The 56,051-nt window shown below is 66.2% G+C and carries 47 protein-coding genes and 1 tRNA gene; 39 read left to right on the top strand and 9 right to left on the bottom strand.

Annotated elements, in window-relative coordinates; translation table 11 throughout:
• The 5 genes from ABFD92_04380 to ABFD92_04360 all read right to left on the bottom strand — a co-directional run.
• Positions 1-1,017 (bottom strand): hypothetical protein (locus ABFD92_04380; protein ID MEN6503754.1); only part of this gene is annotated, 1,017 nt, incomplete at its 3' end.
• Between the two features lie 206 nt (positions 1,018-1,223).
• Positions 1,224-1,724, bottom strand: a complete 501-nt coding sequence (locus ABFD92_04375; protein ID MEN6503753.1) for a chemotaxis protein CheW — start codon at positions 1,722-1,724, stop codon at positions 1,224-1,226.
• A gap of 41 nt (positions 1,725-1,765) precedes the next feature.
• Positions 1,766-4,300 carry a chemotaxis protein CheA gene (locus ABFD92_04370; protein ID MEN6503752.1) on the bottom strand — a complete coding sequence of 845 codons (2,535 nt, stop codon included), beginning with the start codon at positions 4,298-4,300 and terminating at the stop codon, positions 1,766-1,768.
• Between the two features lie 39 nt (positions 4,301-4,339).
• Positions 4,340-4,831 (bottom strand): chemotaxis protein CheX, encoded by a 492-nt coding sequence (locus ABFD92_04365; GenBank protein ID MEN6503751.1) that lies wholly within the window; start codon positions 4,829-4,831, stop codon positions 4,340-4,342.
• Positions 4,832-4,853: 22 nt separating this feature from the next.
• On the bottom strand, positions 4,854-5,294 hold the full coding sequence (locus ABFD92_04360) for a response regulator (protein ID MEN6503750.1): 441 nt from the start codon (positions 5,292-5,294) through the stop codon (positions 4,854-4,856).
• A 429-nt stretch (positions 5,295-5,723) separates the two neighbouring features.
• Here ABFD92_04360 and ABFD92_04355 point away from each other — a divergent pair, with 429 nt between their 5' ends.
• The 35 genes from ABFD92_04355 to fliS all read left to right on the top strand — a co-directional run bounded on the left by ABFD92_04355 (position 5,724) and on the right by fliS (position 34,933).
• Complete coding sequence (locus ABFD92_04355) at positions 5,724-6,797, top strand: sigma-54 dependent transcriptional regulator (protein ID MEN6503749.1); 1,074 nt, start codon at positions 5,724-5,726, stop codon at positions 6,795-6,797.
• Between the two features lie 283 nt (positions 6,798-7,080).
• On the top strand, positions 7,081-9,429 hold the full coding sequence (locus tag ABFD92_04350; protein MEN6503748.1) for a tetratricopeptide repeat protein: 2,349 nt from the start codon (positions 7,081-7,083) through the stop codon (positions 9,427-9,429).
• Complete coding sequence (locus ABFD92_04345) at positions 9,426-10,121, top strand: hypothetical protein (GenBank protein ID MEN6503747.1); 696 nt, start codon at positions 9,426-9,428, stop codon at positions 10,119-10,121. The genes ABFD92_04350 and ABFD92_04345 overlap by 4 nt, the downstream gene beginning before the upstream one ends.
• Positions 10,114-11,502, top strand: a complete 1,389-nt coding sequence (locus tag ABFD92_04340) for a sigma-54 dependent transcriptional regulator (GenBank protein ID MEN6503746.1) — start codon at positions 10,114-10,116, stop codon at positions 11,500-11,502. Before ABFD92_04345 ends, ABFD92_04340 begins: the two co-directional genes overlap by 8 nt.
• Positions 11,481-11,831, top strand: coding sequence for a flagellar basal body protein (locus ABFD92_04335; GenBank protein MEN6503745.1), 351 nt, complete (start codon positions 11,481-11,483; stop codon positions 11,829-11,831). The genes ABFD92_04340 and ABFD92_04335 overlap by 22 nt, the downstream gene beginning before the upstream one ends.
• Before the next feature lie 12 nt (positions 11,832-11,843).
• Positions 11,844-12,248, top strand: coding sequence for a flagellar basal body rod protein FlgC (gene flgC, locus ABFD92_04330; GenBank protein MEN6503744.1), 405 nt, complete (start codon positions 11,844-11,846; stop codon positions 12,246-12,248).
• A gap of 10 nt (positions 12,249-12,258) precedes the next feature.
• Positions 12,259-12,567 (top strand): flagellar hook-basal body complex protein FliE, encoded by a 309-nt coding sequence (gene fliE / locus ABFD92_04325; protein ID MEN6503743.1) that lies wholly within the window; start codon positions 12,259-12,261, stop codon positions 12,565-12,567.
• A 24-nt stretch (positions 12,568-12,591) separates the two neighbouring features.
• Positions 12,592-14,100: a flagellar basal-body MS-ring/collar protein FliF gene (fliF, locus tag ABFD92_04320; protein MEN6503742.1), complete on the top strand. Its 1,509-nt coding sequence runs from the start codon at positions 12,592-12,594 to the stop codon at positions 14,098-14,100.
• A complete protein-coding gene (locus ABFD92_04315) occupies positions 14,101-15,120 on the top strand; it encodes a FliG C-terminal domain-containing protein (GenBank protein MEN6503741.1) in 1,020 nt (339 codons plus the stop codon).
• A 1-nt stretch (position 15,121) separates the two neighbouring features.
• A complete protein-coding gene (locus ABFD92_04310; GenBank protein ID MEN6503740.1) occupies positions 15,122-15,670 on the top strand; it encodes a FliH/SctL family protein in 549 nt (182 codons plus the stop codon).
• Entirely contained in the window at positions 15,660-16,997 is a 1,338-nt protein-coding gene (locus ABFD92_04305; GenBank protein MEN6503739.1) for a FliI/YscN family ATPase, read from the top strand. The genes ABFD92_04310 and ABFD92_04305 overlap by 11 nt, the downstream gene beginning before the upstream one ends.
• On the top strand, positions 16,994-17,473 hold the full coding sequence (locus ABFD92_04300) for a hypothetical protein (GenBank protein ID MEN6503738.1): 480 nt from the start codon (positions 16,994-16,996) through the stop codon (positions 17,471-17,473). The genes ABFD92_04305 and ABFD92_04300 overlap by 4 nt, the downstream gene beginning before the upstream one ends.
• Positions 17,470-18,087, top strand: coding sequence for a hypothetical protein (locus tag ABFD92_04295; protein ID MEN6503737.1), 618 nt, complete (start codon positions 17,470-17,472; stop codon positions 18,085-18,087). The genes ABFD92_04300 and ABFD92_04295 overlap by 4 nt, the downstream gene beginning before the upstream one ends.
• A 5-nt stretch (positions 18,088-18,092) precedes the next feature.
• Entirely contained in the window at positions 18,093-18,863 is a 771-nt protein-coding gene (locus ABFD92_04290) for a MotA/TolQ/ExbB proton channel family protein (protein ID MEN6503736.1), read from the top strand.
• The gene (locus ABFD92_04285; GenBank protein MEN6503735.1) at positions 18,863-19,498 is read left to right on the top strand and encodes a flagellar motor protein MotB; all 636 of its coding nucleotides are present in this window, start codon (positions 18,863-18,865) and stop codon (positions 19,496-19,498) included. The genes ABFD92_04290 and ABFD92_04285 overlap by 1 nt, the downstream gene beginning before the upstream one ends.
• The gene (locus ABFD92_04280) at positions 19,495-20,217 is read left to right on the top strand and encodes a flagellar motor protein MotB (GenBank protein ID MEN6503734.1); all 723 of its coding nucleotides are present in this window, start codon (positions 19,495-19,497) and stop codon (positions 20,215-20,217) included. The genes ABFD92_04285 and ABFD92_04280 overlap by 4 nt, the downstream gene beginning before the upstream one ends.
• Before the next feature lie 62 nt (positions 20,218-20,279).
• Complete coding sequence (locus ABFD92_04275) at positions 20,280-20,789, top strand: flagellar basal body-associated FliL family protein (GenBank protein ID MEN6503733.1); 510 nt, start codon at positions 20,280-20,282, stop codon at positions 20,787-20,789.
• Positions 20,786-21,760 carry a FliM/FliN family flagellar motor switch protein gene (locus ABFD92_04270; protein MEN6503732.1) on the top strand — a complete coding sequence of 325 codons (975 nt, stop codon included), beginning with the start codon at positions 20,786-20,788 and terminating at the stop codon, positions 21,758-21,760. The genes ABFD92_04275 and ABFD92_04270 overlap by 4 nt, the downstream gene beginning before the upstream one ends.
• An 8-nt stretch (positions 21,761-21,768) precedes the next feature.
• Positions 21,769-22,131, top strand: coding sequence for a FliM/FliN family flagellar motor switch protein (locus tag ABFD92_04265; GenBank protein MEN6503731.1), 363 nt, complete (start codon positions 21,769-21,771; stop codon positions 22,129-22,131).
• 526 nt (positions 22,132-22,657) lie between these two features.
• Positions 22,658-22,924: a flagellar biosynthetic protein FliO gene (locus ABFD92_04260; protein ID MEN6503730.1), complete on the top strand. Its 267-nt coding sequence runs from the start codon at positions 22,658-22,660 to the stop codon at positions 22,922-22,924.
• Positions 22,905-23,756, top strand: a complete 852-nt coding sequence (gene fliP, locus ABFD92_04255; protein ID MEN6503729.1) for a flagellar type III secretion system pore protein FliP — start codon at positions 22,905-22,907, stop codon at positions 23,754-23,756. The genes ABFD92_04260 and fliP overlap by 20 nt, the downstream gene beginning before the upstream one ends.
• A gap of 76 nt (positions 23,757-23,832) precedes the next feature.
• On the top strand, positions 23,833-24,102 hold the full coding sequence (locus tag ABFD92_04250; protein MEN6503728.1) for a flagellar biosynthetic protein FliQ: 270 nt from the start codon (positions 23,833-23,835) through the stop codon (positions 24,100-24,102).
• Positions 24,102-24,857: a flagellar biosynthetic protein FliR gene (locus tag ABFD92_04245; protein ID MEN6503727.1), complete on the top strand. Its 756-nt coding sequence runs from the start codon at positions 24,102-24,104 to the stop codon at positions 24,855-24,857. The genes ABFD92_04250 and ABFD92_04245 overlap by 1 nt, the downstream gene beginning before the upstream one ends.
• Positions 24,858-24,860: 3 nt before the next feature.
• Entirely contained in the window at positions 24,861-25,961 is a 1,101-nt protein-coding gene (gene flhB, locus ABFD92_04240) for a flagellar biosynthesis protein FlhB (protein ID MEN6503726.1), read from the top strand.
• Positions 25,958-28,087 carry a flagellar biosynthesis protein FlhA gene (gene flhA, locus ABFD92_04235; GenBank protein ID MEN6503725.1) on the top strand — a complete coding sequence of 710 codons (2,130 nt, stop codon included), beginning with the start codon at positions 25,958-25,960 and terminating at the stop codon, positions 28,085-28,087. The genes flhB and flhA overlap by 4 nt, the downstream gene beginning before the upstream one ends.
• Before the next feature lie 3 nt (positions 28,088-28,090).
• The gene (locus ABFD92_04230; protein ID MEN6503724.1) at positions 28,091-28,324 is read left to right on the top strand and encodes a hypothetical protein; all 234 of its coding nucleotides are present in this window, start codon (positions 28,091-28,093) and stop codon (positions 28,322-28,324) included.
• A complete protein-coding gene (locus tag ABFD92_04225) occupies positions 28,308-29,087 on the top strand; it encodes a FliA/WhiG family RNA polymerase sigma factor (GenBank protein ID MEN6503723.1) in 780 nt (259 codons plus the stop codon). The genes ABFD92_04230 and ABFD92_04225 overlap by 17 nt, the downstream gene beginning before the upstream one ends.
• Positions 29,084-29,284: a hypothetical protein gene (locus tag ABFD92_04220; protein ID MEN6503722.1), complete on the top strand. Its 201-nt coding sequence runs from the start codon at positions 29,084-29,086 to the stop codon at positions 29,282-29,284. Before ABFD92_04225 ends, ABFD92_04220 begins: the two co-directional genes overlap by 4 nt.
• Positions 29,285-29,294: 10 nt before the next feature.
• On the top strand, positions 29,295-29,528 hold the full coding sequence (locus ABFD92_04215) for a hypothetical protein (protein ID MEN6503721.1): 234 nt from the start codon (positions 29,295-29,297) through the stop codon (positions 29,526-29,528).
• A 2-nt stretch (positions 29,529-29,530) separates the two neighbouring features.
• The gene (locus tag ABFD92_04210; GenBank protein ID MEN6503720.1) at positions 29,531-30,088 is read left to right on the top strand and encodes a hypothetical protein; all 558 of its coding nucleotides are present in this window, start codon (positions 29,531-29,533) and stop codon (positions 30,086-30,088) included.
• An 8-nt stretch (positions 30,089-30,096) separates the two neighbouring features.
• Complete coding sequence (locus ABFD92_04205) at positions 30,097-30,720, top strand: hypothetical protein (protein ID MEN6503719.1); 624 nt, start codon at positions 30,097-30,099, stop codon at positions 30,718-30,720.
• 86 nt (positions 30,721-30,806) lie between these two features.
• Entirely contained in the window at positions 30,807-31,091 is a 285-nt protein-coding gene (locus ABFD92_04200) for a hypothetical protein (GenBank protein MEN6503718.1), read from the top strand.
• A gap of 390 nt (positions 31,092-31,481) precedes the next feature.
• Positions 31,482-32,711: a flagellin gene (locus ABFD92_04195; GenBank protein MEN6503717.1), complete on the top strand. Its 1,230-nt coding sequence runs from the start codon at positions 31,482-31,484 to the stop codon at positions 32,709-32,711.
• A 208-nt stretch (positions 32,712-32,919) separates the two neighbouring features.
• Positions 32,920-34,563, top strand: a complete 1,644-nt coding sequence (gene fliD / locus ABFD92_04190) for a flagellar filament capping protein FliD (protein ID MEN6503716.1) — start codon at positions 32,920-32,922, stop codon at positions 34,561-34,563.
• A 10-nt stretch (positions 34,564-34,573) separates the two neighbouring features.
• Positions 34,574-34,933: a flagellar export chaperone FliS gene (fliS, locus tag ABFD92_04185; GenBank protein ID MEN6503715.1), complete on the top strand. Its 360-nt coding sequence runs from the start codon at positions 34,574-34,576 to the stop codon at positions 34,931-34,933.
• A 9-nt stretch (positions 34,934-34,942) separates the two neighbouring features.
• On the opposite strand, the gene ABFD92_04180 is transcribed toward fliS, so the two are convergent.
• Both ABFD92_04180 and ABFD92_04175 read right to left on the bottom strand, forming a co-directional pair.
• Positions 34,943-42,361, bottom strand: coding sequence for a WD40 repeat domain-containing protein (locus ABFD92_04180; GenBank protein MEN6503714.1), 7,419 nt, complete (start codon positions 42,359-42,361; stop codon positions 34,943-34,945).
• A 2-nt stretch (positions 42,362-42,363) separates the two neighbouring features.
• A complete protein-coding gene (locus ABFD92_04175) occupies positions 42,364-49,062 on the bottom strand; it encodes a PQQ-binding-like beta-propeller repeat protein (GenBank protein MEN6503713.1) in 6,699 nt (2,232 codons plus the stop codon).
• Positions 49,063-49,290: 228 nt separating this feature from the next.
• On the opposite strand from ABFD92_04175, the gene ABFD92_04170 reads away from it, so the two are divergent.
• On the top strand, positions 49,291-50,061 hold the full coding sequence (locus ABFD92_04170; GenBank protein MEN6503712.1) for a hypothetical protein: 771 nt from the start codon (positions 49,291-49,293) through the stop codon (positions 50,059-50,061).
• 11 nt (positions 50,062-50,072) lie between these two features.
• Here ABFD92_04170 and ABFD92_04165 read toward each other — a convergent pair.
• Both ABFD92_04165 and ABFD92_04160 read right to left on the bottom strand, forming a co-directional pair.
• Positions 50,073-50,144: transfer RNA gene (locus ABFD92_04165), tRNA-Gly, on the bottom strand.
• A 105-nt stretch (positions 50,145-50,249) separates the two neighbouring features.
• Positions 50,250-51,209, bottom strand: a complete 960-nt coding sequence (locus ABFD92_04160; GenBank protein MEN6503711.1) for a metallophosphoesterase — start codon at positions 51,207-51,209, stop codon at positions 50,250-50,252.
• A 356-nt stretch (positions 51,210-51,565) separates the two neighbouring features.
• On the opposite strand from ABFD92_04160, the gene ABFD92_04155 reads away from it, so the two are divergent.
• From ABFD92_04155 to ABFD92_04145, 3 genes are all read left to right on the top strand, one after another.
• The gene (locus ABFD92_04155; protein ID MEN6503710.1) at positions 51,566-53,368 is read left to right on the top strand and encodes a dienelactone hydrolase family protein; all 1,803 of its coding nucleotides are present in this window, start codon (positions 51,566-51,568) and stop codon (positions 53,366-53,368) included.
• A gap of 78 nt (positions 53,369-53,446) precedes the next feature.
• Positions 53,447-54,406 carry a M14 family zinc carboxypeptidase gene (locus tag ABFD92_04150; GenBank protein MEN6503709.1) on the top strand — a complete coding sequence of 320 codons (960 nt, stop codon included), beginning with the start codon at positions 53,447-53,449 and terminating at the stop codon, positions 54,404-54,406.
• 246 nt (positions 54,407-54,652) lie between these two features.
• Positions 54,653-55,777 (top strand): uroporphyrinogen decarboxylase family protein, encoded by a 1,125-nt coding sequence (locus ABFD92_04145; protein MEN6503708.1) that lies wholly within the window; start codon positions 54,653-54,655, stop codon positions 55,775-55,777.
• Positions 55,778-56,051 lie beyond the last annotated feature (274 nt).

The raw sequence follows: 56,051 nt of genomic DNA, 5'->3' as shown, positions 1-56,051 counted from the left end.
GCTGGAGCCCTGGGCCAGAGACTGGCTGGCGGCCGAGACCTGTCCGGCGGCCGAACTGGTCTGCTCAGCGCCGCTGGAGAGTCCGGCGATAACGCGGTTGATCGGGCCGGTGATGCTGCGGGTGATGAAGATTGCCATCAGGATGCCCACGACCGTCGCGACCGACAGGCCGATGATCATCGTCAGCGACGATGTCGCCAGCGAAGACGCGGCCTCATTGGAAGATTCGGTGGCACTGTCCATGTTGGCCTTGGCGGTGTCTACTGCGGCGTCGAGAACAGCCTGGGCCACAACACCGCGTTTCTTGCCTAACTCTTCGCGAGCCGTCCAGTTGGCCAGAAAGCTTGTCATGGCCGATTCATATCCTTTGGCGGCGGCGCGGCAGTCTTCGATCTCTTTGAGGTCGGCTTCCAGATGAGTGATGGGTTTGAGCTCATCGAGTTTGGCGTAGAGTTCGGAGAACTTCTTTAGAGCTTCCTCATACTGTTTGGGATCGCGTTCGGACTGGGCTTTCCAGTTGCCCACGCGGACGGTATTGCCGATGTCAATGACATCATTGCCCAAGGTGATCTTCTTCAGCCGTTCAGCGAGCTTGGCTTGCGTAATGGCATCTTTGGCATCGCCGGCGGCGCCAATGCCTGCTTTGAATAGCTGCCCATATTCCGCCAGCGCATTCTTGTTCTGCCCTTCCACGAAGTGCACAGAGACCTTCAAGAAGGTTTCGCCGGAGGTATTCATGGACTCGCGATTCTTGTTCAGCGCTTCAGTCCGGGCCACGGTGTCGTTGAACAACTGTTCGTATTCCAGCGCCTTGATCTCCGCCTTCTCGGCGTTGGCCTTCAGGACGGCGAGATTGAACTTCGTGGCGTGCTCTTTGGCCTCCTTCAATGCCTTCTTCACCAGTTCGAGCTGGGCCTTGGCGCTGTCCAGGAAGCCCTTTTCTTCCGAGTAAGCATAACCGCGGGCCTGGTACATCGTGTTCAGTGAGTTGCGCTCTATCTCGTTGGCCGCGCCCACGGCCGGGACCTTCGCCTCGGCCAACTCCGTGACGGTGGTCTTGACACCAGACATGCTCCAGACAGCCAGGCCGCCCAGCGACAGGGCGATGACGATCAGTGCGGAAAAGCCAGCGGCAATCTTGCTGCCGAGTTTCATATTCTTAAACATGCTCATTCTCTCCGTGTTGTGAACGTCTCTTCATTAAGGAGACGTTGGGTTCGCGATTACTGGTCCGTTTCGTTCTGGACCTGCTCGACCACGCCGGCGGCTTCGCTGCCGCTCAGGACGCGCGTGATGTCCAGCAGGATCGTTACCTTGCCGTTGGTCTTGCCCATGCCCAGGATGAACTCGGTGTCCACGTCCAGACCGAACGACGGGGTGTCTTCGATCTCGGCGGCGCCGATGTCGAGAACCTCGGAGACCTTGTCGACCATGATGCCCATCTCGATCCGGCCGACGTCGACGACGATGATGCACGTCTGCTCGGTCTGCTCGACGCTGGGCATGCTGAACTTCAACCGCAGGTCGATCACCGGGATGACCTTGCCGCGCAGGTTGATGACGCCCTTGACGTGCTCGGGGGTGCGCGGGACGGCCGTGATGTCCATCATGCCGATGATCTCCCGCACTCGGAGTATCTCCAGGCCGTACTCCTCCTCGGCCAGGAAGAAGGTCAGGTACTTTCCTGCCCTCTCCCTCACATGTACCGCTTCTTTCGTTGCCATGTCGCTCTCCTTAAAAGCGCTCACTGATTCCGCCTGATTCATCAGGCGGCTGTTGCTTGGGTTTTTACTGTGGTGGCCAGGCTCCAGATGCCGCTGGCGTCGAGGATGATCCCCACGCGTCCGTCGCCGAGGATGGCCCCGCCGCTGACGCCGGCGATGTTCTGCAGACTCTCGCCCAGGGGCTTGATGACGACCTGCTGCTGGCCGAGCAATTCATCGGCCAGCAGGGCGCAGCGCCGCCCGTGGGCCTCGATGACGATCGCCAGGGCGGCCGTCGGATCGGTCACGGCGCCCGGGACGTTGAACAGGCGGTGCAGGCGGAACAGCGGCAGCAGCTTGTCGCGCAGCAAGACCATTTCGCCGGCCTGGCCGCCGACGGTCTTGAGACCTTCGGACCGCGGCTGAAAGCTGTGTTCGATCGACACGGTGGGGATGAGGAATCGCTGCTGACCGACGCGCAGCAGCATCGCGTCGACGATGGCCATCGTCAGCGGCAGGCGCAGGGTGAAGGTCGTGCCCTTGCCGGGCTGGCTGGCCACTTCGATGCGACCGCGGATCGACTCGACGCCGCGCTTGACGACGTCCATCCCCACGCCGCGACCGGACACGTCGGTGATCTTGTCAGCCGTCGACAGGCCCGGGTGAAAGATCAGGTCGAACACCTCGCCGTCGGAAAGTTCGCGGGAGGAATCCACCAGGCCGGCCTGCGAGGCCTTGGCCAGGATGCGCTGGCGGTCGAGCCCCTTTCCGTCGTCGACCAGTTCGATCACGACGTTGCCCGCCGCGTGATACGCCCGCAGGGTCACCGTGCCGGTGGGGTTCTTGCCTGCGGCGGTGCGGATGTCGGCCGGCTCGATCCCGTGGTCGACGCTGTTGCGGATCATGTGTACCAGCGGATCAGAGAGGGTCTCAACCATGTTGCGGTCGATCTCGGTTTCTTCGCCCTCGGTGACCAGTTGCACCGTTTTGCCGCTCTTGTGCGCCAGGTCGCGCACCAGGCGGGTCATCTTCTGGAAGGTGCTCTTGAGCGGCACCAGGCGCAGCGACATCGTCAGGTCCTGCAGCTCACGCACGATTTTTCCCGCGTGCGAAACGCTGCGGGCAAGGCGGGCCATGCGGCCGCTGTTGACATCCGGATCCTGCGAGACCATCGACTGGGCGATCACCAGCTCGCCCACCATGTCGACCAGGCTGTCCAGGCGCGTGGTGTTGATGCGGACGCTCTGCTCGACGGACAGTCCCGCCATCTGCTTCTGCGTGCGCAGCGCGCCGGCGACGTCGGTGATCGGCGCCTTGCCGCTGACGACGAGTTCCTGTCCGATGGGTCGCTCGTGCTGTGCGGCTGCTTGTTCCACGTCGTCGCGGGCGATCTTGCCCTGGCCGACGAGGATGTCGCCCAGCCGCATGGTGCTTCGGACGGTTTCTTCGCTGTATCCGGCGGCCTCGGGGTTCTGCAGGTCGCCGCAGAGGGCGTCGTATCCGTCGGGCACGGTCAGTTTCTGTCCGGGCTGGGCGCCGTTGAGGGCGACGACCATGCTCTTGAGCATGTCGCAGGACCGCAGGGCCAGGTCGGCGTACCCGCCGGTGAGGCGGATTTGCCCGCCGCGGGCGCGGTCGAGCATGTTCTCGGCCAGGTGGGCCAGCCCCTGGATGTGGGGCAGTCCCAGCAGACCGCTGGTGCCTTTGATCGTATGAAAGCAGCGGAAGACGCGGTTGAGTTCTTCGTTCTCGCCGGGGTTAGTTTCGAGAGTCAGCAGGGCGGTCTCTGCCGCGGTAAAGTGGTCGTGACATTCCTGCACGTATTCACCCAGCAGTTCCAGGTCGGCGTCGGCGGGCAGAGAGGGCCCTTGTGTGCCGCCGGCAGCGGGGCGGGCGGATGGTTCGGCGGGCGCCGGCGCCGCGACGGCGGCCTTGGGCGAAGGCGGGGAATCCGCGGACGGATGTTCACAATTTTCGATGGCGCTCTTGAGAGTGCGTTGGACTTTCGCCACGGCCGCGTCAAAGTCAGTCATGTCCGCCCCGAGCAACTCGGCGGCCTGTCCGATGAGGTCTTTGACCCGTTGACAGTAGGCGTCGCTGCGGGCCTCCTGGACGAGCGATCTCCAGATGGCGACCAGTTCAGCGCCGTCATCAGATGTCAGGGCGATCAGGCGGGCCTCGAGAACCTGGAGGTTCGCCCAGGGGCAGGCGTCGTGGGGTTCCTGCGAGGCCGCGGAAGCGGCCGCGCTGGGCATGGCGGCCGTCACGCGGTGCAGAACGCTGGTGGCCATGTTACAGGCGCCCAGCGATTCGGTATTGCCCGGGTGCCTGAGGACATTGATCACGCCGTTGACGGCGGCGCCCAGGGCCTGCACGACCGGCGACTCATCGGCGGGTCGGTTCTGGAACAAGGCCTGCAGCGCTTCGAGAGCGGCGGTCATCGCTTCAACAAGGGCCGGCGGATCCTGCGGGAGCAGGGCGATGGTTTCCTCGATGAGCGTTCCGGCTCTGATGAGGCTGTCGGGCTCGTCGCATCGCACAGCGGCGATCAGATCCGGGAGGTTCTGCAGTTTTTTCCGTAACGTTTTCGCATCCATTGCTTTGCCCTCGTCAACGGCAAGCGTCGCGGCGTTGGGTTACGCCGCCGACTTGGCCCCCACGCCGATGAGCAGTTTGCCCAGGTCCGTGGAAAAAGTGCTGCGATGCACAGGAGAGTGCTTGGGAAAGAGCATGCTCAGCTTTTCGCCCCGCGTGACGCTGGGCAGCGAGATCTCCGCCCGCACGCCCTGGGCGTCGAGTTTGGCCTTGATATCGCCGGCGAAGATGTTGCACAGTTCGCCGATGGCGTCGCACATGTCCGGGCTGTCGAAGGGCACTTCAAAACCGGCGAACTTCTGCACCAGCGGTTCGGCGGTGCCTTGGGGAATCCCGATGAACACCGACCAGCCCACGTCGCCCACCAGCGAGATGACGGCCATCAGGGCCGCGTCGTGCAGGATGGTCTCGTCGAGGACGTCATCTTCCCGCGGTTGCAGTCCGCAGGTCATCATGAGGATGTCGACGGCCGCCTGCGGCACGCATTCGCCTCGCTCCAGTCCTGCCGGCATGACTCTTGTCTGTATATCCACGTTTGTGTTCTCCTGGGGGGAATTAGCTTGCAAGCTTGGCCAATTTGGAAAAGAAGCCGCCGGGCTTGATGGTCTGGGCGTTGTTGAGACGCTCAAAGAGCGGCTGGAGCTTCTGGATCATGATGTCTTTGGTGAAGGGTTTGACGATGTAGCAGTCGACGCCGCCCTTATCGAGGGCTTCCTCGACCTTGCCCATGGTCCCTTCGGTGGTGACCATGACGATGGGCACGTGGCGCTTCTGGTTCTGCCGGACGTGCATGACCAACTCGATGCCGGTCATGTTGGGCATGTTCCAGTCGACGAACATCATGTCGACGGGCTTTTCGGGGAGTTTCTTGATTGCATCGAGGCCATCGGCGGCCTCGGTGAAGCTGAAGTTCGCCAGCCGCGTCTCCATGAGGTTCCTCATGACCATCTTTCGCATGATTCCCGAATCGTCCACGACCATTGCATGTATTTCCATGTTGGCTGTTCCTGTGCTAGCGCGGGGTGCAAAGCCCGCGAGGTTGAAGGTGGTTTTCGTGCCGCGAGGGATTCTGGCCCGCCACTGCCGCCAGAGAGCGGAGAGTTGCGCGATAGAGCGCTGCCTCAGTAGATCGCCAAGATGTCTGCGTTTTGCGGGCCATGGTTCCTCATGGTCCGCGCCCATTTCAACTGACCTCCGCTGATATCGGAAAACGGGGGCGAGACTTTAGCACTGGTCCAACTATTCCAAAAATCGGCAAAATCAAATTCTGAGCATTATTCACTTGACGCACGGTCCTAAGGAAATTACCTATTAGATCCTAAAGCTCACGCCTCATTGGGTTCAAGGAGTGAGCGATGCCAACATGTTGTGGTTGGTTGATCGGCCGGTGCATCTGACGCAAAGGTTCTTGGGAAAGGATTCCTGATGCTTCAGGCCAAGCAAGGCCTTTCCGACGACGACGTGGTGTCGCAGGATACCTCGTATTTTTGTTCATCCTGCCCGCCATCGCTGCCGTTTGTCGGCCTCAGCCCCGGCATCTGCGAGGTGCTCGACACGATCAAAACCGTCGGCGCCAGCGGTCTCAACCCGATCCTGATCATGGGCGAGACCGGTACGGGCAAAGAAATGGTCGCACGAGCGGTCCACCTGTGGCGCTGCGGGGAAGCGGCGGATTTTGTGGCCGTCAACTGCGCCTCGCTGAGCGAGACGCTTCTGGAAAGCGAATTGTTCGGTCATGTCAAAGGCGCCTTCACCAGCGCCGATCGGGACAAGACAGGCCTGTTCGAACTGGCCGGCAGCGGCACGCTATTCCTGGACGAAATTAGCGAGATTCCTACTACGCTCCAGGCCAAGTTGCTGCGAGTGCTTCAGGAGCGGTGCTTTCGCAAGGTCGGCGGCACGAAGGAAGTCCCCTGTCAGGCGACAGTTGTGGCCACCACCAACCGTTCGCTGACCGAAGAGGTCGAAGTGGGAGCCTTCCGTCGCGACCTCTATTATCGTCTGGCCGTTCTTCCGGTGATCATTCCGCCGCTTCGAAGCCCTCAGCGTCGCAGCGACATTCCATTGCTGGCGGAGTACTTCCTCAAGCACTCGCCGCTGACGCTCCAGTCGCGCCCGTCGGGCATTTCCAACGACGCCATGGACCGCCTGATGGCCCACCCCTGGCCCGGCAACGTGCGAGAACTCAAGAACGTCATGGACCGCGCGATCATCCTGGCCAATCAGGATGAAGTCACGGCCGAGAGCCTGCGATTTGACACTCAATCTTCCGCCGACCCCGAGTCGCCGGGGCAACCGTCCCGAGAGGATTTTTCGCTTGAGGCTGCTGAACGCGAGTTCATCCTGCGGGCGCTCAAGGAGACCGGATGGCAGCGCAACCGCGCTGCGGTTCTGCTGGGTATCACGCGAACGACGCTCTACGCCAAACTCAAGCGGTACGACATCAAGATGCCCCCGGTATCGGGTTTCCCTTCGGACCAGGCTTGGCACCAGTCTTAGACGGCCGAAAATTCGCCATGCAGAAAGTGAACGTGTACGTACGGCATCTGTGCGCGCCGAAGTGGGAACTGTGTTCGGGCGACAAGGCCAAGGCATGCAACAAGCGGGCGCCTTTCTTTGTAACACCTGTTGTATCAGAGACCTAATGCAGTTATGCCATCTCTTCAGAAGGGGTCGCTTGTCGCGGCGGTGTCTGGGCGTCTGTTTGGCATAGTTATTGCACTAGCAAGGCGATACGACTGCACATGGATGTGCACCTTCCCTGTCGACGTGGGCCAAGTGCATGGACGACACGAAAGCCACGACGGATGTTTTGTCGAATGCCCCGGCGGGTGCGCCCGCGGCGGGGGATTCGTCCGTTGCGGATTCGTCTCTGAATCTCAGCGCCATCCGTGCTGACGTCCTCCGCAAATCTACCAAGACCCAGCACAACTGGCCTCTGGTGCTGGTGGCGCTGGGCGCCGTGGCCAGCGTATTCGCCTGGATCGGCTTTCGCAACTCCGGCGCTGCCCCTGAGCCCGGCCTGCAGTCCGGGACAGCTCTGGTTGCCAGGCCCGATGCCGTCCGCCCCGTCGCGCAGAGCCAGCCGGCTCCGCCGGAGCCCCCCGCCGGCGTGTCCTGGACGGCTGCGGAGCGGTACTTCGCCGCCGGTGACTACGATCGCGCCTTGACGCAGTACCAGCAGTTGCTGTCCGTATCGGCCCAGCGCCCTGGTCCGGGGCCCATGGCCGGTCTGTTCCGCATCCGTATCGCCGACTGCGTGCTTCGAAAGGGCGATGCAGCTGACTATCGGCGGATTCTCACTGAAGCGTGCCAGGGTCCCAGCCCGCTGGTGAATTGCCTGGCCAACTACCGCCTGGCGATGCTGGACTTCGACCAGGAAATATGGATGCAGGCGCGAATGCGGGCGTATTGCGCCATCGCATGCTCGGCCGCGCTGGAAAACGCCGACGAGATCGTCGCCCAGTGCGACCTGTTGGCGGCCAGAAGCCTCACTCAGCAGGTGCTGAAGGTGACCGCCGTGGATGCCACGCTGCCCCATCTGCCCCTCAAGGCGGTCGACGCCATCACCGGCAGCAGCGAGGAGTCGCTGGTCGGCGCCATTCTCAACGGCTCCAACAAAGTGACCGCTTCGGCGCTGGGGCCGCGCATCACGCGACTGTCTGACGCCGACATTCTGGTCCGCTGGCAGGGCGTGTGTCTGGCCGCTCCGGTCGAGCAGACCCTCAACCGCCTTGGTCATGCCGTTGGCTGCGACGTTCTCTGGAGCGGCGTGGCGGCGCCGGTTCGGGCGCGGGGAATCACGGCCTTGACCGGAGCCATGACGCAGCAGCGGTTGTTTGAGGTCTTCGCCGGCGCGGCGGGGCTGATCGCGCAGTTTGACGGCAAGCAGAGCACCGTGTCCGACCCGACGGCGTCGGACTCGGCGGCCGCCCAGCGCCAACTGCTGCTGAGCGAATCGGCTGCGGCATGGCGCCGTCTGCTGTTGCGTGAGTCTGACCACCTCCGCCAGGCGGAGGGTCACTATGCCTTGGGCATCATCAATGAGTGCCTCAACGATCGCCCCGCGGCGGTGACGGAATATCGCCTGACGGCCCGTCAGTACAGCCAGTCGCTGGCGGCGCCGCAGGCGCTGTTGCGGTCAGCCAAGGTTTGCCTGGCGATGAAAGACTACGCCGGCGCCGAAGAAGACCTCACGGCGTTGCTGGACACGTACCCGCAGTCGGCGGGAATGGATGACGTCTTCCTGGCGCTGGGCAAGGCCAATCTCGAGTCGGGCAGGGAGGCCGAAGCTCTGCGGTTCTTCAAGAGAGTCTACTACCTCGACCGTTCCGTCGAAACGAAGATGGCCGCTGCCCTCGGCGCCGGGAACACCGGTTTCCGCCGCGGCGATTATCAGCAGGCGGTCTCGTGGCTGGGCAAGTACGTCAGCCTCAGCGGCGGCATGAGCCACATCCAGACCGCTCCGGTCCACCTCATGATCGCCCGCAGCCATATGGCGCTGGGAAACCTGTCGCAGGCCCGGCGCGCCCTGTGGTTGTGCCTGTCCGCCAAACCACAGGCCCAGGTCGAACTCGAGGCCTTATTCGAAATGGCGGTGGTCGAAGAGCGCAGCGACCGGTATGCCGCGGCTGTAATCCTCTGCAACCGCGCCGAAAGCCGCATCGGCGCTGACGACCGCCTCCGCGGACAGGTGGTGCTGCTGCGGGCCCAGCTCCATCGCCGAATGGGACTGACCGACAACGCCGCCGTCGATCTGCGGCGGCGACTGCAGCATGTGACCGATCCGGCCGAGGCCGCCACTCTTACCCTCGAACTGGCCGCCTGCTACCGCCTGGGCGGTCAGAGCAGCGAAGCCTACTCGCTGCTGCTGGACCTGCTGACGCGGGTCAAACCCGGTCCGGCGGCCCACCAGGCCCAATGCGAACTGGCTGAACTGTCGCTCGAACTGGGCAAGAACGCCCAGGCCGCCACGCTGGCCACCGAGCTGCTGCGAATGAACCCCGACACGCTGCTGCAAGGCCGCGCCCGCCAGGTGCTCGTGGCGGCGCAGGTGTCGCAGAAGGATTTCAACACGGCTGTTTCGACGATGACCGTCGGCCCCAAGGTGACGGGAGGGGATCGTCGATGACCTTCCGCTCCGCGCATCTGGCAGCGATGGTGATAGCCGCAGTCATGCCGCTGGCGGCCTGGTCGGCCGAGCCGATCCAGAAGCAGGCCCGGCAGCTCTACCTGGATTTCGCCCAAGCCCCGACAACCGGTCCGGACGACTCTCTGCAGGCGGGCATCGAGCGTCTCAAGGCCCAGAAGGTCCACCGCCCGTCCGTCACGGCGGCGACGCAGGAGGCCCTCGTCGCTTCGGCCCCAAGCGCCACGGCGCCCGCGCGCGAGATTCTTTCCAGCGAGACGATCGAGGCGCTCAAGCTCATTCCGCCCAGCCAGCAGCAGAACCTGCTGGCGGCGGCAGATGCGCTTTTCGACGGCGGTCACCTGCCCCAGGCGCGAGCGATGTACGAAACACTGATGGGGCAGAACCCGCCGGCCGCCACGCGCGCGTGGGTGCTGTACCAGTTGGGCAACTGCATGCGCGGCGTCGACCCACGAGGCGCCGCCGCCCTTTATGACCAGGTCATCAAGGACCACGCCGACTGCCCCTGGGCCCAGGCCGCCCAGGCCAGCGCCCGCCTGCTCGAATGGAAACAGGCTTCGGCCGTGCAGGAACTGCTCGACTCGAGCCTCCAGATCAGTCTGCAACTGACGGCGCCGCCGGCGTCGCGACCGGCCGAACCGACTTCCCAGGAGCACGAGCAAGACAATGAGTGACCGTCCTTGCCAGAATGTGCTCGTTGCGGCAGTGCAGCCGCAAACCGTGCGGACGCTGCTGGCGGAACTCGCCGCCGGCGGTATCCGCGGCATGGTCGTGCGCGAAGGCGACAAGGCGGCGGCTTTATCCGAGCAGGCCATCTGGGACTTGGTGATCGTCGAGTCGCAGATCTCCGGTGGACCCTGGAGCCTCATCGATCGATGCCGCACGTGCTACCCCGAACGCCCGCTGGTGATGGTCGGCCCCGCCGGCGACACCGCCTCGGCGGTGGCCGCCATGCGGGCGGGCTGCTGGGACTACCTTGCCCAACCGCTGGACGCCGCGGCCGCCCACGCCTTGATCGAAACCTATCTGCCGGCCCGGGCGGTGGCGCTGGCCGGCGGTGGCGCCGGCGAGGTTCTCCCGCCTTACCAGATCGCCGGCGTCAGCGGACGGTTTCTCGAGGTGGTCGAGCTGGCCCGGCGGGTGGCCCCGACGTCGGTGGCGGTCCTTATCAGCGGCGAGAGCGGCACGGGCAAGGAACTGCTGTCTTACCTGATCCACCGCGAAAGCCGCCGCGGGCGCGGGGCGTACATCCGCGTCAACTGCGCCGCCCTGAACGAGTCGCTGCTGGAGAGCGAACTGTTCGGCCACGAGCGGGGCGCCTTCACCGGCGCCTGTGCCCAGCGTAAAGGCCGCTTCGAGCGCGCCGACGGCGGCACGCTGCTGCTGGACGAGATTTCCGAGACCGGTCCGCGGCTGCAGGCCGAACTGCTGCGGGTGCTCGAGCAGCAGGACTTCGAGCGCGTCGGCGGCAGCGAGAACATCCACGTCAACGTGCGCGTCGTCAGCACGACCAACCGGGACCTCGCCGGCGACGTCGAAGCCGGGCGCTTCCGCCGCGACCTGCACTACCGGATCGCGGGAATGCACCTGCAGGTGCCGCCGCTGCGGCAGCGCATCGAGGACATCCCGGTTCTGGTCTGGCACTTCGTCAATCACTTCGCCGGCGAAGTGCGGCGCAAGATCACCGACCTCGACCCGGCGATGCTCGAGCTGTTCTGCGACTACCACTGGCCCGGCAACATCCGCCAGCTCCGCAACGTGGTGCGCACCGCCCTGATCTTCGGGCGCGACAACGTCCTGTCGCTGCGCGAGGCGGACTTTCTGGCCGACGAACTGCGGCGCGGGCAGGGCGAGCAGGTCGTGACGCTGCGCCTGCGCGAGCTGGAGCGCCAGGCGGTCATGGAAGCCTTGCGCCGCACCCAGCGAAACCAGGTCAAGGCGGCGGAACTGCTGGGAATCTCCGACCGAACGCTGCGGGAAAAGCTGCGAAAGTATCGCGCCGAGCCCCAGGGGCAACCTTCAGGAGAAGCGACATGCCAATCGAGCCCGATGTAACCACGTATCTCGAAGCGGCCGTCCGCGCGGCGGGAATGCGTCAGACCGCTATCGCCAACAATATCGCCAACCTCGACACGGCGGGGTACCGCCGCCGCGCGGTGCAGTTCGAACAGACTCTGGCCGCGGCGCTGGAGCGGGGCAATGTGAGCGAGGACGACTTCAAGGCGCAACTGGTCTCGCCCATGAACACCCCCGTCGACGATCGAGGCAACGACGTGAGCATCGACCAGGAAATCGGCGACATGGTCCAGAACACCGGCGCGTACAAGACGTACCTGCGACTGCTGTCCAAGCTGTACCGCCAGATCGAAGCGGCTGTCAGCTGAACGAGGTGAATGATGAGCAACATACGAATGGCCAGTCCGGTCGATATCGCCATCAGCGGCATGCGGGCCGAGTCGTACCGCATGCAGGCTATCGCCAACAACATCGCCAACGCCTACACCACTCGCGGGCAGGACGGGCAACCGTACCGCCGCATGGAAGTCATTCTCGCCAGCACCGATGGAATGTCAGGCGTGACGTACTCGCAGGCCCAGCCCGACACCAAGACAGGCTTCCTGCGGGTTCACCAGCCCGGACACCCCGACGCCGACGCCAGCGGGTATGTCAACATGCCCAACGTCCAGTTGCCCGTGGAAATGATGAACATGGTGGTCGCCTCGCGGGCGTATCAGGCCGGCGCCGCTGTTATGAAGAAGCACCAGGAAATCATGGACGTAGCCGTGGAACTCCTCAAGTAAGGACCGTGCGATGGCAGGAATAACCCCAGTTTCGGGAATGGGCGCTCTGACGCCCTCAGCCGCCGGAGCCCTCAAGCCCGCCGTCAGCGGCGCGGGCAATATCGACTTCGGCCAACTGCTCAAGACCGCCATCGGCGGCGCTGACAAGCCCCAGGAAAACGTCGTTGCGGCCATCCAGGATCTGCTCTCGGGCAAGAGCAAGGACGTCCTGCCTGCCGTTCAGGCCATGGCCAAAGCCGACATGAGCTTCAAACTGCTCATGGGCGTCCGCAACAAAGTGATCGACGCGTACAAGCAGACCTTGAGCATGCAGCTTTAGGCGGATTGAGAGCCTCCAGTGGCAATGGGCCAACTTGAAAACATGGGCGGTCTCCTGCGGCGGCTGACGCTGGTGCAGCGCGTGGTGCTGCTGACGGTGGTGCTGGCCGTCGTGGTCGCCTGCGTGATGCTGGTAGGCTGGGCCCAGCAACCGCAGATGGCGCTGCTGTACGGGTCGCTGGCGCCGGAAGAGGCCGCCAAAGTCGTCGACAAGGTGCGCGAGGAGGGGTCGCCCTTCGAGTTGGGCCAGGGCGGAACGGCAGTCTATGTCCCGGTCGACAAGGTCGCCGCCCTTCGTCTGGCGACGGCGTCGGCGGGGCTTCCCGCCGCCGACCGGGCGGGCTACCGCATCCTGGATGACGAGAAGATCGGAACCAGCCCCTTCGCCCAGCGCGTCAATCACGTCCGGGCGATCGAGGGCGAACTGGCCAAGAGCCTCCAGATGATCGAGGGCGTGCTCGGCGCCCGCGTACACGTGGTCAAACCCGAAAGCTCCGTCTTTGCCGGAAAGGGCAAGGACCCCTCCGCCACCGTCGTGCTCAGGCTGCGATCGGGATGGAAGCTCTCGCCGGCAAACGTCTCGGCCGTCACGCACATGGTGGCCGGAAGCATCGAGGGGATGACGGCCGCCAAGGTCATGGTCGTCGACAGCGCGGGCAACCTGCTCAGCGGCGAGGGCGGCGACGAGTTCACCCGCAAGGCCGACACGTTCCTGGACTACAAGAGCCGCGTCGAGGGCTACCTGGCCAAGAAGGCCGAAGACATGCTCACGGCCGTGCTGGGGCCCAACCGCGTTTCGGTTCGCGTGACGGCCGAGATCGACACGCTCAACGGCACGCAGACGATCGAGACGTTCGACCCGGCTAAACGCGTCGTGAGCAAGGAGGAGATCCGCTCCTCCTCGGGCGCTACGGCCGGCAAGGAAGAGAACATCACCAACGAGTATCTCGTCAGCCGGACCGTCGAGCAGCGCCAGGACCTGCCCGGTCGCATCAAGTCGCTGTCGGTGGCGGCATTCGTGTGCCTGGCGCAGGCGCCGCCGGCCGGCGAGGCCGACAAGGGCGCCGCCGGTGACAAGAAGGCCGACAAGCCCGCCGCGGGCATGAACGAAAAGGACGTCGAGGAGATCATTCGCAACGCCATTGGTCTCAAAGAGTCCGACACGCTCAAGGTGGTCAATACGGCGTTCTACGAGCACCCCGCCGAGACGGCCGGGCAGGAGCAGGGCATGTTCACCCTGGATTTCATGCTCGAGCTGGGGAGGCGGTTGTCGCTGGGAATCCTGGTCGTCGGGGTGCTGGTGGCGCTGAAGATGATGCGCGGACCCCGCAAGAACATCGCCTCCCAGGCGGCGCTGGCCGACCTGCCCTCGCAGCAGGCGTTGCCCGGCGGGGCCGCCGGAAATCTGCTGCCCTCCGACGCCGCGGACCCCAATGCCTTGAGAATGCAGATCACCCATGCGCTGCAGGAGAAGCCTGAGGAAGTCAAGCGGCTGTTCCTGAACTGGGCCCAGACCCAGGAAGGAGCCGGCTAGATGGTCGCCTGCAGCGGAGTTCGAAAGGCCGCGGCGCTGCTGATGAGCCTCGACGCCAGCACGGCAGCGGCGTTGCTCAAGTCGGCCGAACCGGGCACCCTCAAGCAGATCGTCGCCGAGGTGGCGTACCTGATCCAGACCGGTCAGCGCGCCTCGAGCGAGGCGGTGCGGGAGTTCCTGACGCTGCTCCAGAGCGGGCGGCGCCAGAGCGACCCGGTCATGCAACTGCTCGAGATGGCCTTGGGCGAGCAGGCTCACAACGTCCACCGCGAAGTGCAGGACCTGCTGGCGATGAAGGACCCTTTCGGACAGGTCCGCTCGGCCTCGGTCGAACACATCGCCCAGGCCCTGGACGGCGAAAGTCCCCAGGTCATCGCCCTGGTGCTGGCCGAACTGCCCACCAGGAAAGCCACCGACCTGCTCGCCGCCGTCGAAGAGGCGCGACGGGCGCAGGCGGTTGGCCTGATGGCCGGCGGGGGAGAACTTTCCGATGTGGTGCGCCTGAAAGTCGCACGGGCTTTACGGACCAAACTCGATGCCATCGCCCGCAAAGCAGCCCAGCAGCAGGACGCCGCCGGCGCGACCGAACAGGCCGCCGCACCGATGTCGCCCCAGCAGAAGCAGCACCGAAAAGTCGCACAGGTGCTGCGCGGGCTGCCCGCCGACACCCGCGGCGTGCTGCTCAAGGCCCTGGCCCAGCGCAGCGAGGAAACCGCCAAAGGCGTCCAGCAGATGATGGTGCTCTGGCAGGACCTGCCCATCATCGGCGATCGGGCGGTTCAGGAGTCGCTGCGCAGCGTTGACAGCCGAAAACTCGCCCTGGCGCTTGTCGGGGCCGACGAGCCCACCAAGGCCAAGGTGCGGGCCAATATCTCCGAACGGGCTGCCGCCATGCTCGACGAGGAAAGCTCGCTGCTGTCGTCGCCCAAGCCGGCCGACGTCGAGCAGTCGCGGGAGTTGATCCTGGCGGCGCTGCGCAAGATCAACGACAGCGGCGAGCTGACCTTCGAGGAGTCCTGACGTGGGCGCACCGGTTCTGCATCTTGAGGGCAAGCTGATGAGCGTCAGCGTCGCCGGGATCGCACCGGGCGCCGGCAGCGACCTGATGGACCTGCAGCGCGAGCTGGCGGCGGAACGCGCCGCGACCGTGCAGGCCCGCCAGGCGATGGAGCAGGCCGCCAGCGAACTGGTGCGGCTGCTGCACGAGCTGCCTATCGGCCTGGAAAAGCAGTTGGCGACGTTGGCCTTGGAGATTGCGCGGAAGGTGATCTGCCGGGAGATCGACGCCGGCCGCTACGAGATTGACGCTATTGTCGCCCAGGCGTTGGAGGGCATCGACACGCGGCGGGGGGGCGTGGCGGTGCGGCTGAACCCCGCCGACCTGGAACGCAGCGGCCTGGCCCGCGGCGCCGCCGGGGACGGGGCGGTGTTCCAGGCCGACGCGGCGATCAAGCCCGGCCAATGCCGCATCGAGACGCCCGACGGCGTGGCGGAATGGACGCTGGACAACCACATGGAACAGATTGCCCGGGCCCTGACCGGCTCGGGCGGAGATCAGGATGGCTGTTAACCTCGACAGGTTCACCTCCCGCCTGGACGCGCTGAAGCTGGTGCGCTGCCGCGGGACCGTCGCGCGCGTGACGGGCACGACCATCGAGAGCGACGGCCCGCCCGTGGGCGTGGGGCAGCTTTGCGTGGTGCATTTGGCCGACGGGCGGCGCGTGCAGGCCGAGGTGGTCGGCTTCAACGGCAACCGGCGCGTGCTGCTTCCCTTCGAGGGCATAGACGGGATCGCCCCCAACGACGCCGTCGCCGCCAGCAGCAGCCCACGGCGCGTGGTGCTGGGCCCGGCGCTGCTGGGTCGCGTGCTCGACGGTTTGTGCAGGCCCATCGACGGCAAAGGCCCGCTGGTGGGCGAGGACAGCCGCTGCCTGGACGCCCTGCCGCCCTCGCCGCTGACGCGGCGGAACATTGACGAACCGCTGGCGCTGGGGATCCGCGCCTTCGACGGCTTGCTGACGCTGGGCAAGGGGCAGCGCGTGGGCATCTTCGCCGGCAGCGGCGTGGGCAAGAGCACGCTGCTGGGCTGGATCGCCCGCGACAGCGCCGCCGACGTCAACGTGCTGGCTTTGGTGGGCGAGCGCGGGCGCGAGGTGCGACAGTTCATGGAAGAATCGCTGGGGCCCGAGGGGCTGGCCCGCAGCGTCGTGATCGTCGCCACGGCCGACGCCTGCCCGATCCAGCGCGTCAAGGCCGCCTTCGCGGCGATCACCATCGCTGAGCACTTCCGCGACCGCGGGCAGAACGTCCTGTTCATGATGGACTCGCTGACGCGGTTCTGCCAGGCGCAGCGCGAGATCGGCCTGGCCGCCGGCGAGCCGCCGACGACCAAGGGCTACTGCCCCAGCGTCTTTTCGATGCTGCCCCGGCTCACTGAGCGCCTGGGCCTGTCCGCCATCGGCAGCATCACAGGCATCCTGACGGTGCTGGTCGAGGGCGACGACATGAACGATCCGGTCGCCGACTCGGCGCGCTCGCTGCTGGACGGGCACGTGGTGCTCTCGCGCAAGCTGGCCGAGATGGGGCACTATCCGGCTATCGACATCCCCCAGAGCGTCAGCCGCCTGATGCCCGCCATCTGCACGCGCGAGCACCTGCAGGCCGCCCAGCGCGTCCGGGCGGCCTACGCGACCTACTTAGGGGCCGAGGACCTGATCAACATCGGCGCCCTGGCCAGCGGAAGCAACCGCCGCATCGACAAGGCCGTCTCGCTCATCGACCGGATCAACGAGTTTCTCATCCAGTCCAGCGACCAGAGCAGCGAGTTTTCCCGGACGGTCGCGACGCTGGCGGAGATCGGTTCGGCGTGGGATTTCGGCGGGGGTAAGAAGGCATGAAAAAGTTCTCATGGCCGCTGGAGAGACTGCTTCACGTGACCGCCCAGCGGGAAGACGCCATGCGCGCCGAGGTGCAGGGTCTGGCCGCACAGGTCGCGGGCATCCGAAGCGAAATGACCCGCCGCCGCGCCGCGGTGCGGCTGGCCTTGGCGGATATGACCGCCCTGCCCCTGCAGGAGCGGCTGGACGGCCAGAAGCTGTTCATGGGCAGCAGCGATTACGAGCTTGAACAGGCCCGCATCCTGCAGCAGCGGATCCGGGCGATGGAGTCGCTGGCGCGGGAAAAGCGCAAGGCCCTCATCGAGCAGCGCAAGAACCGGCGCAAGCTCGAGCGCCTTCGCGACAAGGCTTTTCAGGACTGGCAGCGTCAGGTGCTGCTGTGGGAGCAGAAACAGCTTGATGAAGTCGCCACCACCGCCCGCGCCCGCACCGGCGCTGGCGCGGCGTGGTCGGGCGTACCGGCAGGTGAGCTATGAAGAAGATCATCATCGTGTCCGTGGCGGGGGTGCTCAGCTTTATCGGCTCGTTCCTGATCAGCGGGGTGTTCTCCCCGCCGCCGGCGGCTGCGCCCCAGGCCGCCGTGGGCCCCACCAGTGCCCCGGCCGACGAACCGCCCGTCCTGATGGGGCGCGAGAAGGAACTCGACGAACTCGTGCGCGATATGCGCGCCAAGCTGGAGCAGGTGCGGCACAAGGAAGACCTGCTCGACCAGCGCGAGAAGCGGCTGGCCGTGGCGCAGGAGCAGATCAAGCAGCAGACGTCGGAGCTCGAGACGCTGCGCGTGTCGCTGGTGGCGCCGCTGGCGCGGTTGAAGGAGGCTCGAGACCAGCTCGAGCGGTCGCGCGTGACGGTTTCGGCCCAGGAGCGGGTCAACCTCAAGCGGGCGGCGGCGATCTACGAGATGATGGATCCCGCCCGCGGCGGGCAGATCCTGGGCGAGATGTGTACCAGCAACCAGGAAAACGACGCGGTGTGGATTCTGTACCTGATGTCCGAACGGTCAGCCGGAAAGGTCCTGCAGGAAATCCAGGACAAGGGGCTGGCCGCGCGGTTGTTCGAAAAGATGAAGCGGATTCGGGAGCAAGGGTAGGCGCTATGGATATCGCGACAGCCATCGGTCTGCTGGCGGGTTTTGGCGTAATCACCTGGTCGATCGTGATGGGCGGGTCGGTCATGCTGTTCGTTCACGTGCCGTCCATGCTGATCACCGTCGGAGGGATGCTCTGCGCCACGTGCATCCACTTCTCGATGGGCCAGGTGCTGAAGATCTTCGGGATCATCAAGAAGACGCTCTTCTATCGCATGCCTGACGAGCAGCAGTTGATCCAGAAGATGGTCAACTACTCGGCCATCAACCGCCGCGACGGCACGCTGGCGCTGCAGCAGCAACTCGCCGGCGCCGGCGACCAGTTCCTGGCGATGGCGCTGCAGATGCTCATCGACGGCCAGAGCGAGGACAACATCGGCAAGCACCTGTCGATGGAGATCCAGTGTCTCCAGGAGCGCCACGGCGACGGCAAGAAGATGCTGGAGTTCATGGGCAACGCCGCGCCGGCTTTCGGGATGGTCGGCACGCTGATCGGCCTGATCCAGATGCTGGCCAACATGTCCTCGCCCGACCAGATCGGGGCGGGGATGGCCGTGGCGCTGATTACGACGTTCTACGGGGCGTTCCTGGCCAACCTGGTCTTCATTCCGCTGGCGGGCAAGCTGGGGATCCGCTCCAAGCAGGAAATGATGCTGCGGGAGATGATCGTCCAGGGAACGCTGAACATCTGCCGCGGCGAAAATCCTACGACCGTACGCGAAAACATGCAGGCGTTTATCTCCGCTAAACATCGCGAGGAGCTCAAACCGACGATCTGATGGCCACGCGAAACCAACAAAATGACGCCCCGGCCGGACCGGGGATCTGGGTCGTCAGTTTCAGCGACTGCATGACCAACCTCATGACGTTCTTCGTCCTGCTGGTCTCGTTCGCCTCCTTCGACAAGAAAGCCATGAGCCGCCTGGGAACGGTTTTCGAGACCGTCTCGCAGCAGTCGCTCTTCAACGTGCATAGGCCTCCCGGGGGGTCCGTGCTGCCTCCGTCGCCCAGCAACGACGTGACCGAGAAAGGCAGCGAGGCCCCCACGGATTTCCCTGCTGAACTGACCGTCTCGCCCATGGAAAGTCCCGACGCCGACCTCCAGGCGTCCCGGCACGAACTCTCCCTGCCGATCGATAAGCTCTTCTGGGGCAATGGCGCCGCCCTGCAGCAGCAGGGTCGGCGCGCGCTGTCGGTCGTGGCGCCATACCTGGCGAAGATTCCCCGCGTGGTCGTCGTTGAGGTCGGCAGCGAGGCGCAGATCGATCGCGCCGTCGCCGTCGTGCAGTTCTTCACCGAAACCCATCACCTGCCGCCGCAGCAGTTCTGCATTTCCGCCCCGGCCCGGGCGGGCTCGACAACGGCTGGCGACTACATCAGGCTGATCGTCCTGGCCAAGGAGGTCTGCCCGTGAAGCGCCCCGCCGAAGAGCAATCCGGCGTGCCGATCTGGATCCTGTCCTTTGGCGACATGATCACCAATCTGCTGGCGTGCTTCGTCATGCTGCTGGCGTTCGCCACGTCGGTCAACGACGCCTCCTTCAAGGCCGGCCAGGGATCGTTCAAACGCTCCATCTCCCAGTGCGGCCTGCCGAGCTGGCTGTTCGGACGTGAAGACCCGGTTCTGGACAGCCGCGAGGTGCGCTACCCGACCACGCAGGCCGAGAAGACCGGTCGCGTCATCGACGCCGAAGAAGACGAGATCCGCCGCGAGTTCGAGAAGCTCACCCGGCAGATCGACACGCAGGCCTCCGCCGGGTACGAACAAATCCTCGGGCGCACCGCCACCTGCGTGACCTTTGCCGATGGCGCCGCCGGATTGACCGACGAGGCACTCGCCCATCTGAAAGAACTGGCCGACACATACAGGCAGAACCTCACGCGGCGAAACGTGCAGGTGGTGGTGACGGGTCTGGCGCCGGACGGTCCGGCCGATCAAGCCCATGCTCTTTCGGCGCGGCGTGCCAACGCCGCCGCCGAGATGCTCCGGCGCACCCTGGCGCGCGAAGTGGCGTCACTGGAATGGGAGATCTCCGCCTGGGGCGCCGGACGGGGCGAGGCCTGGGCCAAAGCTGCCTGTGCCGACGTCAAACAGACGTTCATTATTATCACGCTGGTGACCGGGCGCACGTGAGGGTGCGGGGCGCCCGGCGAGAGAAATACGCAAGAGGTGTGACGATGGCCGAAGATGAAACAATGTCCCCACAGGTTGTGCCGGTGGTGGACAAGAAGAACCTGATCGTGCTGGCGGTGATGGTGCTGGTGACCATGGTCGCCGCGGCAGCGGGCGGGCACTTTGTCAGCCGCATGATGCACTCCACCGCCGCGACACAACCGGCGCAGCCGCCTGAGCCCAAAGACCAGTCCGACGCGGCGGCGCAGCCGCAGACGGTGTTCATTAACTTCGAGCCCATCATCGTCAACGCCAACGAGCCCCGCCTGCAGCGGTACATCCGCGCCTCGATCACGCTGGTCATCCGCCGCGAACACGAAGTCCAGGTCAACGAAATCCTCGCCAAGCGGAAAGATGAAGTCAAGAACTGGATGATCACCTACCTGTCGGGCTGCAGTCTGGAGGAAGTGCGCGGGCCGCGAAACCTCAACCGCGTGCGTCGCGAGATCCACGACTCGCTCAACGAGATGCTCTGGCCCAACCAGAAGCCCCTGATCGAAAACGTGCTGCTCAAGGAGTTCCAGGTGCAATGAACTCCGCCGCCCGGACCATGCAGGAACACGTGGCGCACGTGCTGCTCAGCGCCGCCGCGGAGTCGCCCTCGCCGGCATTTATGCACGACGAGCAGGCCCCGCCCTACGACTGGGACGCCCCGAGCCTCTTTGGCCCCGATCAGATCCAGCAGCTTGATAATCTCGCCGGCGAGATGGCCCGCTCCGCCCGCCGCGCCCTGTCGGCGCTGCTCGAAAGCGACACGCCACTGGAGTGCTGCCGCCTGGAGCAGATCTACGAGCGCCAGCTCGCCGCCGGCGCGGCTGCGGGTTACTGCATGTCCATCCTGGACGCGCAGGAAAAGCCGCTGGGGCTGCTCGAGATGGATACTGCCCAGGCCCGTCAGTGCGTCGCGAGGCTGCTGGGCGGCTCCGAAGGCGATTCGGGCGTCGACGCGGCGATGTCGGCCGTCGAGCAGGATCTGCTGCTGGATGTCTTCTCGACGCTGGTCAACGCGTTTTCAGCGGCCTGGGTTCAGGGCGGCGGCAAGGCGTTTCAGCGAAGCGCCGCGGTGACGCACGAAACCCACGCCTGGTCCGCCGACGGGCAGGGTGAATACTGCCGCCTCGTCTTTCGCCTGGGCGCCGAGGGGCCGGACAACGTGATGCTGACGCTGCCAGCCGCGGCGATGTCAAGCGTATGCTCCAACGCCGGCGCGCCGGTACAGTCGGTGGAGGAGGCGCGGCGGCACATGCGGGCGTATGTTGAAGTCTCGCCGGTGGCGGTGGAGGTGAAACTGGGCACGGCCGCCGTTGCGGTGCGCGACCTGGTGGACCTCCAGGCCGGCGACGTGCTGGTGCTTTCGACGACCGTCGCCGAACCGGTGATGCTGGTGCAGCAGGGCAAGGCGCTGCTGAGCGGCACGGCGGTCACGTGCGATGGACACTATGGGTTCCGTGTCACCAACAGGCTGCCGGGCCTGAAGTCGACCAAAGATTCCCCCGGCGCATGAGGCAGAATATGGCCAGCGAAACATCCACGCAGACCGCAACCGAAGCAGCCCCCGTCGAGACCGCCGTCGCGGTACAGGAGGCGCAGCTTCCGGAGACCGCCGAAGCGGCCGTCTCCGCCCCGGCAGGACAGATCGAGATCCTGCTCGACGCCCTGATGACCGTCACGGCGATGGTCGGCCAAGCCGAACTGCCCGTGCGCGACCTGCTGCAACTGGGACCCGGTTCGGTGCTCAAGCTCGACCGCCGCAAGGGCCAACCAATCGACCTGTACCTTCGCGGCGTCAAGTTCGCCACCGGGCAACTGGTTGTCGTCGGCGAGAACCTCGGCGTGCGGATCAACCAGATCCTCGCCCCGCCCAAGGCAGTTTGACCTCGTGAAAGGCACTCGGGTGCCGTGGCGCGCAGGGCCGCAGGCCCGGAGAGCCACGATCACCGAACCTTTACTGTCTGGTCGTGGCTGTCGGGCTTGGCCTCCCGCCACGGCACCGGTGCCCAGCAAGGTTGATGTAAGATTTCGCGCCTCTGCGCCAGGTTCTTGTGCGCAGCAACGCCATCCACAAGTCATAAATGATTAAACTCAAGAAGGTTAAGGTTTGGCATGGACTGTGCAGCCTTCCGAGTGCATGGATGCGACAGATCTAATACGGATTGGCCGGGCACCCGGGCTGCGCCGACGGCGATGGACTATCCTCGCCGGCGCTATCTCCATTATGGTGATGGCCTCGATGTGTCTAAACGGTCTGGGGGCTCCTGACGCCGCTTCGGTGCCGGTTTCGGAACCCACGAGAGCCTCTTCCCGCCCAGCCAGCCTGCCTGCCCCCGCCGCTCAATCGCCCGCTCTTCCGCTGAAGACTGAAGGCCCCGGCTTGGTCTTCAAGCAGGAGGAGGGCAGTTTGATGTGGCGCATGGTGGCTTCGCTGGTGGCGGTTGGGGTGCTGGCGGCCGCGGCGGTCTGGATGTCTCGGCGCAACATGCTGCAGCGATTGGCCGGGGGGCGAAAGGGGAGCTTGAGCGTGCTGGAGGCCTCCCGGCTGGGGTCCCGGGCCATGATGTACCTGGTCAAGGCGGGCAAGAAGAAATATCTCCTGGCCGCTTCACGGGAGCAGGTGACGTTTCTGGCGGAAGTTACCGAGGCGTACGACGATGAGCAGCAACCGGTATAATCTGTGGCGCAGCGGCGGCCTTGCTGTAAGCATGGCGCTGGTAGCCGCTTTGGCCGCCGTCGCCCGCGGGCAGGACGCGCCGGCGCCCATCACGCCCATATCGACCGCCCCGCCCGCGGCCAGCCAGCCCTCCGCCGCCGTCCCGAGCATGGGCAACGTGATGAGCCTGGTCGAGAAGGCGACCGCTCCCCAGGGCGGAAAGGGCGACTGGTCTGCCCCGGTAAAACTGGCGGTGGTTTTTGCCGGCCTGGCGCTGCTGCCGAGCATGCTGGTGATGATGACGGCGTTCTCGCGAATCGTCATCGTGCTGGCGTTCATCCGCCGCGCCCTGACCACCCAGAGCATTCCCCCGACCATTGCCATCGTCGGCCTGGCGCTGTTTCTGACCCTGTTCACGATGGCCCCGGTGATGGAACGCATGAACGAGAAGGCTATCCAGCCTTACCTGGCCGACAAGATCGACTTCGAGGGCGCCGCGACGGCCGCCAATGCCGAAATCAAGGAGTTCATGCTCCGCCAGACGCGCAAGAGCGACCTGGAACTGTTCGTGACCATGTCCAAGATCGCCCAGCCGCGCACGGTGGCGGACGTTCCGACGTACGTGGCGATTCCGGCGTTTGCCATCAGCGAGTTCCGCACCGCCTTCGAGATGGGGGCGCTGCTGTTCGTGCCGTTTCTGCTGATCGACCTGGTGATCTCGGGCATCCTGCTCTCGGCGGGCATGATGATGCTTCCGCCGGCGATGATCTCGCTGCCGTTCAAGATCGTGCTGTTCGTGCTGGTCGACGGTTGGCGCGTGCTGGCCCAGACGCTGGTGTCGAGTTTTAACTAGACGGATACAGGTGGCACAGCCTTTCCAGGCTGTGCAGCACAGGCTGGAAAGCCTGTGCCACCACTACGAGGCGCTCATGGACGACCAGATGGTGCTTTATATCGGCAAGCGAACGCTCGAGACGGCGCTGCTGGTCTCGACGCCGGTGCTGCTGGTGGCGCTGCTGGTAGGCGTGTTGACGGCGATCTTCCAGGCCGTCACCAGCCTGCGCGACATGACGCTGGGCACGGTGCTCAAGCTGGCGGCGGTGGGTCTGACGCTGCTGGCGGCGGGCGGTTGGATGATGCAGATGGCCACGGCGTTCACGCTGGAGATTTTCCAGCAGGCGCAGGCATTGGGACGGTAATGGACACATGGGTCTTGTTGCTTCCGATCGGTCTGGTGCTGGCGCGGGTCAGCGGCTTCTTTGCCATGTTGCCCGTCTTCGGGCACAGCATGGTGCCGATGATCGTGCGCGTGGGCATCGCCCTGACGGTGGCGATGTTCACGGCCATCATGCACCCCTGCCCGGCCTCGCTGGTGGCCGCCGGGGTACACTGGCTCCAGGCGACGATCTGGATGCTGCAGGAAGCCACCCTGGGTCTGGCGCTGGGGCTGGGGGTGCGGTTGGTCTTCACCGCCGCCCAGCAGGGCGGGTTCATCATCGCCCAGCAGATCGGCTTCACCGACGCCGGCGTCATCGACCCGGTCACCGGCGAAGAGGCCGACCCGATCCCGCAATTGACCGAACTGTTGTTCATCCTGCTGTTCCTGGCCGCCGGAGGGCACTTGCTGCTGATCCGCATGGTCGTCGACAGCTACCAGTGGTTCCCGCCGGCGGCGGCGCCGGACCTGCGGGCGCTGGCTGGCGGCGTCCTCGACGCCGGCGCGACCATGCTGCTGCTGGCGCTGAAAATGGCCGCCCCGGTTCTGGCGGCGTTTCTGATCCTGGCGTCGGTGCTGGCCGTGGTGGCCCGCATCATGCCCGAGATCAACATCCTCTTCGAGAGTTACCCCCTGCGCGTCGGGGCTGGATACATGCTGGCCATCGGCGTGGTGCCCACCCTCGACGCCCTGCTGGGCGAGACCGCCGCCTGGATGCAGCGGGCGGTGGCGGCGTGAGACATGGCCGATAAACCTTCACAAGACAAGACCGAACAGCCGACCGCCGAACGCCTCCGCAAGGCGCGGCAGGAGGGGCGCATTCCTGAAAGCCAGGAACTGCCCTCGGCCTTGATGCTGCTGATGCTGACGCTGGTGCTGGCGGTGGGCGGCGGCTGGCTGTTCGAGCACCTCGCCGGCGAGTTCAGCAAAGGTCTGGCGGTACGCCTGGGCCATCCCATGACACAGGAGGATTTCACGCACCTGCTGCGGGTCAAGGGCATGCAGGCGCTGATCATCGTTTCGCCGTTCGCCCTGGGAGCCCTGGCGGTCTCGATGCTGGGCAGCGTCGTCACCAGCGGCTGGTCGGTCTCGACCAAGGCGCTGAAGTTCGACCTGGAGAAGATTAACCCGTTCAAGGGGTTCGGCAATCTGATCTCGCTCAAGTCGGTGGTGCAGTTGGTGACGTCGATGACGAAGGTCACGGTCGTCGCCATGGTCACCTGGTACTCGATGCGCGACGAGATTCCGCGCCTGTCGGCCCTGACGTGGCAGGACCCGCAGGCGATGATGGCATCGAGCGGGCGGCTGCTGCTGAGCGTGCTGGCGCGGATCACGCTGGCGCTGCTGGTGATCGGCGGGCTGGACGTGCTGTATCAGAAGTGGAACCATCGCCGCCAGTTGAAGATGACTCGCCAGGAAGTCAAGGAAGAGAACAAAGAGCACGAGCAGAGCGGCGAGATCAAGGGGCGCGTCCGCTCGATCCAGTACGCCCTGGCGCGGCGGCGGATGCTGTCTGACGTGGCGGCCGCCGACGTGGTCGTGGCCAACCCCACGCACGTGGCGGTGGCTCTGAAGTACGACTCGACGCAGATGGCCGCCCCGATCGTGGTGGCCAAGGGCGCCGACCTGATGTGCGAGAAAATCAAGGAGATCGCCCGCCTGCACGACGTTCCGGTCGTGACGCGCCCGGAACTGGCCCGCGGGCTCTTCGCCGCCGCCGACATCGGCGAAGCGGTGCCCGATTCGCTCTTTGTCGCCGTGGCGGAAGTGCTGGCGATGATCTACCGCATGCGGGGCGTGGCGGCGCGGCGGCGCCGGGCGGCCGCGGGGGCAGGCCGATGAGCGAGAACAAGGAACTGGCACTGGCGACGGAGCTGGGCGGCGGGCGCGGGCCGATGGCGCGCGTGATGGCCAACAACGACGTGATCCTGGCGGTGGCGCTGGCGACGGTGCTGGCGACGCTGCTGATCCCGCTGCCGACGTTCCTGCTGGATTTGCTGCTGTCGTGCAGCATCGCCGTCTCGATCGCCACGATGGTGATCGTGCTTTCGGCCCGCGAGTCGATCGAGTTCTCGACCTTCCCCTCGCTGCTGCTGTTCGTGACGCTGTTCCGCCTGTCGCTCAACGTGGCCTCGACGCGGCTGATCCTGCTCCAGGGCGACGCGGGCAAGATCATCGAGACCTTCGGCAATTTTGTCGTCGGAGGCAACCTGGTGATCGGGCTGGTGATCTTCCTGATCCTGGTGATCATCCAGTTCGTCGTCATTACCAAGGGCGCCGAGCGCATCAGCGAAGTGGCGGCCCGGTTCAACCTCGACGCCATGCCCGGTAAGCAGATGGCCATCGACGCCGACCTCAACGCCGGGCTCATTGGCGACACCGAGGCCAAGGCCCGCCGCAAGAAGATCGTCTCCGAGAGCGAATTCTACGGGGCCATGGACGGGGCCAGCAAGTTCATCCGCGGCGACGCGGTGGCCGGACTGGTCATCGTCGCGGTCAACCTCGTCGGCGGCATCATCGTCGGCATGACGCGGGGCATGAACGTCTCCGAGGCTATCAAGAGCTACTCGATCCTGGCCATCGGCGACGGCCTGGTCAGCCAGATCCCCGCCCTGATCATCTCGACCTCCTCGGGGTTCCTGATCTCCAAGACCTCCACGCAGAGCAACCTCAGCCAGGACCTGATCCGCCAGATGCTCCGCCGCAGCCGCCCGATCGCCATCGCCGCGGCGCTGCTGGGGGCGATGGTGCTCGTGCCGGGCTTCCCGAAAATTCCCTTCATCGTGCTGGCCGGGGCCGCCGGCCTGCTGGCGGGCATGCTCCACAAGCAGGAAAAGGCCCAGTTGCAGAGCGAGGCCGCCGCCACGGCCACGGGTCCGACGGAGGCCCCGCCGGAAGAATTGCTGGACGTCGACGCGGTGGCGGTGCAGGTGGGCATGCGCCTGGTCAAGCTGGTGGACCCGCGCCGCAAGACGTCGCTGCCCAACCGCGTCGTGCCGCTGCGCAAGAAGTTCGTGCAGCAACTGGGCATCGTCCTGCCCCTGGTGCGCCTGCGCGACAACGTCACCCTCGAACCCAACGACTACGAGATCCAGATCCACGGACACACTGTCGCCCGCGGAACCCTCGAGCTGGAAAAGTTCCTGGCGATGGACCCCGGCACGGTGGCCAGTCCCGTCGCCGGACAGAGCGTCCGCGAGCCGGTCTTCAACCTGCCGGCCCTGTGGATCGACGCGGCGCAGAAGGAGCAGGCCGAACTGGCCGGGTACACCGTGGTGGACCCCGAGAGCATCCTGGTGACGCACCTGTCAGAGGTGCTCAAGCGTCACGCCGGTCAACTGCTCTCGCGCGACGACGTGCAGAAGCTCGTCGACCGCCTCAAGCAGCGCCAGCCTTCGCTGGTGGCCGGCGTGATCGGCGAGATCGTGCCGCTGGGCCTGCTGCAGCGGGTGCTCAAGATGCTGCTCGACGACGGGATCGCCGTTCGTGACCTGGCGCAGATCGTCGAGTCGCTGGGCGACCACGCCAGCCGCGTCAAGGACCCGGTGCTGCTGACCGAGCTGGTCCGCAAGAGCCTGGTGCGCACCATCACTGAAAAGCATGTGGACGGGCGGGGCAAACTGATGGCCGTGGCGCTGGAGCCGGGCCTGGAGTACGACCTTCGGGCGGCGTTGCGGCGCGAGGGCGAGATCGAGCAACTGGCCCTGCCGCCCGAACGCGTCATGGAACTGGTCCGGGCGATCGGCGAGCAATGGAAGACGGCCATGGAGCAGGGTTACGACTCGGCGGTGCTGCTGTGCGACGGGCGGTTGCGCCTTCATTTGGCGCGGCTGGTGGGTGGGCAGGTTCCCGTGCCGGTCGTGGCGTACGACGAGGTGGCCCAGGGCACGGCGATCGAGTCGGTGGGCCTGGTGGCGCTGCAGCGGGTCGAGGGCGAGGGGCCCGTTGTGCAGATGGCGGGAGGGTAACGCATGAAGCAACTGGCACTGGCAGCGGCAGCGATGATGTTCTTCGTGCTGGCCGGCATCGGCTGGGCGGCGGCGGTGCCTATGTGGACTTGTTCGATCCGCTGCCTCAGCGGTGCGGCGATCGTCTACGTGCTGATGCGCCTGGCGGGCGATGTGGCGGTGCGGATGCTGGCCGAGGCGGCGACCCGAAGGACCGGCGCCGGCCACTCAGGGAATAACAGTGCAGATCGAACCTGAACAACTCGATCCGGCGCCGGTGCGGGGCGTGCAGGAAAAAGCCGCCCAGGCGTATCGTGCGCACGTGAGCCAGTCGCAGGAGGAGAAGCTCATCCTGGACAACCTGCCCCTGGTGCAGCACATCGTCCGAAAGTTCGCCACTTACGCCCGCAAGGCGATGGACCGCGACGACCTGATCTCCGCCGGCACGCTGGGCCTGGTCAAGGCCGCCCGCACGTTCAATCCCGATAAGCACGCCGAGTTCCGCACGTACGCGTACATCCTCATCCGCGGCGCCATCATCGACGAGATGCGCCGCAACTCCTTCGTGCCCTCGCCGGTGGCCCAGCAACTCCGCGCCGTCGAAGCGGCGTATAACCGCCTGACCGGCCAGACCGGGCGCCCGCCCGACGATGAGGAACTCGCCGCCGCCATGGGCGTCACCACCGAGCAGCTTTACCACACACTGACCGAGGCGCGGCAGCAGCATTTCCTCTCCCTGCACGGGCTGTCTGACGAACAGCCGCTGCTGGCGCCGCTGATGCCGGCCGACCGCTCCCCAACGCCCCAGGCCCAGGCGGCCCACAGGGAAATGGTCGAGCGATTGGCCGAGGCGGTCAAGCAGTTGTCGCAGCGCGACCGGCACATCCTGGTGCTGTACTACGACCAGGAACTGACGATGAAGGAGATCGCCCTGGTGCTCAACGTGACCGAGTCGCGCGTGAGCCAGTTGCACGCCAGCGCCATCTTCAAACTCTCGATGAAGCTCAGGAGGAATCCATGAGCAGCGAGTCGGTTCATCCTACCGGGCCCCACGCGGGGCAGTCTTCGTCGGTCGACCCTCGCACCGCCTCCCGCGGGCGCCGGTTCGTCCAGCGGGGAAAGAAACCCAAAGACTCAGACGTTCCGGCCGACGACGCCCCGCACGACGCGCTGCTGCCGCCGCCGGACGACGAACACCAGGTCGACATACTGGCCTAGGAGATTGCCGATGTCACACGTTGCCCGAGTGCTCAAGCGAGACACCTTCCAGGAGGCCTCGCCCTGCCCCGTCCAGCAAAACGCCGCTCCGCCCGGCGGCGCCGCGGCAGGACACCCCGTCCAGGCGAGGATCATCGAACACGGCGAGCGTATGGCCGTGGTCGAAGTGCTCTGCCAGTGCGGCCACAAGATCATCCTTCATTGCCTCACCAGTCCGGCGGCAAGAAATACCACGGAGAACTGATTATGACACGCGCAAGCACACTGCTGATTCTGATCGCGGCGACAATGACCTGGGGCTGCGGCAGCATGAACTTCGCCCCGCTGCAGCCGCCGCGCCGCGAGGCGCTGGCGCCGGCGGCGCCCACGCCTACCCCAGAGACCCAGTCGGACTACATGGCCAAGGCCGCCCGCACCGACGCGGCCGCCGGAGACGAGTCGGCCGTCGAGACCGCCCTGGCCTGGGCCAAGAAATACGCCGACGCCCAGATGCGCGTCGCCAATCTCGAACAGGAAAACCGCTCCCTGTCCGACCGCAACCACACCCTCACGGCCCAACTCGACACCGCCAAGACCCAACTGGCGGCTACCCAGCGAGAACTGGCTGAAGCCAACACCATGATGAAGGATCTCGAGGCGCGCTTGGCCAAGTGGCAGGAGAGCGTCCTGGGCTATCGCCAGGAGATGCGCGAGGCCCAGAAAGCCCAGATGGACGCCCTGGTCAAGGTCATCCGCCTGCTGGGCGGCGAAGCGCCGGTGGTCTCCCCGGCCGCAAAGCCCCTCGCCCGGGAGGCCCGGCCATGAGAGGCGCCATGGCGATTGCCTGCGCCGCGATGTTGGCCGCCGGCGGGTGCAGCCCCAAGCTGATCGAGCCGTCGGCCACTCCCACGTATCTGCGATCGGCCGCCTCGCTGCACAGCATCCACCGCGTGGCGATGATCTCGCTCGACGGCGGCGACGCCACCCCCGCCCTGGCGCTGCAGATGACTGAGTCGCTGGACAAAGCCCTCGCCGGGCGACGCCTGTTCCAGGTGGCTGTCGTCGCGGCGGATGATCCGTCGATTGCCGCCATGAAGCTGAACTGGCGCCAGCCGATCCCGCTGGAGCAGATGAAGGCGGTGCGGCAGGCGCTGCGATGTGATGCGGTCCTGATGGGGGCTTTGACCAACTGCCGCCCGTATCCGCACATGCAGATGGGGCTCAACCTGCGCCTGATCGATCTGCGCAGCGGCATGCTGGTCTGGGGCCTGGACAACATCTGGGACAGTCACAACGTGAGCACCTCTAAGCGGATGGAACGCTACTACCGGCGGCGCACGGCGGGGGCGGCCGAACCGCTCGACTGGCGCGTCATGCTGGTCAGCCCCTCGGCGTTCGGGGAGTACGTAGCTGACGACGTGGCCTCGACGTTGCCCAGCCGCGGCGGCGGGGGTTAAAAAAGTCCCAAGAAAGGCCCGATTAATCTTAAAGTAATCGCCGTTGTGAGCGAAAATGGGATTAGTAAGCGGTAAATGGAGTGACCATGCGGATTGACGGAACATCCTCGCTGGACGGCGGCAGCCTGCTGCCTCCCAAGCGGACGGCCGAGCAAGGCTCATCGCCTGCGGCCCCGGCTGTGGCGCGCGAACCCCAGGCGTCGGCGCCCGCTGAGTCTGTACCTATGGAATATATTTCCAAGGCATCCCGGCAGCCGGCTGAAGATCTTCAGAAGATCGCTCGTGCCAAACAGCTTCTGGCCTCGGGCGAGTTGGACACTCCTGAAGCAATCCTGCGCGTGGCCGAGTCCCTGGCCAGCCACGGAATCTAACGGCGGTCGATCCTTCACGTCCGACTATCTCCGCGAATCTTTTCTACTGCGACGCCCGGACTGCCTCTGCTGATTGGATTAAGCCGCAGAGGTCGCTGAGGACGCTGAGGATGTCAGTAGATACAACAACATCTTCCCTCTGCGACCTCAGCGACCTCAGCGGCTAATTTGAGCCCTGGACCCAATAGTTCCACGCGACAATCCGAAATTTCAAAAAAGCCCCTCAAGTTCTCAGAGGTCGCTTCGATAAGTCAGCATGTACCGCCGCCGTGTCGTGCAGAAGTGGGCGAGCGGTTGTGTGTCGCGCTGTGGCTTGAGTGCGCAATCGAAACCATGGGCTTCAGGACCGTGTGGTCCGCGGCCGGGAAAACTACGCGAAGGAGACTCTGAATGCTGGCAATCAAGAACAACATGATGGCGGACAATGCCGCGCGACACCTGGGCACGAGCTACAACTCGCTGTCCAAGTCGGTGGAACGGCTGTCCTCGGGCATGCGCATCAATGGCGCCAAAGATGACGCCGCCGGTCTGGCGGTTCGCGAGATGGTCCGTGCGGACATCGCCCAGATTCGCCAGGCGTCCCGCAACGCCCAGGACGCGGTCTCCATGCTGCAGACGGCAGAAGGCGCCATGGGCGTCATGGACGACATCCTCGTCCGCATGAAGGAACTGGCCGAGCAGGCCGCCACCGGATCGTACAGCATCCAGCAGCGCACGATCATGAACGAGGAATACAACCAACTGGCGGCGGAAATCACCCGCATCGCCACCTCGACGACGTTCAACGGCGTCAGCCTCCTCGACGGCACGACCGCCTCGACGAGCTTCCACCTCGGGTCCGCGTCGCTGTCGTTCACCACGACCAATGTCCAGGCCACCGCCATTGCCGCCGGCAACAGCATCCTGAGCTCGTCGGCCACCGCCCAGATCATCGACCACGGCACCAAGTACGTCGCCTCGGCCGCCGATGAATACATCGCCGCGGGCGACCTGTTGGCCGCGGGCGACATCAACATCAAGTTCAACTACGCCGGCAAGGGCGATATCGTCGTCGACCTGACGGCCTACGATGCCACCGGCATCAGCCTCAACAGCCTGGTGCAGGAAATCAACGCGACGGCCGCCCTTGACGTCGACTACACCAGCCCGGTGGCCTTTGCCGCCTATGACAGCGACTACGGCGCTTATCGCCTGCAGTTCAAGGGCTTTGAGGCCGGCGCTGCCAAGGAATTCGTCTTCACCCAGGACGCCACCACCGTTGCCGGCTTCGATGTCATCGGCGACTTCAATGAGACGCAGGCCGCCGCCGCAGCAGGCGCCAACGACCTGACGACCACCAGCGGCGCCGCCGACGCGCTGGATACCATCACCGACGCCATCGAGACCAAGGATACCTACCGCGCCAAGCTGGGCTACTACATGAACCGCCTCGAAGCCGCCGTGAGCATCCTGGACATTCAGGCTGAGAATCTCGCGGCCGCCGAAAGCCGTATCAGCGACGTGGACGTGGCGACGGAAATGGCCGCCATGACCCGCAACCAGGTGCTGTCACAGGCCGGTATCTCCATGTTGGCCCAGGCCAACTCCATGCCGCAGATGGCCCTGAAGCTGCTGGGCTGAGCGGCGTAAAGACTGAGTAAGGCGGCCCGGTGTAGTTTGAATCCGCGCCCATGATCTCCGACCCTCCGGTCCGCCATAACGAAGAGGGTAACCCGCAGGGCCTTTATGACCCTGCGGGTTCCTTTTTTTCAAAATCCTCCCTTATGCATTCGCCCCTGCCTTCGACAATGAGGGTGTATCGAAGCCCTCTTGAGCAAGGACCGGCGAAATGGCCACGGGAATGTCAGGCGTTTTCTCAACGATCGACACCGACACCCTCGTCAGCGCCGCGATGGCCGTCGCCCAGAAACCCCTTGTCCGACTCACCACTGAAAAAAGCACTGTCCAGGCACAGCAGAAAGCCCTTACCGACATCGAGTCGCGGCTGACCGACTTGCGGACATTGGCGGCATCGTTTTCAAACCCCTCGACGCTGGCCGGCGTCACCGCCACCTCCTCCGACACCAAGATCGCCACCGTCTCGGCCACCTCGGGCGTCACCGGCGGCAGTTTCCAGGTCACGATCGACCGCCTGGCCTCGGCTGACCGGCTCGCCCAGACCGCCGGGTCCGCCGGCGCGACCGCCCTCGTCGGCGCCGGGGCGTTCTCTTACACCTACGACGGCGTCACCCGCACCCGCATCACCACCGGCGAGACCACCCTGGAAGGCCTGCGGGATCTGATCAACAACGACGCCTCCAACCCCGGCGTCACCGCCAGCATCCTCAATGTCAGCGGCACGTACCACCTGGTGCTGGCCGGCAAGGACAACGGCGCTTCGCATGCCATCACCGTCAACGACGAGGCCACCACCATCGCCGGGTTCGATGCCGCCGATTTCACCCGCACCCAGGCCGCCCAGAGCGCGCGGCTGAGGATCGACGGCTTTCCCGCCGAGACCTGGATCGAACGCGACAACAACACCCTCTCCGACGTTATTCCCGGCGTGACGCTGAGCCTGGTCAAGGCCGGCGACATGACCGTGACCCTGTCGCGCAGGACCGACCAACTCTCGCAGAACCTGGGCAACCTCAAAGAGATCTACAACGGGCTGGTCACCACGCTGAACAAGTACGCCGGATACGACAGCGAAACGAAGATGGCCGGAATCCTCCAAGGCGACATCGGCGTGCGAGACATCGTCCGCAACGTCCGGGCTGTGCTGACCGGCGCGGCCCCGGGGTTCTCCACCGACGCCGACACGTTCGCGCTGGCGTCGCAACTGGGACTGACGTTCGACCGCTACGGCGTGTTGAGCCTCGACCAGACGACCCTGGATAACGCCGTTGCTGCGGACTACTCAGCCGTGCTCAAACTCCTCGGGGCCGTCAGCAGTGGCAACTCCAGCAACGCCGCCATCCAGTTCACCAGCTCGTCGAGTTCGACGACAGCGGGGGCCTACCAGGTCCAGGTGCATTTCAGCGACACCGGGGTGGTCGATTCTGCCGTCATCCGCACCAGCGGCGAAACCGCCTGGCGGAACCTGACCATCAACGGCAGCGTGCTCAGCGGGGCCGCCGGCACGCCCGAGGCCGGTCTGGAATTGAGCGCCATCTGGAACGGCGCCGGGGCCGGCACGCAGTCGGCCGACTTGAACATCCAGAAGGGCCTGGGCGGGGCGATAGACAACCTGCTCGACGGCATGCTCGACCCTGTCGACGGGACGATCACGGCGGACAAGAACCGTTTCGAGACGCGAATAACCGATCTGCAGAAGCAGATCGTTCGTCAGAGCGACCGGCTGGACAAGAAGGAAGCCCAGCTCAAGGCCAAGTACGCCCGCATGGAAGCGATGCTGGCCCAACTGGACTCGCAGCGGGCCGCCTTCTCGGCCCTGACAACCTCACAGGAAGCCAACAACAAAGACGATTAGCAGGTGACGTATGACTCGATTGGCCGCATATACCGAAAACAAGATCGCCACCCAGAGCGGCGGCAAGATCGTCGTGATGCTCTACGAAGGCGCCATCCGCTTTCTCAAGCAGTCCGTCTCGCAGATCGAGGCCCAGGACTGGAAGGGCAAGAACGACTCGATCCAGAAGGCCCAGGCGATCATCGATGAACTGCGCGCGGCCCTGAACAAGGACGCCGGCGGCGAGGTGGCGCAAAACCTCTGGAAGCTCTACGACTTCATGTACCGCCGCCTCATCGAGGCCAACATCCGCAAAGACATCTCGCGCATCAACGAGGTGATCGCCCTCCTGGAAGACCTGCTCGATGGCTGGCGCGAAATCGCCGAATGAACCGCGCCGTCACCGCTTCTCGATGAACCACAGCTTCAGCGTGGTCTCGTCGGCAGAGATCGCCGTCGTGCCATCGGAGCTGAAAGCCGCCGACCGCACCCATCCGCGATGACCCTCGAACGTGGCCAGGCACTTGCCCGTGGCAATCTCCCACAGCCGCAGCGTCCCGTCGCGGCTGCCCGACAGCACGCGAAGACCGTCCCCGTGCAGCGCCACGCACGTGACAGCCGCCTCGTGACCGGCCAGCGTCTGCAGGCACCGGCCGTCAGCAAGGTCCCACACCTTGAGCGTCTTGTCAGCGCTGGCTGAAACGCCTGTGCGGGCGTCGGCGCTGATCGCCACGGCAATCACCGCGGCGCCGTGCCCTTCGAACGTTCGCAGGCACCGCGCATCGGCGGCGTCCCAGAGCCTGACAGTTCGGTCGGCCCCGCCCGACAGCGCCAAACGCCCGTCGCGCGAAAGCGCCGCGGCGCTCACTGCTCCGCTGTGGCCGCTGAAGGTCCGCAGGCATTGCCCGGTGCCGATGTCCCACAGGCGCAGCGTCGCGTCTTCCGAGGCCGACATCGCCGTGCGACCGTCGGCGGCCATTACGACCGCCGTCGCACAGGCGGTGTGACCGGTGAGCGTGCGGATGCTCCGCCCGTCGGCGGTGTTCCAGATCTTCAGCGTGGCGTCTTCGCCCGCCGAGACCACCGCCGTGTCGGCCGGACCGAAGGCGATGGCATTGACCGGTCCGCTGTGGGCGGACCAGCCCGCCGCGCCGACGCCGCGCCAGAGATCCCAGATTTTCACGTCGCCCTCTTCGCCGCCGGTGGCGGCCTGATCGCCTGCCGGTCCCACTGCCGTAGCCAAAATCCAGCCCTTGTGCCCGCTGAAGGTGCGCAGGCACGAGCCGGTCTTGAGGTGCACGGCCAGCACCTGCGCCTGGGCGGCCAACTCCTTCGCTCGGGCGTTGTTGGGTCGCTGGGCCAGGGCGCGGGCGGCTTCGTCGCCGGCCTTGGCGGCCCGGGCGACGTGCTCGGGCGTTCGCTGCGAGGCCTTGATCGGGATGCCCGCCAGCAGTTCGCCAGCCGCGGCGATCGCCTTGTCGCAGACGCGCGTGCGGTAGAGGTCCTCAACCCTGGCGGCCACCGCCGGCAGGGACTGGGCAGCCTTCCTGTAGCACTCGATGCGCTGGGTCTGTGGGACGTCGTTCTGCTCAGCGCGGGTGACCAGGTCCTTGATCGCCTGCCACTGCGGTCCGCCCAGGGCGTCGAACTGCTCGTAGTACTCGGTCGCGACGTCGGCTCGCGCCTGCTGCCAGGCCAGCACGCCCTCGTACACCTTCTTCATGCTCTCGACGTACGCCGGGGCCTTGGCATAGCCCTCGATCAGCACCTTCCATTGCGCGCGGGCGGCGTCGTAGTCGCCCTTGGCATACGCCGCTTCGCCGGCGGCCAGCGCCTTTTCGTACTGCTCCCATCGCCGCGGGGCGTAGCGGCTGATCTCCAGGTCCATCACCTGCTGGCGCTGCTGGGAAAGCTTCTGGCGGGTCTGCGTCAGCTCGTTGCGGCCGATCTCGTCGCGAACCTGCTTGGCCACTGCGCTTTGGGGATCGATCGCCAGCGCCGCGTCGATCGAGGCGATGGCTTCGTCGAACTTCTGCTGGCCGTGCAGCGTGCGGGCGGCGATGACCGACTGGCCCATTTTCAGCGCCGCCGGCGCGCGGGCCTGAAGGTCGTTCCACTGCTTCTGCGCCTCGTCGAAGTTGCCCGCGCTAAACGCAGACTGGCCGGCGTTGTACGCCTGCTCGACGGGCTGCCACAACTGTGGCGACGATGAGTTTACCTGCGCGGCGCTGAGGTCCTGCCAGCTCTTGACCGCCTGCTCCTGGAGCCTGGCCAGATCAGCCCGCCGGCTTTCGAGTGCGGCCAGTTTCTCGCACGTCGCCACGGCAGAGCGGTGCGACGGGTCCGACTCGTCGAACTTGCGCTGCTCAAAGAACGTTTCAGCCGCACTGTGCTGCTGGCGGGCCTCGTTCTTGAGCGTCGCAAAGCCGTGGCTATCGGTGAGGGCGTTAATCGCGGCGATGGCGGTGACGGCCTTTTGCCTCAGCGGTAGCGATGCCGACCGGCGCCGGTCGATCTGCGCGATCGCGTCACACTCGACCACCACCTCGCGATAGACCGCCACGGCGGCGTCGAACTCATTTCGCTCAAGCCGCTGGCGAGCATCATTGAGTTTCTGAACGACCTGCTGCTTGAGACCTTCGAAACCCTGTTCGCCGGCGACCTTCGTGGATGCAGCCTGGGCCGTCTCGGCCGCCTTAATGATCGCCTGGGCGTCAAAGCGGCGCATCGCGTGGCGGATGTTCGTCTCGAGCTGCTGGGCCGTCGTACTCTCGCTGGCAACGAAGCGCGCCTTGACGATCGTCTCTCGCGCCTCGGGCAGCTTGCCCGCGGCGAGGTGCTGTTGGGCGGCCGTCAGCAGCGCCGCGGCGGCCTGACCTTCCTCGACGGCCTGGCTGGCGGCCTCCCACCACAGCCTCGCCGTGTCAAAGTCGCCCCGCGTGAAGGCCTGCTGGGCGGCGGCCTGAAACAGCTCGATCTGCTGCCAGCGGGAGGGGACCTGTGGCGAAAGCGTCCCCTGAGCCTTGGCCGCAAGCGAGTTGGTCTGCGTCCGCACGGCGTCGAGCTGGGCCCGCAGAGCCTCCTGCCGCGCCAGGGGCTCGTAGAGCGTCATCGCGGCGCGGTAATGGGCGTCGGCGTCGTCGAAGGCGCGCTGGCCGAAGCACGCCGCCGCTGCCGACAGCTCGGCTGTCAGCGCCAGCTTGAGAGGCTGGAAATTGTGCTGGTCGGTGATGGCGGCGGCCTTGGCGGCTGCGGCGTCGGCGTCGGCCTTGATCGGCAGGGAGGCCTTTCGCCGCTGGTCAAGCTGCACGATCTGATCTCGCCCGGCGATGACGGCGTCGTATCCGGCGCCAGCCTGCTCATAGCGTCCGCCCGCCAAGTCACTATCGGCAGTGCTGCTCTGTTGGACCAGCGCCTGTTTGAGCGAGTCGAAGCCTTCCGTGGCGGCGATAGGCGCAAGTGACAGGAGGGCCGCGGCGGCCTGCTTCTGCAGCGCCTCCGCTGCCGCGCGGCGCTGGGCGGTCTCCAGGGTCTGGCGGGCCTGGGCCGCCGCACCGGTGGGTTCGTCCGCCAGGATCGGCGTCAGGGCGGCCAGGGCTTGGGAAGTCTTGCCGGCCGCATGCAAGGCCAGGGCGTTGGCCAGCGCGGCGGCTGTGGCTTGGGCTTTGGTGCAGGCGGCGGCGACGTCGGCCCCAAACGCGGCGGCCTCGTCGAAGCGACCCTGCTCAAATGCCGCCGTCGCGGCGGCGTTGGCATCGAGAGCTCGCTGCAAGGCAGCGGGGGCGGCCTTGTCGGCCTGGTTCTTCTGGGACAATTCCTGGATGCGTGCGGCGGCCGCGGTCATGATTTTGGCGGTTTCGTTGCGTCGGGCGTCGAGCTGCTTGACGGTGCGGCACAGCGCGACGACGCTGTCGTACTGCGAGGCGGCTTCGTCGAACTCCTTGCGAGCCTGCGCCTCGCCCGCCGCCTGGATCATGGCCTGGACGCGCGCCTTGAACGCGGCGAATCCCTGCGCGTCGTTCAAGGCGACCACTTCCGCCGCGGCGGTCGAGGCTGCGGCGGCGACTTTGGTGAGCGATTCACTATCGGCAGCTTGTCGGGCCTCGCGAGATAGCTGCCAGGCCAGGTCGTTGCCTGCGTTGCCGGCCAGCACCGCCTGCAGGGCTGCCTCGGCGGCGGCGAAGTTCCTGGCCTGGATCTGCTTTCGCGCGTCCTGGATCTTCCCAGCCGCCGCGGGCGCGGCGTCATAGGAGGCGGCGGCGAGCTTCCAGCACGCCCCGGCGCCGTCATAGTCGCCCGCCTGGAAGAGTTTCTCGGCGGCAGCGAAGTGCTGGGCGCCCTGTTGCACCAGCGCCGCGGCGTCGGAGGCGGTGGGGGCGGCCTTCTGCTGCGAAGCAGTCGCAGCCACACGAAGCTTCGCCGCGTCCTGGCGGCGGGCATCGAGGGCCTTGACCTGCGCTGCCTGGGCGATGACCTGCTGGTACAGCCGCTGCGATTTGCCGATGGCGTTGGAACTCCAGGCCGAGGCCGCCGCCGAGTGCGCCTGTGCCAGGGCGGCCTTAAGGACCGCAAAACCCTGATTGTCGTCGAGCGAAGCTGCGGCGGAGGTCTCGGTCTCGGCGCGGGTCTTGAGCGGCGCGGCCGCGGCACGCGAAGCTTCCAGTGCAGCGTCTCGGATAAGCTGCCGGGCGACGGCGTTGTCGATGTCCTGAACGATTGCGCCGCGAGCCTTTGCCATCGCCTGCGGGAATTGCTTAGCCGCCAGGGCGGTCCTCGCCGCGGCCAAAGCCTCGGCGACGGCGGCACTGGTTTCATAGATCGCCTTGGCGGCGTTCCATCGCCGCTGGGCGCTGGAGAAATCGCCCCCTTGGAGGGCCTGGTCGCCCGCGGCCGAAAGCTCCTGCGCCTGCTGCCATAGCACCGCCGCGTCCTGTTGGGCGGGGCCGGCCTTGCCCGCGGCGGCGGCCATAGCGTTGCGTGCGGCCTGGGCCTGCTCGCGCGTGACGGCGGGATCTTTCTGGCGCTTGGGGGCGTCGGCGGCGGCCTGGGCGAATTGCGTCTGGGCGTTCTTCCAGTGCCCAGTGGCGCCGTTGAAATCGGCTGCATCGAACGCCTGCTGCCCCTGGGCGGCGGATTGGGCGGCGGCGGTCCAGGCGGCATCGGCCGCCCAGTGCGCGCCGGCTGACAGGGCAGTCTGTCGCGAGGCGACCATCGCGGTGCGGGCCTGGACGGCGGCCGTGCGCGGCGGCAACAGGTCGGCGATCTGTTTGCACTGGGCGAGAGCGGCTTCATACGCCGCGGCGGCCTTTTCGAGATCGTCTTTGTCGAGCAGGGCGTCGGCCGACTCGGCCGCGGTGAAGGCCTTCTGCTTGAGGGCGTCAAGTTCGGGGGCGTCGGGCGCAGCCGCATCCAGCGCCGCATCCGCCTTGGCTCGCGCTGCCAGCACCGCCTGGCGTGCCAAGGCGTGTAGGGCCTCCTGGCGGCCGCGCGTGGCGGCGGGGTTGGCGGCGTCGATTGCCAGGGCGGCGTCATACGACTTCTGCGCTTCGGCGGCGCGCCCGGCGGCCAAGTGTGCCTGACCCTGCGTCAGCGCCGCCGTCAGGTTGGCGACTTCGCCGCAGCGGGGCGCGACCGCCGCCCAGGCCTTGGCGGCCGCCTCGAAGTCGCCCTTGGCGAAGGCCTCTTCGCCGGCGCTGAAGTCAGTCTGAAGCTGCTGCCACTGTCGCGCCGCCAGGCACTCCGCACCGGCGGCGATTGTCTGCAGCCGGGCAGCCTGAACGGCCGATCGCGTCGTGAGCAGCGTCTTGCGTCTGGCGTCCAGCGTTCGCAGCCGCGCGCACTCGTCGCAGACGGCTTTGTACGCGGCGGGCAGGTCCTCGTAGCGGTCCTCGTCGAACAGCGTATCGGCGGCGCGAAGCTGCTTGCGAACCTGGAGCTTAAGCTGGTCGAAGGCCTGGTTCTCGTCGATGTCGGACAGGGCCTTGACGGCCGCCTGGGCGGCGGCTCGCGGCGGTGCAGCGGCGGCTTTGAGCGGCGCCAGGCGCACCTCCTCGACCAGGGCCTTGGCAGGCTCGCTCTGGTTTTCGGAGGCCGCCAGATCGGCGGCGGTCTTGGCGGCCTGGGGGAACTGTCCCGAGGCGGCTGCCTGGCGCGCCGCGGCCATCTGCGTCGCGACGGCGGCAGCGGACTGATAGTCGGCCGCCGCGGCGGTCCAGGCGGTCTTGGCGGCATCGAAGTCGCCGCTGTGGAACGCCCGCTCGCCCTGGTCAAAGCATCCCTGTGCCTGCGTCCATCGCGCGGGGGAGCAGCGGGGGGCCCCTGCCGTTGCGGCGCTCTGCTGCTGCTGAACGATCGTCTGGCGCGCGGCGACCATCGCCTGCCGCGCGACGTTGAGCGTCTTGATCCGCTCGCACTCGACGCTGGCGGCCTGGTACTCCTTGAGGGCCGCTTCGTACTTCTGCCTCGCCAGCAGGCCCTGGGCTATCGCCAGCCGCGCCGCGGCGGCGTTCTTAAGTTGATAGAAGCCGTGGGCGTCGTCGATCGTGGCCATGCCCGACACCGCGCCGCGGGCGGCGCTTTGGGCGGCGGCCGCCGTCTCGCGGGCGCCGCTGGAGGCGATCTCACTCAGCAGCGCCTTGGCGGCGGCGTTGGAGGCGTCGGCAGTCAGCACGGTCTGGGCGGCGCTGCGGGCTTGGGCAAAGTTGTTGCTCTCGAGCTGTCGCCGCGCCGCCTGCAGGGCGGAGGCCGTTGCGGCGCCTTTGTCATAGGCCGCCGTGGCCGCTGTGTAATGCTGTTTGGCCGCATCGAAGTCGCCCTTGGCCATCGCCGCCGAGGCCGCCGCGAAGCTGTCGATCGCTTTGTGCCATTGCACCGGGTCTTCGCGGACGAGATCGAGGGCGGCGGTTCGCTGGCGGGCGCCCTCGGCGGCGGCTTTGATCGGTGCAACGCCCTGCCGCGCGGCGTCGCGAATCTTGAGCTGGTCGCACTGGGCAACGAGAGCCTTGTACGCCTGGGCGGCCTGGTCAAACTGCCCCTGTGCAGCCAGGCCGTAGGCGCGGGCGAGTTGGCGGCGCAAGTCGATCTGGAGTGGGGCGAATCCGTCGCTGTCGCTTAGACCCGCCGCGGCGCTGACAGCCGCTTCGGCACGGGCCTTGTCCGCCTCGAGCCCCTTGGCGCCGCCGGCGAGGCGGATTTCCTCCTGCAACAGCACGGCGCTGCTGCAGGCAGGGTCGATCTTGAGTGCAGCCGCGACCGCCGCGGCGGCCTCGGAGTATCGAAGGGCCGCCAGATGCTGACGGGCCTGCGTCAGAGCTGCAGCCGCCTGCACCGCCTTGGGGTAGAGCGCGGCGGCTGCGGACCACTGCTGGGCGGCGGGGGCAAACTCGTCCTTATCGAACGCCTGGGCAGCTTGGTCCTGGAGTTGCCGCGCCTGCTGCCAGAGCTCATATGCCTCGCGAAACGCCAGCGCGGCGCGGGCCTGATCGCATTGGGTCTGGGCATCGGCGCGAGCCTTCTGTGCAGCCTGCTTGGCTTCGCCTACGGCGCGTTGGCGCTGCGCCTGAGCCTGGGCTGCCTGCGCCAGCCTGGCGGCATCCAGAGCTTCGTCGCGTTTCGGCGTTGCGGCGTGGGTGGCCGGGGTCGACGCGGTTTGTGCCGCCGGCGCGCTGGCGCTGGTTGCCCGGACCGGTCGCGAAGTCGCAGAGGCCTGCTGAGAAGCGGGGGCAGGCTTCTGCGGCGGGGGTGGGGCTTTGCTGCAGCCCCAGCACAAAGCCGCCGCCGCGGCGGTCCAGAGCGTCACAGAATGTCTGAGTCTGCGCATACTTATTCCTGCGGCGCCTGGGTCGCCCGTTCGAGGCCTTCGACCGCCTCGCCGCTGAGGGCGTCGCGGATCTCGAAGTAGAATCCAAACGCCGTCCCGGTGCCCTGGCCGACCTTGATCATGATCTCGCTCCAGCCTGCAGGCAGCATCGCGTCGGCGGCGGTGTCGCCGGGCTTGGCGGCGGCGCTGCCGCGGACCATATGCACCAGGCGGCGGTTGACGCGCACGTCGATGCTCTCGTCGCAGCCGACGTCGAACCGCACGTGCCGCGGCTGGGGAACGTACACCCAGCAAACCGCCACCGCGCAGACCATCTGGTGGAATGACGTCTCGCCCAGCAGGTCGACATAAGCCCCGCGCGACCGCAGCAGCCGCCACTGCGCAGGGCCTCCCTCGCCCGGCCAGACGCCGTAACGCTCCTGCAGGTCAACCGCCTTGAGCTCCGGTTCCCAAAGCTGCCCAAAGCCGCTGTGATTGGCGGGATTATTATGGAATCCCCCGACGATCTGCCAGTCCCTCAGGACGGCGCCGGGCTCTCCAGCGATCGGCCGGCGCCGCGGTGCGCCGCCCTCGAGACGATCGAGCAAATCCTCAAGCTGCCTCGCCCTGGGCCCGCCGCGCAGGGCGGGCAGGTTCCTGGCTAGCGTGGCGACCGCCGCCGCGCGGTCGATAAACAAATGCTGCGTGATCGGCGTCACCAGCGCGTCAGCCATATGCACCGATCCGCCGGCGCCCGCCGTGAGCGTGTGCGCCTTGCGCCCCGCCTGCGTGAGCCACTGCCACTGGGCCTGGGCCGGGGCGGCCAGGATGTCGTCGAACGTCCACTCTATCACCATTGCCTGTCTCAGTGCCCGTGGCAGCGGGCGAGCCGGGTTCTCGTAGAGGCTCCGCACGCCGGCCGGCGACAGCGCCCGCTCGTACAGGCGCCATTCGTCCAGGCACGCGGACAAGTAGCCCTCCTTGGTCGAAGCGCGCCGCCCGATGAACAGCGGCGTCGGGCCCATCGTCCGCGGCGCGGCGGGCGGGGCCGCCGAGACGGCTGTCTTGACCGGCTGGCCGTCCACATAGATGCGGACCGCCGAGCCGTCCCACGTCATTGCCACGTGCTGCCAGCGCCGCGCCTGCAGCACCGCCTCGGCCGAGGTCGCCACCGCCGGCGGCGCGGCGCCGGGCATGAATACCCGCGCGCGAAGACGGCCGTCAATCACCGCCAGGTCGTACCCCTGAGAATCGTCCGACCCCTCGCTCGTGCTGACGAGCCACTGTTGATCGGCTGTCGAGGGCTCGAGCCGCACCCAGCCCTCGATGCTCAACTGCGCCGGATGCAGCGCCGCCGAGTGCGGCGTGACGATGCAGCCGGTTCGCCCGTCGAACTGCCCGCCCTTGCCGTTTTTGCCTTCCACCGGCGCCACGCCGCCGATGATCTCACAGCGGCCCGCGCGCCAGGCGCCGCCCGGCGCTGCTGTCGGCGGCGCGGCGTCAGTCACCACCGGGTAGCTCTTGCCGTCGACCAACAGCGTTGTGGCGCCCCAGAACACTCGGCCGTCGGTCTGGTCGAACGCGATACCCGTGATGGGGCGGTTGGACAGGTCGCTCTGGTCCAGCCGCACCTGCAGTTCGTGCCAGGCTCCGGCTGCGGGCATAGGCCGCCTGCCGGTTTCATCGCCGCCCCAGAGGAAACGATGCCACGTCCGCCCGTTGTTGAGCTGCAGGGCCAGTTCCGCCGGGGGGCGCGTGGGATCGACATAGACCCACTGCGACAGAACCGCAGGGCGCGGCGCGGCGGCGAGGTGATCGGCCACGGGCGACGTGAACACCACCGAATGCGTCTGCACCTGGTCGAGGGCCTGCGTGGCCACGCCTTCGTGCGCCTTGGCGCCGCTGTGTTTGAGATCGGCGGCCCAGTTCCACTGCCCCTCGGACATGCCGGGCGGAAGATCGTCTTCGAGAATGACTCGCGAGCCGCCGGGCCAGACGACGGCGGTGCTGTCCCAGATCACGCGTCCGGGCCCCTCCTGGCGGAAGGCAAGACCATCGATGGGCTTGTCATCAACGTCCAGTGCCGTCAGCGGCAGGCGAAGCTCGATCCATTGTCCCTGGATGGGCACCGGGGCGATCCACCAGGGCAGGAAACTCCGCTGGGTCCAAAGCGGCGGGGCCTGCGCGACGAGAGGGTCGTGCAGGCTGGCGTAGCGCCACTGTCCGCCGGCGAGGATGCCCACCGCCAGCGACGTCGGGCGCGGGCCCGAGGCGATACAGACCCACTGCGAGAGGAACCGCCCGCCGGCGGTTCGCGCCGGGCGCGCGGGCCAGCGCGCCAGCGGGCCCAGGGCCTTGGCGATCTCCTGCGCCGCCGTTTCGCTTCCGCGGGCCAGCGGGTGCAGCGCCACCGGCTGTAGCGAACCGTTAGGACCGCACCAGGTCAGCATGCCCCCGGCGCCGCCAACCGTCACGGACAGTCCGATGCGTTGGGGGCTCTCGCCGAGGGCATCCATCGGCGCCAGCGGGATCGCCATCTCGTACGCCGCGCCGGCGCGGGCGACCACCACGTCCGATGCGAGCCGCCCTTGGCCGTCGCGGGCCACCGCCCGCCCCGTCGCGTCGGCGCCGATGAGCCAGCGGTACTTTTGCCCCGCCCATTGCAGCGACACATCGAGGCGGTCGCCGCCGTTGAACATTCCGGCCCCTTGCAGGGCGGTGCGCCGCAGACCCTCGTGGGCGATGCACAGCAGGAGACGGCCATTGTCGTGAGCGATCCGAACCGACCCACCGGCGCCGCCGGTCATGGGCAGGGGAGCTACTGTGTTCCAGTCCGATAAGTCGCCGTCGATAGCCATCGGCCAGTCGCTGCGATGGAGCACGATCTCCGCCGGCGCCGCGGCTGGGGCGGGCACGAACACGTGTACGCCGCTGCGCGTGCTGACGATGAGCGAGTCGTCGAGCAGCTCGGCCTGCGTGTCGTGCCCGATGCGCTGGAACTCATCGCACTCGATGCCGGGCAGTTCCTGCCCCCCCGCGTGCGCGCCGGAGGCGCGGTCGAAGGCGTCGACGAACACGCCGCTGGCGTCCAGCGGGTAATCGCTCGATTGCCCGCGCAGGCCCGAGACCACCATTAACCGCCCGGCTGTCTCACGCACCGCGTAGACAAGCGAGATCCGCCCGGTCGCGCCGCTGCGCGGCAGTGGATAGACCGTCTCGCGCCCCGAGGCGGCGTCGAACCCGACCAGCTCGCGCGGGGAACGGACGTACACGCTCGAGGCCGTGGCGCTCATGCCCGCCGCGGCGGCGCCGTAACGACCGATCGGTCCAAGGTCGACGATTCGCTTTGTCGCGGCCAGAGGGTCGGCCCCGGCGTATGTCGCCAGGCGCGGGCGGGACTGCTGGTCGACGTAGAAGATGCCGCACGGGCCGAAGTCGACCAGGCGCGGCCAACCGCCCTGCGTGGGCAGAAAGTGGCGGACCTCCATCACGCGCCCGCTGTGGGCGTCGACGATCATCTCAGCGGGGCGGAACCCGATGTCGCTGTGGAGCATCGCGTTCCAGTACAGACCCAGCGTCAGCGCGCCGCTGTCTTCGCTGCGCACGCGGGCCAGGCGCAGCGGTTGCCCGCAGAACCGCGCCGGTTCGCCGAAATCCTTCTGCCACAGTTCCTTGCCTGTCGCCAGATCGTAGACCGCGACGAAACCGCTGCGCGACGTCTCGGCCGCCATCGCCACGTCGCCGCCGCCGTCGAAGTAGTCGACGGCAAAGCCCGGCCGCGCCGTCCATCGCACGGCCCCGCCGGCCAGATCGACCGCCACGAGATCCCGCCCGTCGGCCAGCAGCAGGGCGGTTCCGGCGTAGCAGGCGGCGCTGGGTCGCATCGCCAGGGTCTGCTGCCACAGCACGGTGGGGGAGGGTTTGCGTTTGATGCAGGTTACCGTGCGCCCTGACAGTACGAAGAAGGTCTCCTGTGGCTGCGCGGCTGGCGGGCAGACGAGTATCGGGCAGGCGGCCGGCAGCGACCACGCGCGCGTCAGCGGCAATTTCAGCGGGCTGGCCGGCGGGGCGCCGGGCGTCGCCACCGGCGCCGCCGGGGCGGGCACAAACTCAAGCACCGTGGCGCCGTCGAGCAGGAACGGCACGGCGTTGCCCTCGAGCGGACGTTTCTCGACAACCGACCCGTCCGCCGGCGAGAGGCGGCACAGCGCGCCGCCCGAGAGCATCAGGATGTCCGCCCCGCGGGCGAGTGTCTGGTCGATCGGCGCGTCGTAGCGGCGGAACCAGAGTTCGCGGCCCGTGGCGAGATCCAGCGAGCTGATTTCGACGTCGTTGCGAGCGATGACCTTGCCGCCGGCGACGCAGACGATGTGCTCCGACGCCGTCAGCACGCTTTGCCAGAGTAGCTTTCCATCGGCGGCGTCCAGGGCGATGACGCCGCTGTGGTCGCGCGGGGCCAGGATCAGCCTCTGCCCCGCCACAATCGGGCTGGCGCCCTGGCGGCGGAATTGCACCAGGCTCCGCCCGGACTGGTCGGCCGGAGGGTAGGTCCAGATCCAGTCGATGGTCCCGTCGCGGGCGTCGCAGCGGGCGACGATGCCGAAGTTCGTCGAGCAGTACAGCCACCCGCCATCGAGCGTGAGGGCCTGGCCTTGCTGGGCCAGTTCCACCAGGCGCGTGTTCGCTTGAGCCTGGGCGGCCAGCGACTTCTTCCAGATCATGCGTCCGTCGCCGGCGTCAAGGCACGTCAGCCAGACGGTTACGGCCGTCTGCTGCTGAGGCTCCATGGCGCCGGCGGGCATGGCCAGGGTGTAGACGTGGCCGGCGGCGGCCATGGGGGCGTTGAGGGGCTGAAGGTCGGCCCACTCGGGGCGGTTGGCGGTGGACCAGATCAGGTCGCCGCTGGCGGCGTCGAATGCGGCTAGGGCCTTGCGTGCGGCGGGGTCAGGGTTGTCGTCAACCAGGGCGAACAGGCACGCTTCGTCGGCGACTTTGCTTCGCAGGGCCGGCGCTCGCCGCGCGGGCAGGGCCCAGGCCGGTTGCACTGGGCTGATGGCGCGGCGGGCGCCGTATCCCGGAGGCGCGCTTCGCGTCCAGACAGCGCGAGGCACCGCCGCGTCGTAACGGGCCGCCAGCGTCGGTCCGCTGATCAGCAGCGGCGCGCCCGGACCGCCCAGGGGCTCGATGGTCGTGATCGCCCATGGCCCCAGCGTCGCCGCAAGCGTCGAGCTCTCGTAGAAGTTCTCCGCCCAGGCCTGGTCGGCAGGCATCTCGACACGCCGCCGCGCGACGGCCGAGAACGGTTTGTCCGGCGCCGCAGACCCCGCGGCGGTCACGAGCGTCTTCTTCACCGCCGCCGCCGACGCCCTGCCGCCGCGCCAGGGCAGATCTGTCGAGTCGGGGACGGCCGCCATCGCCCGCTGCAGGGCCTCGCGCGAGTCGCCCTCGCCGGACAGGCACAGCCACACGCCCACGTGAGCGGCGCGGCGAAGCTCGCCGTCGGCGGCGAATTGCGTCAGGTCCTCGAATGTCCGCAGCGCCCAGTCGCGCCGCCCACGCCGCAGGGCGTCCTCGGCCAGAGTAAACATCACCTCGTGGACGTTGGCGGCCCAGGAGTACCGGCGGAAGAGCCGCACGGCGTCGTCGAGGTTGCCGCTGGCCGCGACCGCCGCCGCGGCGGTGGCCGCCGCCATGCGCTGCCGCTGTCGCAAACCCTCCAGGGCCTCCGGCGGCGAGCCCAGCAATGTCCGCTCGATCACGCGCCGATACGGAAGATAGGGCGGCTCTTTGACTGCCGGGAACGCACCGGTTGAGTCGCACATGTCCAGGATGTTCTGAAGCGACGCGGCGTCGAAGGCCGCCCCGCCGGCCGCCTCCCGGCGCAGCGCCTCCCAGCGCATCTCCAGCTCGACGTCGCGCGGGTAGTCTTGCACCAGCGACGTGATCGAGCTGCGCAGGTTCGCCGCCTGGTCGGGGTTGCCTTGCGCCTGCCAGACGTCTGCCGCCAGTGACGCATGCCCCGCCGCCTGCAGCAGCGTCGCCCGCGTCAGGTTCCAGTTCTGATCGGCGCCGCCTCGCGAGGCGTTCTGCTCGTAAAAGTGCAGCGCCTGTTCGTAGTCGCGGTTCTCGACCAGCATCCTCATGCGATGCTGCCAGTAGAAGCTCATCGCCGGGTGCGTCTCGGGCAGACTCCCGCGAAGCGACTCGAGCCCCTTCAGGGCGTACGCCTGCCACGCCCCTGCGCCGGCGTATTGATTGGGCACATACGTCGGCGTGTGGGCGAGGATCTGCTGGTAAGCTTCAGCCGCGATCTCCTTGCGGTCCCGGTGCGCCGCGATCATTTCCCGGTACGCCTCATTCGCCCGCGGCAGGTCGCCGAGGTTGCGATACGCTTGCGCGATGCCGCGCCGCGCGTCGAGGTGCTTGGCCGTCTCGGCGGGAAAGTGCTGGATCATCGCCCGGTACAGCTCGATCAGGCGGAGGTTGACGATCTGGCCGTGGGCCTGGTTAAGCGACTTGTCTTGCGGAACATCCTTGTTCCAGGCGGCCTGGTTGGCAGCCAACGTGGCGTCCCACGTCGGTTGCCAGATCGGCGTGAACGCCAGCCATTGCGGGGGCACCAGTTCCATCGCCCGCGGCGGCGGCGGTTCTTCCGGCGCAGCGCCCCAGGCCGGGCTCAGACAGACCCACCCGGCGGCAATACATATGGTAAGGGCTCTCATGTCGCGTCCAATCGCCTGGACGGGCAGCCGTATGGCAGGGAGACCCTGCCTGCCCTTTCAGGACCCTCATGGCGGGATACCGCAGTTCCGTTCGCTGCATTCTGTCGCTGAGTATTCAACCCGCCCGCCCCGCCCACGGCAACCCCAAAGAGCAATTTCCCCTGCCCAACCAACGCCGCTGGCGGAGCAACTGTCACGACAACCTGCTTCCAAGTATGATTACCCGCGATGACAGTACAAGATCATGTTGAGTTGAAGCCCGCCGCACCGGAATACGTTCTAGCTGTTCTCATCGACGGACACAGGCAGCAGTGTCAGTTGGATCCTGAGGCTGACCCCGATGCGTCCTTGACCTTTGAGACGACGGTAGAAGAATGGCGCGACGCCTGCGACCTATTGGGTTGGCAGGCACTCGGGCGAGCCCTTGATGATGACTGGCGTCTGGGCTACTCCGACAGCGAATGGTACGCCGTGCTCGAACCCGCGCCGAGCAGGACGTTGCGAGACGTGTGCGTCTTTATCGCGGATCGAGCAGTCGCCACTGATGTCTCGCCAGCCAGGATTATGGGTCGAAATTGCATGTCTGCTGGTGCCTTCTTCGCTGTCTGCTCGCGGCTTCGCAACGCTGGTGTTGAAGTGAGCGGAATTTCACCATCTACGCCCCTGGCAGAATATACTCGAAAACATGCGGACGTCTTTTTGCGGTCGATATCCAGACTCGCCCGCAATTCGCTACCGATGATAAAGATGGAAAAGCCATGGTACGATAGATGTGTGATAGGCTTCGGAGCATCGCTGGGGCTGGCATTGCTTAGCTGCGTCCTGGCGTGCTGGCAAATTGGGTTCGTCTTGCTCGCAATGGTCTTTGTCGCCAGCGGCATGGTGTCCTACATGGGAATCTGGCTGGCCGCCAAACGACTGCCCAAGGCTGTCGAGTTCGGAAACCTCAAGACCTTCAGGGACCTGGCCGAGCTGATCGCAAAACAAAACGCGAAGTAATACCTCCGGACAGCGGGCGAAGGGATTCGAACCCTCGACGTCCAGCTTGGGAAGCTGGCATTCTACCACTGAATTACGCCCGCAATGGCTGATGTAATCATACCCGCCCGGCGGGCGGTGTCAATGTCGGTTCGAGGATTGCGGGCCGCCCCGGGCGGTGACGGATCAGGCGGCCGGCGCGGCGGGGGCTACTTGCCTTCGCGCAGGACGAACTCGTCGATGGGCTGGTTGTCATGCGTGAGAGTCTTGCCCGAAACCTTGCCGCCTTCGACGGTGATCGTCGTGAACAGGAACATGTGGATGTTCATGACCTGCTCGCCGCCGGCAGGGGTGTAGAGCGTCCACTGCTTCTTGCCCGTGCCGCCCCACCAGACGTCCTCACGCTGGGCGAAGCTCTTGCGCTTGATCGTATAGATCGGCGCGCCGGCGACGCCCTGGATCATGTGCGTCACGCCGTCGCGCTTGGTGCGGTAGTAGATGTGGTCGTGTCCGGCAAAGACGGCCGTCACGCCGTACTTGACGCACAACCGCGTGAAATCGCAGGGCTGGTTGGTGATTTCGAACTTTTCGCCAACGCTGTAGGCCGGCCCGTGCATCCAGACGAACAGGAGCTTTCCGGCTTTCTTGCCTTCGTCGAGCTGCTTCTCCAGCCACTCCAGTTGGGCTTTTTCGATGGTGGCCGCGGCGCTGAGCGACTCGACGCCGATGAAGCGGGCGTTGTGAAAGTCGAAGCTGTAGTGCTTGTCGGTCATCCCGAAGAATTTTTCGTAATTGGCGGGATTGCGCGCGTCGTGGTTGCCGTAGCACGGCCAGACGGGCATCGTGCGGGCGAAGGGGGCGTACTGCGCGTCCAGCGAGTCGTATTCCTTGTCCAGCCCATCGCGGACCTGGTCGCCGGTCAACAGGGCGAAACTGGGCTTGTGCGTCATCGCCTTTTCCATCAGCAGCTTGAAGACGGCGTTGCCGCGCGTGTCGCCCAGCACCAGGAACGTGTAGTTGTTCGGGTCGGCCTTCTTGACGGCCTCGGGCATCAGCGGCCTCGGATCGTAGGGTTTCTCCGGTGGAAAGGCCGCTATCGCCAGCGGCACGGCGGCGATGAGCACGGCGGCGATGATGAACAGATTCCATCGATGCAGACGGTTTGGCATGTTCTTCTCCTGAGGCTGAAACCCCCACGGTAGTGAATTGGCGCAGGCTTGTCAAACAAACCACTCGCTCCCACCAGGAGCAATGCCTCAGTCATGGGGGAAAAGTCGCGGCGGAGGCACCAAGTATTTATCAAAGCCGTTGTGTGGCTTTGATGAATACTTGCGCTGGTCAGGGGTACACGGCCCCAAATGAAGAAGTAATTCACACAACGAATTACTTCTTCATTTAGTGCCTCCGCCGCGACTTTTCCCCCACCCGTAACTGAAGGGATAAGCGTGGGGATGGATTGCTCTTGCGTGCAAAGCGGGGGGCGGATATTGCAGTGGCTTCCAATAGCCTTCATGAGGAGATCGCGATGTCTGCCAAGGTTAAGCGGTCGAGCAAGCTGCCGGGGCTGTATCACACGCCGCAGGAACTCTGGGACGGGATCGACCCGCGGGCGGAAGAGCTCGATGTGGAAACCCTCCGCCGTTGGCGCGAAGGCGGGGCGGCCTTCCATGAGTTCTACTTCACCAGCGAAACGTATCGCGGCGCGCCTTGCAGAATCTATGCGATCTACTCGGCCCCCGTCGGCGCGCGGCGAAGAAGATTCACCGCAGAGTTCGCAGAGAACGCTGAGGGAAGAGAAGAAAAAAACAATACCTCTGCGGTCTCCGCGTCCTCCGCGGTGAAGCTCCCGGCGGTGCTGCACATTCACGGCGGCGGACAGACGGTGTCGATCGACTGGCTGAAGTTCTGGAACGCCCGCGGGTATGCGGCGATGACGTACAACTGGGGCGGCTGGTGGGAGAACCGCCCGCGGTACGCCCTCTGGGGCAAGCTCACGCAGGGCAATCATCAAAAAGCCAGGCAGAAGATCGAGGCGGTGTGGCCGAGCCCGCGCGAGTCGTCGTGGTTCCACTGGACGCTGGCGGGGCGGCGGGCCCTGACGGTGCTCGAGCGCCAGAAGGAAGTCGACCCCAACCGCATCGGCATCTTCGGCGTCTCGATGGGCGGCACGCTGACGTGGACCATCGCCGGAACCGACCCGCGCGTGCGGGCGGCCTGCGCGATCTACGGCGTTGGCTGGACCACGTATCCCACGAGCATGCATGAGGCCGACCCGCACGCGGCTGACGTTGACAAGCAGATCTGGCGCAGCACGATGGAGCCTGAGGCGTACGCCCCTCTGGTGCGCTGCCCGGTGCTATACCTCGACGGCAGCAACGATTTCTACGGCAAGATGGATTGGGCCTATCAGACGCTGGGCCGGGCCGGGGGCATCTGGCGGGCGGCATTTTCGCCGCGGGTGAATCATCATATCGCCGAGGACGAAGGCACGAACCTGCCGCTGTGGATGGACTGGCACCTCAAAGGCGGCCCGGCGGCCCCGGCCACGCCGGAAGCGCAGGTCACCCTCGACGCTCGCGGCGTGCCGCAACTGGAGATTCGCCCCGACCGCTCGCAGACGGTCGCCCGCATCGACGCGTACTACGCCCTGCACAATGCCGACCCCAAGAACCGCCACTGGCGCTCGGCGGCGGTCGTGCGAAAGGGTGGCAAGGTGACGGCCTCCCTGCCGGTGCTCGACGCGAGCCAGCGGTTGTTCGCGTACGCCCAGGTGCATTACGAAAGCGGCTGGCACCTGGCGAGCAACTTCCAGGCGGTGGTTCCCGCCGAGCTGGGGGCGGCCCGCGCGACGGATAAGGCCTCGCGGCAGATCGGCGATTTCAGCAAGGGTCTGGACGACTTCTGCACCTGCACGACGGGGACGGACCCCATCGCGTTCGCCAAGGGTCTCAAGCGGGTCAAGGGCCCGGCGGGGCGGTGGGGGGTGCAGATGACCATGTGGTCGCCGCTGTACTGCCGCAAGCTGGCCGACCCGAAATGGCACGCTCCTGCCGGGGCGGAGCTGGCGTTCGATGTCTTCACGCGCCAGGACGTGACGCTCAAGCTGTCACTCTTGGCTCACCAGTTCAGCCCCGGTGCGACGACGCACCGCGTCCTGGTTCCCCTCAAGGCCGCTGGCGGCTGGCAGAGCGTTCGCCTGCCAGCGAGGCGGTTCAAGGACGACAAGAAACAGCCGATGAGATCCTGGCGCGAGCTGGAGCTGCTGGAGGTGGCGTTCGAGCAGATTCCCCAGCGCCAGCCGCTGTTCTCGAACTTCCGCTGGGCGTGAGGCGGGTTGCCCTTAAGTTATTTGAATTGCAGACCCGATCTTATTATCATACTCCGTCTCAAAAAGGACGACTCTTTCATGCGCAAACTCTCGTTGGCACGCAGCGGTGGCTTCGTGGCGGTTGTAGTGTTGTCGGCGGCCGCCCTGGGCGGCTGCGCCCAGAAGCCCGCCGCGGCGATCGGTCCGCTGACCGAGGACACGCTACGGCAGGAAGCCGGCGAATTGCCCTCCTCGCCGGCATGGTCGCCGCACCACGCCAAGGCCCAGCCGCGGGCGAACGCCCCTGCAGGCGCCGCCAGCTCCGCGCGAACCTTCGTGCTGGGTCACTCGGTGCTGGGCAAGCCCATCACCATGCACGTATTCGGCGCCTCGGGCAGCGCGACGCTGATCTTCGCAGGCATTCACGGCGATGAGCCGGTCTCGTCGCAGTTAGCCCGGCGGATGTACGATTACATCAAGTCCAACCCCTCTGTCCTGGGCGGGCGCAGCGTGGCGTTCATCCTCGAAGCCAACCCCGACGGCCTGGCCGCCCGCACGCGAGGCAACGCCAACCGTGTCGACTGCAATCGCAACTTCCCGGCTACCAACTGGAAACCCAGCGCCGCCAACGCCCGCTATAGCGGCGGGTCGCGCCCGGCCAGTGAGCCCGAGACCCAGGCCATCATCAAGGCCGTCGACATGCTCCGCCCGGCCAGCATCGTCTCGATCCACACCATCAGCGGCGGGCGGTTCTGCAACAACTACGACGGACCGGCCAGCGCGCTGGCGGCCGCCATGGCCAAGTCCAACAGCTATCCGCCCAAGGCGACGATCGGGTATCCCACGCCGGGCAGTTTCGGCACGTGGGCGGGCATCGACCGCAACATTCCCACCATCACGCTCGAGCTGCCCGACGAACAGAAGAATGCCAGCCAGTGGTGGTCGGGCAACCGCGGTGCGCTGTTGACGGCCATTCGCCATGGCGAGGCCGTGCAGGTAGCCCGCGACGCCGACAAGATGCCGCCCGCGCCGATGTATCCCCTGCGCGGCGGGCGGTAGAAGAAACTTACCACAGAGACTCAGAGAGCTCTGAGATAAAGACAAGCGAGAGCAAGAAGGTTTCGCACATCCTTCTGTTCTTCTTGGCATCCAGCCACCCACCCGCCATTGACGGCATGGACATTGTGGACAGGATGGACTCTGTGGACGCAATGCCTCCATTTTGTTTTTCACCTCCGTGCCCTCTGTGCCTCTGTGGTAAATTCCCCGGTTCCCTGTTAAACTGTCGCCAAAGGAGCCTGCCTCATGAACCAGCGCGCCACCGACCTGATGAACCTTCGCAAGGCCGACACCATGACTTCCAAGGAGCGGGTGATGACCACCTTCGCACACCAGGAGCCTGATCGCGTGCCGGTCAATTACTTCGCCAACGGCGGCATCAATCGCAACCTGATGGAGTACTTCGGACTGGCGGCCGACGACTGGGGCGGGCTGACGAACGTGCTGGGCGTGGACTTCCGCGGCGTGGGGGCCTGGTACACGGGTCCGCGGCTTCACGCGGAGATCGAAGGCCGCGGCGTAGATCCGTGCTGGGGCATTCGCACGCGGTGGATCGAGCACGACAGCGGCGGGTACATGGACTTCTGCGACTTCCCGCTGGCCGGCGCCGACGAGGAGACCATCGCCAACTGGCCCATGCCCAACCCCGACCATTATGACTACTCGCACGTCGCCCAGCACTGCGACGACGTCAAGGACTTCGCCGTCTTCAACGGCGGGGCCGGCCTGCCTGACATCATCAACTCCACCGGAATGATCCGCACCATGGAGCAGGTGCTGGTGGACCTGATCACCGACGACCCGGCCGGGCTGCTCCTGATCGACCGAAAGCTCGAGATCGCCCTGAAAGTGCTCGAGCGCACGCTCGAGGCCGCCAAGGGCAAGATCGACTTCATCTGGATGGGCGAGGACCTGGGCACGCAGAGGTCGCCGATCATGAGCCTGGAGCTCTTCCGCAAGCACATCCGCCCGCGGCACCAGAAGGTCATCGACCTCGCCAAGGCGTACAACCTGCCCACGCTGATCCACACCTGCGGATCGAGCAGTTGGTCGTATCCGGACATGATCGAAATGGGCATCACCGGCGTCGACACGCTCCAGCCCGAGGCCGTCAACATGTCCCCGCGCTACCTCAAGGAAAACTTCGGCGACAAGCTGTTCTTCCACGGCTGCATCTCAACCGCCGGCCCGGTCGCCAACGGCAGCGTGGAGGAAATGAAAGCCGAATGCCGCAGCACGCTGGACATCATGATGCCCGGCGGCGGCTACTGCTTCAGCCCCGCGCATTGCCTGCAGGACAACTCCAAGCCGGAGAACGTGGCAGCAATGTACGAGATGGCGTTCACCCACGGAAGATATGGGAGGGAATAGGACCTATAGGACATATAGGACATATGATAGGACCAATAGGACCACCGCCAGCATAGGTCCTATTCGTCTTATTGGTCCCATGTTGTTCGTCCTATCTCCCCCGCGCCTGGCGGCGGTGCTGGTACAAGCGCTCTGTGAAGCCGCCTTCGGCTAGAGCAAGTCACGAACACATCTAGCGCCCTCTGAAGAAGTTGTGTATGCTTGGGTCAAGCATGGAGGCTTGAAATGAAAGCATACTCAATGGATTTACGTAAGCGTGTGTTGGCAATGTGCG

Source organism: Planctomycetaceae bacterium (assembly GCA_039680605.1).
Classification (GTDB): Bacteria; Planctomycetota; Phycisphaerae; order SM23-33; family SM23-33; genus JAJFUU01.
The sequence above is the reverse complement of the archived record's forward strand: the minus strand, read 5'-3'. Positions and strand labels throughout refer to the sequence as shown.

Bases quoted from the DNA above. Each gene is read 5' to 3' on its own strand.
- ABFD92_04150 (MEN6503709.1), top strand. From the start codon at position 53,447: ATGCGCAAACTCTCGTTGGCACGCAGCGGTGGCTTCGTGGCGGTTGTA.
- fliE (MEN6503743.1), top strand. From the start codon at position 12,259: ATGGCAGGAATAACCCCAGTTTCGGGAATGGGCGCTCTGACGCCCTCA.
- ABFD92_04245 (MEN6503727.1), top strand. From the start codon at position 24,102: ATGGACACATGGGTCTTGTTGCTTCCGATCGGTCTGGTGCTGGCGCGG.
- ABFD92_04305 (MEN6503739.1), top strand. From the start codon at position 15,660: ATGGCTGTTAACCTCGACAGGTTCACCTCCCGCCTGGACGCGCTGAAG.
- ABFD92_04350 (MEN6503748.1), top strand. From the start codon at position 7,081: ATGGACGACACGAAAGCCACGACGGATGTTTTGTCGAATGCCCCGGCG.
- ABFD92_04210 (MEN6503720.1), top strand. From the start codon at position 29,531: ATGACACGCGCAAGCACACTGCTGATTCTGATCGCGGCGACAATGACC.
- ABFD92_04370 (MEN6503752.1), bottom strand. From the start codon at position 4,300: ATGGATGCGAAAACGTTACGGAAAAAACTGCAGAACCTCCCGGATCTG.
- flhA (MEN6503725.1), top strand. From the start codon at position 25,958: ATGAGCGAGAACAAGGAACTGGCACTGGCGACGGAGCTGGGCGGCGGG.
- fliS (MEN6503715.1), top strand. From the start codon at position 34,574: ATGACTCGATTGGCCGCATATACCGAAAACAAGATCGCCACCCAGAGC.
- fliF (MEN6503742.1), top strand. From the start codon at position 12,592: ATGGGCCAACTTGAAAACATGGGCGGTCTCCTGCGGCGGCTGACGCTG.
- ABFD92_04215 (MEN6503721.1), top strand. From the start codon at position 29,295: ATGTCACACGTTGCCCGAGTGCTCAAGCGAGACACCTTCCAGGAGGCC.
- ABFD92_04355 (MEN6503749.1), top strand. From the start codon at position 5,724: ATGCTTCAGGCCAAGCAAGGCCTTTCCGACGACGACGTGGTGTCGCAG.
- ABFD92_04175 (MEN6503713.1), bottom strand. From the start codon at position 49,062: ATGAGAGCCCTTACCATATGTATTGCCGCCGGGTGGGTCTGTCTGAGC.
- ABFD92_04155 (MEN6503710.1), top strand. From the start codon at position 51,566: ATGTCTGCCAAGGTTAAGCGGTCGAGCAAGCTGCCGGGGCTGTATCAC.
- ABFD92_04375 (MEN6503753.1), bottom strand. From the start codon at position 1,724: ATGGCAACGAAAGAAGCGGTACATGTGAGGGAGAGGGCAGGAAAGTAC.
- ABFD92_04260 (MEN6503730.1), top strand. From the start codon at position 22,658: ATGTGGCGCATGGTGGCTTCGCTGGTGGCGGTTGGGGTGCTGGCGGCC.
- ABFD92_04315 (MEN6503741.1), top strand. From the start codon at position 14,101: ATGGTCGCCTGCAGCGGAGTTCGAAAGGCCGCGGCGCTGCTGATGAGC.
- ABFD92_04205 (MEN6503719.1), top strand. From the start codon at position 30,097: ATGGCGATTGCCTGCGCCGCGATGTTGGCCGCCGGCGGGTGCAGCCCC.
- fliD (MEN6503716.1), top strand. From the start codon at position 32,920: ATGGCCACGGGAATGTCAGGCGTTTTCTCAACGATCGACACCGACACC.
- ABFD92_04335 (MEN6503745.1), top strand. From the start codon at position 11,481: ATGCCAATCGAGCCCGATGTAACCACGTATCTCGAAGCGGCCGTCCGC.
- ABFD92_04250 (MEN6503728.1), top strand. From the start codon at position 23,833: ATGGACGACCAGATGGTGCTTTATATCGGCAAGCGAACGCTCGAGACG.
- ABFD92_04295 (MEN6503737.1), top strand. From the start codon at position 17,470: ATGAAGAAGATCATCATCGTGTCCGTGGCGGGGGTGCTCAGCTTTATC.
- ABFD92_04180 (MEN6503714.1), bottom strand. From the start codon at position 42,361: ATGCGCAGACTCAGACATTCTGTGACGCTCTGGACCGCCGCGGCGGCG.
- ABFD92_04195 (MEN6503717.1), top strand. From the start codon at position 31,482: ATGCTGGCAATCAAGAACAACATGATGGCGGACAATGCCGCGCGACAC.
- ABFD92_04230 (MEN6503724.1), top strand. From the start codon at position 28,091: ATGAAGCAACTGGCACTGGCAGCGGCAGCGATGATGTTCTTCGTGCTG.
- ABFD92_04285 (MEN6503735.1), top strand. From the start codon at position 18,863: ATGGCCACGCGAAACCAACAAAATGACGCCCCGGCCGGACCGGGGATC.
- ABFD92_04340 (MEN6503746.1), top strand. From the start codon at position 10,114: ATGAGTGACCGTCCTTGCCAGAATGTGCTCGTTGCGGCAGTGCAGCCG.
- flhB (MEN6503726.1), top strand. From the start codon at position 24,861: ATGGCCGATAAACCTTCACAAGACAAGACCGAACAGCCGACCGCCGAA.
- flgC (MEN6503744.1), top strand. From the start codon at position 11,844: ATGAGCAACATACGAATGGCCAGTCCGGTCGATATCGCCATCAGCGGC.
- ABFD92_04290 (MEN6503736.1), top strand. From the start codon at position 18,093: ATGGATATCGCGACAGCCATCGGTCTGCTGGCGGGTTTTGGCGTAATC.
- ABFD92_04300 (MEN6503738.1), top strand. From the start codon at position 16,994: ATGAAAAAGTTCTCATGGCCGCTGGAGAGACTGCTTCACGTGACCGCC.
- ABFD92_04345 (MEN6503747.1), top strand. From the start codon at position 9,426: ATGACCTTCCGCTCCGCGCATCTGGCAGCGATGGTGATAGCCGCAGTC.
- ABFD92_04145 (MEN6503708.1), top strand. From the start codon at position 54,653: ATGAACCAGCGCGCCACCGACCTGATGAACCTTCGCAAGGCCGACACC.
- ABFD92_04200 (MEN6503718.1), top strand. From the start codon at position 30,807: ATGCGGATTGACGGAACATCCTCGCTGGACGGCGGCAGCCTGCTGCCT.
- ABFD92_04360 (MEN6503750.1), bottom strand. From the start codon at position 5,294: ATGGAAATACATGCAATGGTCGTGGACGATTCGGGAATCATGCGAAAG.
- ABFD92_04220 (MEN6503722.1), top strand. From the start codon at position 29,084: ATGAGCAGCGAGTCGGTTCATCCTACCGGGCCCCACGCGGGGCAGTCT.
- ABFD92_04265 (MEN6503731.1), top strand. From the start codon at position 21,769: ATGGCCAGCGAAACATCCACGCAGACCGCAACCGAAGCAGCCCCCGTC.
- ABFD92_04170 (MEN6503712.1), top strand. From the start codon at position 49,291: ATGACAGTACAAGATCATGTTGAGTTGAAGCCCGCCGCACCGGAATAC.
- ABFD92_04160 (MEN6503711.1), bottom strand. From the start codon at position 51,209: ATGCCAAACCGTCTGCATCGATGGAATCTGTTCATCATCGCCGCCGTG.
- ABFD92_04270 (MEN6503732.1), top strand. From the start codon at position 20,786: ATGAACTCCGCCGCCCGGACCATGCAGGAACACGTGGCGCACGTGCTG.
- fliP (MEN6503729.1), top strand. From the start codon at position 22,905: ATGAGCAGCAACCGGTATAATCTGTGGCGCAGCGGCGGCCTTGCTGTA.
- ABFD92_04275 (MEN6503733.1), top strand. From the start codon at position 20,280: ATGTCCCCACAGGTTGTGCCGGTGGTGGACAAGAAGAACCTGATCGTG.